The organism is Paenibacillus sp. CAA11 (genome assembly GCF_003060825.1).
Classification (GTDB): Bacteria; Bacillota; Bacilli; order Paenibacillales; family Paenibacillaceae; genus Fontibacillus.
Map to the genome: position 1 here is coordinate 1,905,515 of NZ_CP028922.1, position 57,671 is coordinate 1,963,185.

Here is a 57,671-nt window from a genome sequence, read left to right on the forward strand (position 1 = left end):
TTCAGGATAACGGCTATACTCTGGAAGAAATGAAGATGGTTCGGGAGACAAAGAAAATTTTCGGCGACGAATCCGTTGAGGTAACGGCAACATGTGTCCGCATCCCTGTGGTGTATGGTCATTCCGAGTCTGTATATGTAGAACTGAAGAACGACTATGAGCTGGACGAGGTTAGAAAACTGCTGTCCGAAGCTCCTGGAATCGTTGTTGTGGATGATCCGACCACCCAATCCTATCCGCTTGCAACAGAAGCGGCAGGGAAGAACGAGGTGTTTGTAGGCCGAATTCGCCGCGATTTGACGAATAGCAAAGGCTTGAATCTGTGGATTGTTTCAGACAACCTGCTCAAGGGTGCTGCCTGGAATGCCGTGCAGATTGCAGAGACTTTTGTCTCCCAAGCATAAATATAAAAAGGTTTGAATAAGGATCGGCCGAGCAATCGGCCGTCTTTTCTTGCACTTTACATTGGAGGTTTGTTCCATGCGCATAATGGTGCAAAAGTTCGGGGGTACATCGATGGCTACTTCCGAAGCAAGAGAACAAGTAATTGGCCATATTCAAAGAGAACTGGAGCGGGGATATCGCCTAGTGGTTGTAGTATCGGCGATGGGTCGCAAGGGAGATCCTTACGCAACAGACACACTCCTGGACCTTATAGAGAAGAATGGGAATGCTCTACCTACAAGGGAAAGAGATCTCCTGATGTGCTGCGGCGAGATTATCTCGGCAACGACATTATGCAGTCTTCTGGAAGCAAGGTCGATTACAGCAAGCGTACTTACGGGAGCACAGGCTGGTTTTAAGACAGATGACACATACGGAAATGCGCGTATTCTGGATGTTGTACCAAGCCGAATTCTGGACGATCTGGAGCACAAAGATGTTGTGATCGTGACGGGGTTTCAAGGACAAAGTGCGAGTGGCGAGTTTACAACCCTTGGCCGCGGCGGCAGTGACACATCGGCAACAGCCCTGGGTGCGGCTCTTCATGCTGAGATGGTCGATATCTATACCGATGTGAATGGTATTTTAACGGCAGATCCTAGGATTGTACAGGATGCCAAACCGCTCGCGTATGTCAGCTATACTGAAATATGCAATATGGCTCACCAAGGCGCCAAGGTTATTCATCCTAGAGCGGTCGAAATTGCGATGCAGGCCGGAGTTCCGATTAGGGTCAGATCTACCTTTAGCGACAGTGAAGGAACGCTTGTAGCGAACCCAGAGGGCTTCAAGGATGTTCAGACAGGGATGATTGATCGTCTTGTAACAGGCATTGCTTATGTCGGTAATGTGACTCAAATTACGGTCGAATCGGATGAGCGAAGACATCATTTACAGCTGCAGGTATTCAAGACCATGGCAGAGCATGGGATCAGTGTCGATTTTATTAATGTAACCCCAAGCGGTGTTGTATATACCGTCTTTGATGATCAAGCAGAGCGGGCTGCGGCTGAGCTGGAGAAGCTAGGATTATTGCCTAAGATGTTGAAGGGCTGTGCCAAGGTATCCGTCATTGGCGGCGGTATTAATGGGGTTCCCGGCATTATGGCTAAGATTGTAGAGGCCTTGACCGAGCATGATATTCAAATATTGCAGTCGGCAGACTCCAATACGACGATCTGGGTTCTGGTAAATAAAGAGGATATGGTACCGGCATTGCGGGCACTTCATACTAAATTTGAACTGCACATGTAGAGTGCGTGAATAAACAAGCAGGAGGGGTACAGGTGGATTTCGGAAGATTAATTACAGCGATGGTTACACCATTTGACGACAATGGGAACATTGATTGGGATCAAACAGCCAAGCTTGTGGACTATTTGATTGAGGAGCAGAAGGCCGACACCCTGGTTGTATGCGGTACGACAGGCGAGTCACCGACGCTTACGGAGGAAGAGAAGCTCCACATGCTTGATTTTGCAGTGAAGCATGCGGCTGGCCGTTGCAAAATTATCGCCGGTACTGGCAGCAACAGCACCGCTCATTCTATTCATTTAACCCGTGAGGCAGAGAAGCTTGGGGTTGATGGAGCATTGCTCGTTGTACCTTATTACAACAAGCCGAATCAAGAGGGCTTATACCGTCATTTTGAAGCGATTGCCAAGTCAACATCCCTGCCAATCATGCTGTATAACATTCCAAGCCGGGCGGTTATCAATATGACGGCCGAGACTACGCTGCGCTTGGCAGAACTGCGTAATGTAGTGGCCGTGAAGGAATGCGCGTCGATTGAACAGGTGGCTACGATTGCTGCTATGGCACCGTCACATTTCAAAGTGTATTCCGGTGATGATTCAGCAGCGCTTCCAGCATTGTCTGTAGGTGCATATGGTATTGTCAGCGTAGCAAGTCACATTCGCGGGCCTCAAATGCAGGAGATGATTGGTGCATATGTGAACGGGGAGATTCAGACAGCTGCCAAGCTTCACCAAGAGCTGCTGCCTATCTTCAAAGGCCTGTTTGCTTGTCCGCATCCGGTGCCTAATCCAGTGGCTATAAAGGTGGCTCTGAACGAGCTAGGCATCCGGGTTGGTTCTGTTCGCCTTCCTCTTGTGCAAGCGACAGAGGAAGAGGCGGCTTTTGTCAGAGAGCTGCTTCACTAATCACTAATATAATCAATGATTTGCATTTACAGGATAACCTGCTAAAAACCGATACTCCCTCAGGGAGCATCGGTTTTTTCCTTTTGTGAGAAGGTATATATAAAAATACGGCTTAGTTCCTGACTTGTATTTTGGCAATTTAATCATGTATAATGGGTTCAAGTGACTGGGTGCGGTATATATTTGAATATTTATATAAGAACAAACTTCCAACGGAAAGTTCTTCAACGCAGGTGGCCGCGAGCAGCGGAAGTTTATTCTTGCGACGACAGAGTCTTTTTATGAGAAGTAGGCTCTTCTTATATCGAAACAACAATATGACGTCCAAACTTATAGGAGGGTTAGATTCACTTGTCCAAAAAAAATAATACTGATAAATTAACGATCTTCGCGCTGGGCGGTGTGGCAGAAATCGGTAAGAACATGTACGTTGTCCAATACGGGAATGATATCGTTGTCATTGATGCCGGGCTTAAGTTCCCAGAAGAGGACATGCTTGGAATTGATATTGTCATTCCTGATATTACTTACTTGACGGAGAATCGTGATAAGGTAAGAGGAATTGTGCTAACACATGGTCACGAAGATCACATCGGTGGTCTGCCTTATGTGCTTAGAAACTTGAATGTGCCTGTTTATGGCACCAAGCTTACACTGGGCCTAGTAGAGAACAAACTGAAGGAAGCGAACCTGCTGGGAGAGACCAAACGAATTCTGATTAACGCTGATTCGGAGATTCAGCTGGGCGGCTCGCTCAAAGCAACTTTCTTCAAGACAAACCATAGTATTCCGGATTCTGTTGGTGTATGCATCGAAACTCCGGAAGGCAATGTAGTGCATACCGGTGACTTTAAGTTTGACCATACACCTGTCAATGGTCAATTTGCGGATTTACAGCGGATGGCTGAAATTGGCAGCAAGGGAGTACTTGCCCTGCTGTCAGACAGTACAAATGCTGAGAAACCAGGATTTACTCCTTCTGAGAAGAATGTCGGCCTTGTTCTTGACGACATTTTCCGCAAGGCACAACAGCGGGTAGTGGTTGCAACCTTCGCTTCAAACGTTCACCGTGTACAGCAGGTTATTGATGCTGCCTATAATACGAACCGTAAAGTAACCATTATTGGAAGAAGTATGGTGAATGTAGTAAGCATCGCTTCCGAACTTGGTTATTTGAATGTACCTGACGGCATTCTGATCGAGCCGGAAGAAGTAAACAAGATGGCAGCGGATCGGGTTGTCATCTTATGTACAGGCTCCCAGGGCGAACCGATGTCCGCACTTACGCGGATGGCCCGTTCTACTCACCGCAAGGTGGATATTTTGCCAGGCGATACGGTTATCATTGCAGCTACTCCTGTTCCAGGAAATGAAAAATATGTGGGACGAACTATCGACGAATTATTCCGTTTGGGGGCAGAAGTTATCTATAGCGGCTCCAATTCGGGAGTGCACGTATCTGGACACGGTAGCCAGGAAGAGCTTAAGCTTATGCTGAATCTGATGCGTCCGAAGTTCTTCATCCCGATTCACGGGGAATACCGCATGCTTCGCAGACATGCACTGCTAGGGGAAGCAGTAGGAATTCAATCCGAGGATATCTTCCTCATTGATATCGGTGATACCATCGAGATTCAAAATGGCGTGGCCCGTAAAGCCGGTAAAGTGCCTGCGGGTAACGTTCTGATTGATGGTCTTGGCGTGGGTGATGTCGGCAATATCGTGCTTCGTGACCGCAAGCTGCTGTCGCAGGACGGTATCCTGGTAGTCGTAGTTACCTTGAGCAAGCAGGATGGCAAAATTGTCTCCGGTCCGGATATTATCTCGAGAGGATTTGTCTATGTGCGTGAGTCCGAAGGTCTTTTGGATGAGGCCAACCGGATCGTATCCAGCACACTGGAGAAGCTGATGAGTGAGAAGGTTAACGAGTGGGCTTCCTTAAAGACTAATGTCAAAGAAGCGCTGGGACGTTTCCTTTATGAGCAAACCCGCCGCAGACCGATGATTTTGCCAATTATTATGGAAGTTTAATCTAGGGTATAACACTTTAACGGATTAGGCACACAGTCGCCTCTTCTCTGACAGAACATTGGACGGTTCTGATGGAGAAGAGGCTTTATGTATTTGGGGGTCTTTTTGTTCTGAGCTGGTTTTGTATAGAGCGGGGAAGATGTTCGGCATACTAATGTCAGTTACGTAATCTTTAGCTGCCTGACAGCGAAAGCGAAAGGAAGAGATGGATGAGTGAACAGCCGCAAAAACAGTCTCCGGATACGGAAACGGTTCCTCCCCAAGTAAGCGCACCTGTAGAACAAAAGCCGCCGGTTGCAGAGTATATTCAACAATTTGGCCAAACAGCCGTTCCACCAGCCGAAACGTCCAATATATTTTGTCTAACTATAATCGGTCAGATTGAGGGGCATCTTGTGCTGCCTCCCCAAAATAAGACAACCAAATACGAGCACCTCATTCCTCAGCTTGTAGCTGCAGAGCAGAGTGCTAAAATTGAGGGAATTCTCATTATGCTAAATACCGTAGGCGGGGATGTGGAGGCAGGACTTGCGATTGCTGAGATGATTGCCTCATTGTCTAAGCCCACCGTAACGGTGGTTATTGGGGGCGGACACAGCATTGGAGTGCCTATTGCGGTATCGTCGGACTATTCTTTCATAGCTGAAAGTGCAACGATGACGATTCACCCGATTCGGATGACTGGCCTTGTGATCGGAGTACCGCAGACTTTTGAATATATAGAGAAAATGCAGGAAAGGGTTGTTCGTTTTGTAACCGCCCATTCTCGCATTAGCGAAGAGCTGTTCAAGGACTTGATGTTCAAGACCGGGGAGTTGAATCGAGACATTGGAACAGCTGTAGGGGGGATAGATGCAGTAAAATATGGCTTAATCGACGGTATAGGCGGAATCGGAGAGGCGATGGTTAAGCTGAATCAACTGGTTGAAGCAAAACGCCAGGCGCCTGCAGGGGGGCTGACACAATGACGGTTTATACCATCATTCCCGAGGAGATGCTTTGGGAGGGCCATGAGGAGCAAGAGGTTTATACAGAAATGGAGGTCAATGGAGTTCTGCTTCAAGTGCGTATTGAGCCGGATCGTAGAGCTACCATTGTAAGGCTATTAAGATGCAGTCTGGACGATTATTTGAATCCTGCTTATGCTCCGGGTTCGGAAGTTATTTTTGCCCCAGCACTAAGAGCAAGAAGCTAAATCTGCATAGGTAAAATGGATGTTGGCTCCCAGGTGATTATGCTATAATAGTCATCTGGGGGTGTTCCGATTGGCCGGCAAAAAGCGAAAGAAAAAACGCGCCACATTAGCTGGTGCATTGAAATATGAAATATACGGGATCATCCTAATTACACTCTCGATTATTGCCCTGTCGGGGGAAGCTGCGGTTGGAAGATCGTTATCCAAGATGGCTGCACTGCTATTGGGCAAATTCTACTTTGTCATTCCATTAGTAGGTATATACATAGGTCTATATGTCATGATTAAGCGAAAATGGCCTAACGGCTGGAATCAGCGGCTAAGCGGCACTTTGTTATTGGTGCTTACCTTGGCTTTGAACAGCACCATCTCTGCAATGGGGCAGAAGCTGTTGCCGCTGGTGGGCCTTACACCGGGGCACATTTTCACCCAGGTTAGGCTGGATTTGCAGCATGCGCTCAGTGCGCCGGATTACGGCGGGGCAGTAGCGATCTTTAATCTGGATATTAGCGGGGGCTATGTGGGGGCTGCCGAATTTGCCCTACTCAGCATGCTCTTCGGACTTGCAGGAAGCAAGTTAATTATGATCGTCATGTATGCTGTCAGCTTCATGCTGATTACGAGCCTCTCATTTGTGGACCTGGCGCAAATGGCCCGCAGTGGGATTGGCAACCTTGCCAAGCTTGCTGGGAAAAAGATGAGAATGATGAAGCCGGTTCCTGTCTCCTCAAAGGCCTCAAAGGCCTCAAAGGCCTCAAAGGCCAAGCCTGTTATTCGAGAGCCTGAGTATGTGGATGATGATGATGAGGACTACGAGGAAGAAGTGGCTCAACATCAGAAGGCAAAGGCTAAGCCAGCTTTCTTCCAGCTGCTTGGATTAAAGGACCGTCATAGGGATGTATCTGATGATGAAGCTCATGAGCGGTATCAAGAGGACAGCATCTCCGAGAATGAACAGGCCAGAGTGATCAATTGGAATGACGTCAGTTATGACCACGAGAATCACGAGGATGCCGAACCAATCATGAAGCCGGGGAGGGAGGATTCCGGTCTCATTATTCGGGACTTCTTCGATCATATCCAGAATGAGGACCGTTCTCTGGATGACGATAAGGAAGCTTGGCCGGAGGAGGAGCATCTGGCAGATGCTGCGGATGATGTGCATAGGCTGGAGGATTCAGAGCTATCCCCAGCGCCCCCAGACTCTTATGATCCAGCAGTAGAAGGAGCGCAGGTGGCGGAGCCGGGGGAGCCTCCTCCGCAGCCAGCTGTATCTGAGGGAGAACAGCCTCCAGTTCCTCCGAAGCCCGCTCCAAAGCCGTATAAATTGCCGCCATTTAGGCTTCTGTCGAAGCCAACCAATGGAGGCAAAGCCGGGGATCAGGCGGATTACATGAGCACTGCCCGCAAGCTGGAGGCTACGCTCGAAAGCTTTGGGGTAAGGGCGCGTGTGCTTGAGGTTGTTCGGGGTCCGGCAGTAACCCGGTACGAGATTCAGCCGGATATTGGAGTGAAAGTCAGCCGTATTGTTAATTTGACAGATGATATTGCGCTAGCCTTGGCCGCAAAGGATATTCGAATGGAAGCTCCAATCCCGGGAAAATCGGCAATTGGAATTGAGGTTCCTAATAATGAAGTGTCCGTAGTTACGATGAGAGAGGTTATGGAGACACCAACTTTTCAGGAAGCCGAAGCTAAACTTACGATTGCTTTTGGACGGGATATTTCAGGTCAGACGATTGTGGGTAACTTGGCTAAGATGCCCCATTTGCTTGTTGCAGGAGCTACAGGCTCAGGGAAGTCGGTATGCATTAACGGGATTATTACCAGTATTCTATATAAGGCCAAGCCGGACGAAGTGAAATTTATGATGGTGGATCCTAAGATGGTCGAGCTCAATGTATATAATGGCATCCCTCATTTGCTCGCTCCCGTAGTCACCGATCCGAAGAGAGCTTCGCTCGCACTCAAGAAGATCGTGGTTGAGATGGAGAAACGCTATGAGCTGTTCTCCAAGTCAGGTACGCGGAATGTAGAAGGCTATAATAATCTGATGAAGGACAACCCATCCGCCATTTTGCCTTATATTGTTGTTATTGTGGATGAGCTTGCCGATCTGATGATGGTCGCCGCCGGGGATGTAGAGGATGCGATAGCCCGGCTGGCCCAAATGGCCCGTGCTGCAGGTATCCATCTCATTATTGCAACACAGCGCCCATCTGTAGATGTTATCACCGGCGTGATCAAGGCTAATATTCCATCCCGGATTGCCTTTGGCGTATCTTCACAGGTCGATTCACGAACGATCCTCGATATGGCAGGAGCCGAGAAGCTGCTTGGCCGGGGGGATATGCTCTTTATGCCCATGGGGGCTTCCAAGCCAGTCCGTGTGCAAGGTGCTTTCATGAGCGATCAGGAAGTGGAGAATATTGTGAATTTTGTCCGCGATCAGGGACAAGCTGAATACGATGAAAGTCTGGTGCCTGAAGTGGATGAGACGATCCAGGAGCCGGAAGAACAATTGGACGAGCTGTACGATCAAGCAGTTCAAATAGTTGTGGAGGCCAAACAGGCGTCGGTATCACTTCTTCAGCGCAGAATGAGAGTAGGCTATACGCGCGCCGCAAGGCTGATTGATTCTATGGAAGCCAGAGGCGTTGTCGGTCCGTATGAAGGAAGCAAACCGCGAGAGGTGCTCATTTCGGTGGAACAGTACCGTCAGAGTAAGATTAGCTCATAGCAAACCTAATCCATAGCTTTTTGGCCCTGCCGGGTTTCCGGTAGGGCCTTTTTTGGCTGTGACCGGCGGTTCAGCGGAGCTGCAGGAAGAGTCATGCATAGGAAGCGGCATCGCATGTCATACTAAAGTTACCCACCCTTGGTTAAACCCACAAGAGAAAGGTAGAGCTAAACATATGAAAAACCTAAAGTTCTGGTTAATCACTGGTTTATCGCTGCTTCTGATTTTTACGGCTGTGAGCGTATATCAAATCCAGAAGGCACCGGTAGCCCGTAAGATGCCCGTTCAGGAGAAAGCTGAGCCTGTCTTCAGCAATCAAGTTCTCCAAACCGGCGCATTCGGTCAAGATGTGTATGAGCTTCAGGGTCGTTTGGAGTTTTTAGGGTTTTATCATGGAAAGCAGGACAGTCACTTTGGTACGTCCACGCGGACAGCTGTAATGGAGTTCCAGAAAGCATTTGGGATGAAGGCGGATGGAGTTGCGGGTGGACAAACTAAGCTTAAGCTTTACAATGCAACTAAGCATTGGCGCCCTAAAGCATCCTCTTATAATCCGAATCCTGACGCCAACGCGGGAGCCGCAGCTTCGGAGGGGAATGCCGCACAGTCTGCGACTGAGAAGAATTCTGGAGGAGGCAAAGATGCCTCCATGGCGTCTGCCAATTCGCTTGGACTCACTGAGAATGATCTGAAAATCATGGCCAATGCCGTGAACGGTGAGGCTCGCGGGGAGCCGTTTGAGGGACAGGTGGCTGTTGCAGCTGTTATCCTCAACCGGGTGAAATCCCCGAGTTTCCCCAATACGGTGTCTGGAGTAATCTTTCAGCCAGGAGCGTTCACCGCAGTTGCTGATGGCCAGATCTGGCTAGAGCCGAATGAGTCATCCAAGAAGGCGGTTAGACAAGCATTAAGCGGATGGGATCCAACTGACGGCTGTATTTACTATTTCAATCCGGAAACGGCCACTTCGAAGTGGATTTGGTCTCGTCCTCAAGTGAAAACCATCGGTGCGCATATCTTTTGTATGTAAAAAATATAGCTTGACAAGAAGCAACCAACCGCACTTAAGTCTGGTTGCTTCTTTCCTTTGGGTTGGTATAGAATGGAACTACATTTTACAAAAAACGAAGTTACAGTCTCTAAGTAAAGGGGTTATGACCTTTGAATACGCCTAAGTTCGAACGGGGACAAGTGAAGCATATCCGCATTCATGTGTTGCCAACAAAACGCTTTAAAACCTTCGCTGTTTCATTATATGCAGGGATTCCACTGCAAGAAGACACGGTAACTCCTACTGCCCTGACTCCATTTGTCCTAAGACGCGGTACATCCTCCTATCCGGAGACGACTCAGTTCAGGGAGCAGTTGGAGCTTCTTTACGGTGCAGGCTTTGGATTTGATGTGTACAAACGCGGAAATTACCAGATTGTTCAGCTGCGGATGGATACGATCAATGATTCCTTTGTCAATACAAATGAATCTTTGCTTGACCGTACTCTCGCCTTTATGGGAGAGGTTGTCACAAGTCCGGTAACCGAACACAGTAGCTTTAGAACAGCTTATGTATCGGCAGAGAAGGAGACCATTCGCAAGAAGCTCGAATCAATCATTAATGATAAAATTCGTTATGCGGCAGAACGCTGCATTGAAGAAATGTTCGAGGGCGATGCTTACAGGCTGCATCCGTTGGGACGCCGGGAAGATCTGGAACAGATTTCTCCTGGGAATCTCTATGCTTCATATCAGAAATGGCTGCAGGAAGCCAGCCTTGACTTATATGTTGTCGGGGATACTACACTAGATGAAGTAACCAAGCTGGTTGAACGAAGCTTCGATGTAAATCGTGATCAAGCAGTTGATTACAAAACGTTATCTTTTGACTATACACCGCGCGAGGTGAAAACAGTTATTGAGCGTCTGGATGTGAATCAAGGAAAGCTCAATATGGGGCTTCGCACGCCTATTTCATACGGTGATGACCGATATGCCGCAGCACTGATGTATAGCGGAATCCTAGGAAGCTACCCACATTCCAAGCTGTTTGTTAATGTTAGAGAGAAAGAAAGTTTAGCTTATTACGCTGCGTCTCGTTATGACGGGCATAAAGGACTGGCCACGATTCAATCCGGTATTGAGATTGAGAATTATGAGAAGGCGCTGAATATCATCAAAGAACAGTTGGCCAGTCTGCGGGAAGGCTCCATCAGTGACCTGGAGATGTCCCAAACGAAGGCGATGATCCGCAACCAGTTGCGTGAAATGCAGGATTCTGCTTTTGAAATGATTGCCTATGATTTCAATCGTGTAATTTCCGGCAAGGAGCGCACGGCTGAAGAACTGCTTGCTCAGGTAGAGCAGGTTACGAAGCAGGATATCGTGGCGGCATCCGAAACTTTCCACTTAGATACGATTTATTTCTTGACAGGACAGAAGGAGGGATGACCGTTGGATAACATCATATATGACCGGCTGCAAGAGACAATTTATCATGAGACTATGGATAACGGGCTCGAAGTTTATGTGCTTCCGAAGCCTGGTTTTTCCAAGACTTATGCTACATTTTCCACGAAGTATGGCTCAGTCGATAATCACTTTCAGGTGGAAGGCCAGAAGGAGACTCAGGTTCCAGACGGGATCGCTCACTTTTTGGAGCATAAGATGTTTGAAGAGCCTGAAGGTGATATCTTTGCAACTTTTGCTTCAAACGGTGCTTCTGCCAATGCGTTCACAAGCTTTGATCAGACCGTGTACCTCTTCTCGGCAACTGACCACATTCATGAGAATTTGGAGACTCTGATTAACTTTGTGCAGCATCCGTACTTTACAGACCAAAATGTAGACAAGGAAAAAGGAATTATCGGCCAAGAGATTCAAATGTACCAGGATAACCCGGATTGGCGTGTGTACTTTGGCTTAATCGAGGCAATGTACAAAACCCATCCTGTGCATATTGATATCGCTGGGACGGTAGAATCCATTGGAACCATCACCAAAGAAACGTTGTATACCTGCTACCACACTTTCTATCATCCAAGCAATATGATCCTGTTTGTAGTTGGCGGGGTAAATCCGCAGGAAGTGATGGATTTGGTCCGTGCGAACCAGGCTGCCAAAGATTACAAACCGCAGGGGCAAATCCAACGCATATTTGAAGAGGAACCTGCTGAGGTTGCGGAAGCTAAGCGAACTGTGGAGTTGCCGGTATCGCTGCCTAAATGCCTGTTTGGCTTCAAGGAGACTCGTCTGGGTTTAAGAGGCGAGGAACTGCTGCGCCATGATCTGACAAGTAAGCTGATGCTTGATCTGCTCTTTGGCTCAAGCACCCCACTGTATCAGAAGCTGTACGACGCTGATCTGATCTCCGACAGCTTCGGCCATGAGTTTAGCAGTGATCCTGCTTATGCCTTCTCTGCGATAGGCGGAGACACTAGGGATCCTGAGCTTCTGCTATCCACCGTTAAGGAAGAGGTAAGCAAGCTGGTGGAGACTGGCTTTAAGGCGGATGATTTCGAACGCGCGCGGAAGAAGAAAATTGGCGGGTATTTGCGCATGCTGAACTCACCTGAGAATATCGCCCATGAATTCACACGCTATCGCTTCCGCGGTGGGGATCTGTTCGAGGTGCTTCCTGTTTATGAATCCATTACACTTGATGAAGTGAACGCCAGACTGCGTGAACATATTAATTGGCAGCAATTGTCGATTTCGCTTGTGGTGAGCCCAAAATGAATTTGGTTGCCGGGGGAGATAAGAAATTCGGGGAAATGACTGTATTAGTTACGGGGGCCAGCCGGGGCATTGGAGCCAAGATTGCAGAACGCTTTGCTTCGGTTGGAATGAACGTGGTCATTCATTACGGGAGATCCCATGAAGCGGCTAATGAGGTAGCCCGGAGATGCATGGAGCAGGGGGCCAAGGTGTATACAGTTTCAGCTGATATTCGCAGCAGAGAAGAAATTGAACGAATGCACCAGAAGCTGGAGGACCACGGCCTCTATCCGGACATTCTGGTGAACAATGCAGGAATCGCCAGGTATGGACTGCTCTCCGATGTTAGCGAAGCGGAGTGGGATGAGGTCATGGATGTTAATTTGAAGGGCCTGTTCCTTTGTACGCAAGTCTTTATGCCTTATATGATCAGCCAGAAGTTTGGTCGGATCATCAATGTGTCGTCCGTATGGGGAATCTCAGGAGCTTCTTGTGAGGTGGTTTACTCTGCTGCCAAGGGAGGCGTTAATGCGTTCTCTAAAGCGCTGGCTAAGGAACTTGCTCCTTCAGGCGTAACGGTTAATGCGGTAGCGCCTGGCGCAGTGATGACCGATATGATGAAAGACTTTGAAGCCGAGGAGCTAAGGCAACTGGAGGAGGAGATTCCGGCCGGAAGGCTCGCCGATCCTGATGAAATTGCTTCGCTGGTTTACTTTTTGGCGCTTCCGGAATCCAGCTATATCACTGGGCAGATTATAAGTCCTAACGGAGGCTGGATCACATAAGCTGTTAAATACTGCAGTGATTAGAGGGAGTTTTTTCAAGTGACTGGCTCTGTATAAAAATGTCCCGTAAAACACATATTACGACTGTTGATTTTAAATCTGCGCCAAACGAAGGAGGATTTATCATGTCAACAGTAATCAGCAGTTTTGACTCGTGGAAGAAGTTTCTAGGGGAGCGAGTAAAGCATGCCGAGAATGCGGGGATGAGCGAGGAGTCCATTGCGAACCTTGCTTATGAAATCGGTGGATTTCTTGACCAGAAGGTTGACCCTCAGAACGCATCGAACCGTACACTCAAAGAAATTTGGGATGTAGGGAACGAAGAGGAACGCAAAACCATTGCCCGCTTGATGGTTAAGCTGGCGAAGAAACACGCTTAAGGAATTCTGTTGTCTCATTTGTTCAATTTCAACTCTTTTGTTATGATGAAAAGCTCCCTTTTTTGGGGGCTTTTCAACCATATATGACCAGAACATGTCTTCCGCTTGCCTTTCATTTTTATTTTATATATCATTAAACACGATTGTACTTTTTTGTATAGATTTCTGAATATTTTTGGAGAGTATAATCGATTTAGAGAGGAAGTACGAAATTTCTGTCGAAACATGGAGTGAAATAACAAAATGGGTGTGGAGAAAGAGTTGAAACAATGGTACCTGGAGTACACAATACATAAGAATCGACCGGGATTGCTCGGGGACATTGCCTCCATGCTCGGCATGCTGGAAGTCAACATTCTTACTATCAATGGTGTAGAGGGTAAGACCCGCGGAATGCTGCTGGAGACGGACGATGACCGAAAAATCGAGCTGCTGGGCGAGATGCTCGGCAAGGTGGACAATATTACGGTGAGTGCCTTGCGTAACCCTAGGCTTGTTGACAGGCTAGCGGTAAGGCATGGACGGTATATTGACCGAGATTCCGACGATTTGAAGACGTTTAGGTTCACAAGAGACGAACTTGGATTACTGGTAGATTTTTTGGGTGAAATATTTAAGAGGGATGGGCATCAGGTCATTGGGCTTCGCGGTATGCCGCGTGTCGGTAAGACGGAGTCGATTATTGCCGGCAGTGTGTGTGCCATGAAGAGATGGACTTTTGTCTCCTCAACGCTACTTCGGCAGACGGTTCGAAGCCAGCTCTCAGAGGATGAGGGGAACCCTAATAATGTGTTTATCATTGATGGTATTGTCAGCACATTGCGATCCAATGAAAAGCATCATCTGCTGCTTCAGTCCATTATGAGCATGCCTTCTACAAAGGTGATTGAACACCCGGATGTGTTCATGCAGGAGTCCGAGTATGGCTATAACGATTTTGACATAATTATAGAATTACGAAACAATCCGGACGAGGAAATCGTTTATGATACGTTCGTAACTATTTATAATGATGATCTATAAATTTTACAGACTATATAAACAGGGGGTGATGGTATGTCGGATCTAGGCCAGCAATTAAAAGAAGCGCGTATGTCGCGTGGACTATCGCTGGATGATGTACAAGAGATGACAAAAATTCGCAAAAGATATTTGGAGGCCATCGAGGCAGGTGATTATAAGGTTCTGCCGGGAAGCTTTTATGTTCGAGCCTTTATCAAGACCTACGCAGAAGCAGTGGGAGTAAATCCTGACGATCTGCTGACAGAGCATCAACAGGATGTTCCTGTGCCTGAGGCTGAGCCAACAATGGAGCCGGTTCTGCAGCGGACGAGAACGAAGACCTCATCTGTGGATCGTAATGCCAAATGGCTCTCCACCACGTTAATGTGGTCTTTTGCTGTTATTATCGTGGTTGTTATATATCTTGTTGTGGTTTACAGCAACAAGGGTGACGAGAAGCAGGCGGTTGATCAGACTCCTGTGACCAATAAGCAAGACCAGGGCACTTCGACTGCACCATCTGGGGATGCGAAGGACAAAGCGGACACAGATAGCAAGAGCAATACACAGGATCCAGCAGGTGGTGGATCGACCGGTACAGACACTGCACCAGGTACTGAGCAAGGAGATGCTGCGAATCAGCAAGGTACGACTCCTCCGCAGGAGGGAACAGGGCAAGGTACAAATGATAATACACAGACTCCTGTAACCGAAGGTGTTACTGTAAGTGAGAATGGAAGAAAAGGCAGCGCGGCTCTCTTTAATGTTCAAAGCCCTAATTCCGCACCCGTTAAGGTAGTCATTACAGCTTCTGGTGCCAGCTGGGTTGAGGTGCGCCGCGGCGATAAAAGCGGTGAGAAGCTCTACTATCAAAACACTAAAGATGGCGAAGTCCTCAGTTATGATTTGGACAGTCAAGGACTATATATTAAGTCCGGCGCATCCTCGCGGACAGTTATTACTGTAGGCGGTCAAGTCGTGGATGACGGAAGAAATACCTCCAAGATCCAGCTTGAACTGACGGCTCCGAACGGAAGCCCGGATAATTCTGCTGGCAACGGCGGAGCAGAAGGAGATAGCGGAGATGGCACGACCTCCAGCAATGAAGGGAATGGAGAATAAGCCTGACTAATCATGGAAAGAATATGAGTGCTTTCACTTATGCACCCTATTCTTGAAATGAAAAGTGAGGTGTACACCATGACCGTAAGCTGGATTGTCACCGGATTAGGAGTTGTTGTATCTCTTCTCGGATATTACTTGACTCCAAATGCTTGGGGTTACGGTATATTGGGATTTGGACTCGCGCATATCGTATTAGGCATTCTGGATATGTTCAGACAGCCGGAACGCGAGCAATCCCGGTAATGTGTTGAACAGACGGGCGCTCACCGATCAGAGTAGATCGGGGCAGCGCCTGTTTTGTTAGGCAAAGAGCATCTAAATTAGACTTCATATTGCATTTTTCATATAATGTAAAAATAGTTTAGATCTGCAGGAAAGGTAAGTGATGGTATGAGTTCAGAAAATTCATTCGATATTGTGTCAAAGGTCGATATGCAGGAACTGACCAATGCTATTCATCAGACAGAGCGCGAAATTGAGAACCGATTTGATTTCAAAGGAAGCAAAAGCAGCTTAAGTCTAGAAAAGGATGTGCTGGTTGTTGCTTCTGATGATGAATACAAGCTTGGAGCTGTCATTGATATCCTCCAGTCTAAGATGATCAAACGAGGCCTTCCAATCAAAAATTTAGACTATGGCAAGGTTGAGCCGGCAGCGCTCGGGACAGTTAGACAACGCATTACCCTGAAGCAAGGAATTGATCAGGAGAACGCCAAGAAGATCAATGTACTAATTCGTGACTCCAAATTGAAAGTAAAGAGTCAAATCCAAGGTGATCAAATTCGGGTTAGTGGAAAAAGCCGTGATGATTTGCAGGCAGTCATCGCATTACTACGCAAATCGGATATCCCGCTAGACCTCCAGTTTACGAATCTGAAATAAAGCTTTATTGAAGGCCTTTCTTCCGTTTTTTCCTTCACGGAAGGCAGGCCTTTCGGCGTTTTGACACTATATTTTTCGTATATTATACTTGTATGGATTGGTTTTGGATTAGACGGCTTAAATAAGTATGGGGGACTTCTGTATGAGAGAATTAGAACAAGCTTCAGCTTCGGTTTCTAAACGCTATTGTGATTTATCCGTAAGTAATCACTTCCTGTCAGGGGAGGCTTTACAGTGAATTTGCCTAACCGTATTACATTAACCCGCATTTTTATGATTCCTGTTATGCTAGTATTTTTGCTGATCGATTGGGAATGGCCTTATTCCATTGAGTGGGGTTCTTATTCGCTGCCGATTAATCAACTGATTGCCGCATTATTATTTATTCTGGCTGCCAGTACTGATGGAATTGATGGTTACTTGGCAAGAAAAAACAATATGGTGACAAACCTGGGCAAGCTTCTTGATCCTTTAGCGGATAAGCTGCTGGTTTCAGCCGTGCTGATTTCCTTGGTAGCCTTGGGCAAATGTGATGCTTGGATTGCGGTGGTTATTATAAGCCGCGAATTTGCAGTAACCGGCCTTCGTGAGGTCGCCTTGCTTGAAGGTTCTGTGATAGCGGCAAGCAAATGGGGGAAGGCGAAGACGATTACACAGATTGTTGCTATTACTGTGATCCTGCTTAACAACTTCCCGTTCGAATGGCTATCTATCCCATTTGATGAAATTGCAATGTGGCTAGCCGCACTGATCACTATTTATTCTGGGATTGATTATTTTGTGAAGAATAAGAAGATCCTCTCCATCACCAAAGCATAGAGGTCCCTATAGTTCAACAGTCATCTTTGAGGAGGAGAAGTAGATATGAAGGCTGAAATTATCGCAGTAGGCACTGAATTATTGCTCGGTCAAATCATGAACAGCAACGCGCAGTTTTTATCTCAGGAACTTGCCGCGCTGGGGATTGATGTATACTTCCAAACTGTTGTTGGAGATAACATGCAGCGGTTGAAGCAGGCCATTCATACAGCAGAAGATAGAGCGGATCTGATCATCTTCACAGGAGGACTTGGTCCCACACAGGATGATCTGACTAAGGATGCGCTGGCTGAAGTGCTGGATCGTTCCCTACATATTGACCGGATGGCCATGGATCATGTGGAGAGATTTTTCAAAGAACGTTCCCGGCCGATGACGGAGAACAATCGTAAGCAGGCACTCTCCATTGACGGTGCAACACCGCTCCCTAATGAGACGGGCTTAGCTATTGGAAATGCTATTTCACAAGGTGGTAAGCACTATGTGGTACTGCCCGGCCCGCCGAGTGAAATGAAGCCGATGTTCTTTTCTCAAGCCAAGCCGTGGATTATGCAGCAGGTATTGACCGGAGAGATGCCTATATACTCTAAAATGCTCAAATTTGCCGGAATAGGTGAGTCTGCTCTGGAGACCGAGCTAATGGATCTAATTGAAGGTCAAAACGATCCCACGATTGCCCCATATGCTAAGGAGGGGGAGGTCACGATCCGGCTCTCCACGAAGGCGGCTTCGGAGCTGGAGGCTATGAAGAAGCTTGAATCGGTGGAGAATCAAATTAAGGATCGCCTTCCGAATCATATGTATGCGTCCGAAGATCAGCCTATTGAGAAAGTGCTCATCGATATGATGACAGAGCAGGGACTGACGATGGGAGCGGCCGAGAGCTGTACGGGAGGCCTGCTGATGCAGGGAATTACATCAATCCCTGGCAGCGCCTCTGTATTCAAAGGGGGAATCGTATGCTACTCCAATGAAATGAAGGAGAAGCTGCTGAATGTTCCCCACGATATGCTTGAAGGAGAGAACGCTCCTGGTGCTGTAAGTGCAGAGACGGCTCGAGTGCTCGCAGAGCAGGTGCGAATGATCACCGATGCTGATTATGGCCTCTCCATCACAGGTGTGGCAGGACCAGGGTATTCTGAGCGGAAGCCGGTCGGCCTTGTGTATCTCGGCCTGTCCGAGCGCGGCGGAGAGACTGTAACCTATGAGCTAAACTTGAAGGGGAACCGTCAAACGATCCGCAAGCGTTCGGCTAATACGATTCTTTACTACCTTTGGTTGAAATTGAAGGCCCGCGGTGGTGAACGGAAAGAGAATCATGAGCAGTAAACTTTGCTCTATTCTATTTTATGAAGTATAATTATAGGAACGGAAGAACCGTAGCCTGTTTTGCTGGCTGCGGTTCTTTTTGCACCTTTAATTGGAAATTCCACTTTGGAAGGAGGGCTTGTCTCAACAAAAAAAAAACGAATGTATGTTCGAAAAAATGCTTGGCAAACGCTCTAAAACGAGGTACAATTATATATGTAAGAACATCACTGTATTTATTATTTATAAGGATGTGAGCTGATTGTCAGATCGTCGTGCTGCGCTGGAAATGGCGCTTCGTCAAATAGAAAAGCAATTCGGTAAGGGTTCCATTATGAAGCTTGGGGAATCCACTCATATGCAAGTAGAAATTGTGCCTAGCGGATCGTTGGCTTTGGATATTGCTTTAGGAACCGGCGGACTCCCGCGCGGTCGTATTATTGAAGTGTATGGACCGGAATCCTCAGGTAAGACAACAGTTGCATTGCATGCCATTGCTGAAGTTCAGAAGGTTGGCGGACAAGCTGCATTTATTGATGCAGAGCATGCGCTTGACCCTTCTTATGCGAATAAACTTGGTGTTAATATAGATGAACTTTTGCTCTCTCAGCCAGATACAGGGGAACAAGCTTTAGAAATTGCTGAAGCGCTTGTGCGCAGTGGCGCGGTGGATATTATTGTTATCGACTCTGTAGCAGCTCTCGTTCCTAAAGCTGAAATTGAGGGTGAGATGGGCGATTCCCATGTGGGCCTTCAAGCAAGATTGATGTCCCAAGCGCTTCGTAAGCTGTCCGGGGCCATCAGTAAATCTAAGACGATAGCGATCTTCATTAACCAGCTTCGTGAGAAGGTTGGCGTTATGTTCGGAAATCCGGAAACAACACCGGGCGGACGGGCTCTGAAGTTCTATTCCACGGTTCGTCTTGATGTCCGTCGTATTGAGACGATCAAGATGGGAAATGACATGGTTGGTAACCGTACCAGAATCAAGGTTGTTAAGAACAAGGTTGCACCTCCATTCAAACAAGCAGAGATTGATATTATGTATGGTGAGGGCATTTCCAAAGAAGGAAGCATCATCGATATTGGCGTCGAGCATGATATCGTGGATAAGAGTGGTGCCTGGTATTCTTATGCGGGTGAACGGTTGGGTCAGGGCCGTGAGAATGCGAAGCAATTCCTTAAAGAGCATCCGGAAGTGTCAGATGCTATTGAGCAGAAGATCCGCGAAGCAAGCAATTTGACTACCGTTGTTCCTGCGGCTAGTGCCGAGGAATCCGAGGCGGAGAAGTTGGAAGAGCAAGCGCTTTTTGAAGCCGAATAAGGATAAGATGGAAGAGTGCTCTGAAGGTTTAGAGGGCACTCTTTATTTTTTATTTGAAGGGAATGAAGATCCGTGGAGAGTGCTGACCGGCGGAGAGCAATAGGGAGCCCTTACCCCAGCCTTCCTGGCGACCCGGAACAGCTGGTAGAGGATGTATCTGTTGAAATTGAAGACCAAGGAGGGTTGGACGCCTTCCCCGAAGATGAGGCCTTGCCAATAACAGGTGTTGAACGCCTCAAGGGACGTGACAAATACCGGTATCGGATACGATTTGGCACTCATGATATAGATGTGCATGAAGATGTGATGATTAAATTCAGAATGATTAAGGGAGCTGTATTTACTAAGCAAGAGCTGGAAGAGATCGTCCTAGCAGATGAGAAGCAGCAGGCTTATGCTGCAGCGCTTAATTATCTGAGCCGAAAGCCGCGCACCCAGCATGAAGTCACCATGCGCTTAAATGAAAAAGGGTGGGAAGAAGGTCCTGTGGCTGAGGTTATACACCGCCTGGAGCGTGAAGGACTGCTAAATGATGCGCTATACGCAAGAGAATGGGCAGAACAGCGTGTTCGAAGCCGGGGCAAGGGTAAGATGTGGGTCCGTCAGGAACTGCGCCAGAAGGGCGTATCTAAGCCGCTGATTGAAGAAGCCCTAGGAGAAGTAGCTGAGGAAGAAGAGTACCAGAGTGCTCTGGCGCTTGCGGGTAAGCGCTGGGACAAAGGCTCGGGAGAGATCGTGGACCGGAAGCGGAAGATTGCTGCATTTCTTATGCGCCGGGGTTTCTCTGGCTCTATAGCATCTCGGGTTGTCCGTCAGCTAGCAGATCAGAACTATAAGGCAGATGATGAAGTGGATTGGATGTGCTAAACGCTCTTAAGCCTTAGGAAGCGGGTGTCATCGCTTGACAATTTCTTTACAGGAATAATAAAATGAAACATGAATCTAACAAAAGATAGTTGTCTATTTTTCCTTCCAAAAAATGCGACTTCTATACAAGATTCCTTTCGTCTCATCTTATTCGGCCGGTTCTTAAAGCCGTAAGGGGTGGCGACGACCGCGCATGAATCAGCATGTGCTACTGAATCGGCATGAATATCGATTCTTTGTATGATGATTAATGTGAAAGTAAGTTTGAAAAACTGCACACGTCCCAAGGGAATGCCTTGGAGGAAACAACGAGGAGGTGAACAGATATGCCTGTTTGGCTCATTATTTTTCTCGTTGCCGCCGTGTCATTATTCTTTGGGTTCGGGATCGGATATTTTATCCGCAAATCTCTTGCAGAAGCTAAAATTTCCAGTGCAGAACATGCGGCCTCTCAAATTATGGAGAACGCCAAGAAAGAAGCTGAAGCACTGAAGAAAGAAACGGTTCTGGAAGCTAAGGATGAGATCCACAGACTTCGGGCCGAAGCTGATAAAGACATTCGTGAACGTCGGAATGAAATACAACGGCAAGAAAGACGATTGTTGCAAAAGGAAGAGTCGCTGGATAAAAAATTGGAATCGCTGGAACGCAAAGAAGAACAAGTGGCTGGCAAAGAGAAGCGTATTGAAGAAACCCAGCAGCAAATCGATCTTATTTACAAGAATCAAGTCACCGAGCTCGAGCGAATCTCCAATCTTACTATGGAAGATGCAAGAAGCATTATTTTGAATAATGTGGAGCAAGAGGTTCGCCATGAAACGGCACAGATGATTAAAGATATCGAACAGCAAGCTAAAGAGGAAGCGGATAAGAAATCCCGTGAAATCATTACGCTGGCGATTCAACGCTGTGCAGCCGATCATGTCGCTGAGACAACAGTATCGGTTGTGACTCTGCCTAATGAGGAAATGAAAGGCCGGATCATCGGACGTGAAGGACGGAATATCCGGGCGCTTGAGACGCTTACCGGTATCGATCTTATTATCGATGATACGCCGGAGGCCGTTATTTTGTCAGGCTTCGATCCGATCCGCCGGGAGATTGCCCGCACTGCGCTTGAGAAGCTTGTGGCCGATGGCCGGATTCACCCAGCCCGCATTGAGGAAATGGTGGAGAAATCCCGCCGTGAGGTTGACGAGCGTATTCGTGAATACGGTGAACAAGCTACATTTGAAGTGGGCGTACATGCGCTCCATCCAGATCTAATCAAGATTTTAGGTCGTCTGAAGTTCCGGACAAGCTACGGACAGAATGTGCTTAAGCATTCCATGGAAGTTGCCTATTTGGCTGGTTTGATGGCTGGAGAGCTGGGCGAAGATGTTGTTCTTGCGAGAAGAGCCGGACTGCTTCATGATATCGGTAAAGCGCTGGATCATGATGTGGAAGGATCTCACGTTGAAATCGGCGTGGAGCTGGCAAAGAAATACAAAGAGCATCCAGTGGTTATCAACAGCATTGCCTCTCACCATGGCGATGTAGAAGCTACTTCTGTCATCGCTATGCTAGTAGGTGCAGCTGACGCTTTGTCGGCAGCAAGACCTGGAGCACGCCGTGAAACGCTGGAAACTTATATTCGCCGTCTTGAGAAGCTGGAGGAGATCTCTGAATCCTTCGAGGGTGTAGAGAAATCCTATGCTATACAAGCGGGCCGCGAAGTTCGCGTTATGGTACAGCCTGAGAAGATTGATGATGCGGAAAGCTTCCGCTTGGCACGTGATATTACGAAGATGATTGAAAGTGAACTGGATTACCCAGGACACATCAAGGTTACCGTAATTCGTGAGACAAGAGCGGTTGAATACGCAAAGTAGAGGATATGCTGATAAGGCGGCCCCGGAAGGGGCCGCTTTTGTCATTAACCGTCATGCTCTCATAGAATGAAGGGAATATAGGCATGAACGGATGAGAGATAGGGAGGACATACCGTGAAAGTCTTGTTTATTGGAGATATAGTTGGGAATACAGGGCGTAAAGCGCTGAAACAGACGCTGCCTCATTTAAAATCCAAATACAGCCCGGATATCATTATTGCTAACGGAGAGAACGCCGCAGCCGGGCGGGGGATCACTGCAAGCATCGCGAAAGATTTTTTTGAGTGGGGCATTCATGGGATTACTATGGGTAACCATACTTGGGATAATAAAGAGATTTTTGAATTCATTGATGATGAGCCTCGCATGGTTAGGCCCGCTAATTACCCGCCAGGCACACCAGGACAAGGATACACGGTGATCAAAGCCGGAGGGAAGGAGCTGGCCATCGTCAATTTGATGGGGCGAACCTTCTTGCCGCCGCTGGATTGCCCGTTCCGGGCTGCAGATCAGATTGTGGACAGCCTGCGCAAAAAGCACAAGCATATCCTGGTAGATTTTCATGCAGAAGCAACATCAGAGAAAATTGCAATGGGTTGGCACTTGGATGGCCGCGCCTCTATGGTCGTCGGGACCCATACCCATGTTCAGAGTAATGATGACATTATACTCCCAGAAGGAACAGCTTACTTGACCGATGTAGGCATGGTTGGCTCCAGAGAAGGGATTCTGGGTATGGAACGGGAAGCTGTGCTGCGCAAATTCAAAACCCAGCTGCCTGTGCGCTTCCAGGTTTGTGAAGGAAAATGGCATTTTCATGCGGTTCTGGTGCAATTGGATCCAGCTACTGGCATGGCCAAGAAGATTCAGAAGATCAGGCTGCTCGAAGACGAATGGATCATGGATTAAGGCTATTTTTGCTAGAAACAGGACTATTGTAAGTATCTCGTTCAAAAGAAGGAATTTTTTATCTTTACCCGAATATGGTTTATATAGAACAGACTTAAGATAACGCACGCACAGCGGTTAGCCGATCGTAAGGCCGCCAGCCTACAGCCCGTAAGCTGCGAGATTGGTTGTTCTGTCCAGGTAGTGGAATCAAACCATTATTCCCAGGGAGGTACTTACCATGGAAGTATTAAAAGTTTCAGCAAAATCCAATCCGAACTCCGTTGCCGGTGCGCTTGCAGGAGTGTTAAGAGAACGAGGCGCTGCTGAACTTCAGGCCATCGGGGCAGGTGCGCTTAATCAAGCCATCAAAGCGGTTGCCATTGCCCGGGGATTTGTGGCTCCAAGCGGAGTCGATTTGATTTGTGTTCCAGCTTTTACGGATATCGTTATTGATGGAGAAGACCGAACTGCAATCAAGCTCATCGTCGAACCAAGATAGATACAATAAAGGGTGCTTGTCGCCTGTTTACCTCGGTAAGCAGGCTTTTTTGCATTTTACTTTAAGATTGGAGAGGTGCAAGGAAGATGGCCAAGTATAGGGTTGTGGATTTTCATTGTGATGCACTGAGCAAGCTTCAAATGAATAGCTGCATTGATTTCGAACAGGACCCCAGGCTCGATGTGAATGCTGCCAGGTTGAGGGAAGGCGGTATAAAGCTGCAGTGCTTTGCCATCTATTTATCTGAGAAGCTTGGCCAGCCCGGAATTGGCCATATTTTGGACCAGATTGACTTATTTCAGGAAAAGGTTAGGTCGGCTGGGCTGATCAGTGTTCGCAGTTCAGAAGAACTCGAGGCGCTGCTTCAAAGTTCAAACCTGGGAGGATTCCTTTCGATAGAAGGAGCGGATGGACTGGAGGGGAAACTCAGTTATCTGCGATGCTGTTATGAGCTGGGCGTCCGGTTTCTGGGCTTGACCTGGAACCATGCAAATTGGGCCGCAGATGGAGTGATGGAGCCGAGAAATGGAGGCCTTACTCAGAAGGGTAGGCAGCTGGTTGAAGCATGTCACAGTCTAGGGATAACCCTCGATGTGTCTCATTTATCACCAGCAGCCTTCTGGGAACTTATTGAGCTCTCAGCTGCAGTACAGCGTCCGTTCATAGCCTCGCATTCTAATGCATACCGTATATGCCCACATCCCCGCAATTTGCAGGATGAACAAATTCGGGCGATCGTATCAATCGATGGAATGATCGGTCTCACGTTTGTTCCTCAGTTTGTCAAACAAAAGGGCAAGGTTACCGCGGAGGATCTATTTCCGCATATTGAGCATTTGTGCCTCCTTGGGGCAGAGAACCATCTTATGTTTGGTTCTGATTTTGATGGCATTGATCAGCACATCGAAGGACTGGAGCACGCGGGGTGTTATGAGCAGTGGGCAGAGAAACTGCTGAGAAGGTACCCTGAGGATCTAGTAAACAGGTGGTTGTCCGGCAATGCGCTCCGTTTTTTGCGAAGTCATCTGCCTAGCGGTAAGAAAGCGCTTTAATTCATCTGTTATCGAGATCGTTTTAATCGAAAACTACTATATGAAAAGACCGCGAAAACGCTTGCTTTTTAATTGGTATCGACATAAAATTGACATGATTATGAAACAGAATTTTCAGAAATTATACTTGAACTCTTCTAATGCGATACGATTAAAGGGGTGGGCGGTCTTGATTAGTCAATTGTCTTGGAAAATCGGCGGACAGCAAGGTGAAGGAGTAGAGAGTACAGATCGTATTTTCTCTACGGCATTGAACCGGCTTGGATATTATCTTTATGGTTACCGGCATTTTTCATCCCGTATCAAAGGTGGACATACAAACAACAAAATCAGAATCAGTACCAAACCGATTCGTGCGATTTCCGACGATTTGGATATTTTAGTCGCTTTTGACCAAGAAAGTATCGATCTAAATGCGCATGAACTTGTATCCGACGGAGTCATTGTTGCCGACGCAAAATTCAATCCAACCGTACCGGATGGATCGACTGCGACTTTGTTTGCGGTACCGATCACGGCTTTGGCCGAGGAGCTCGGCACGTCGCTTATGAAGAACATGGTGGCTTCGGGAGCGTCCTGGGCGCTGCTTGGGCTGCCGCTTGAAGTATTTAATCAAGCAGTGGAAGAAGAATTCGGCCGCAAAGGGGCGGCTGTTGTAGAGAAGAACATTGAGGCGGTCCGCCGCGGAGCCGAGTATGTGCTGGAGCTGGCAGGAGGTCCTTTGGAAAGGTTCCAGCTGGAGCCGGCAGACGGCAAGCAGAAGCTATTTATGATCGGAAATGATGCGATCGGTCTAGGAGCCGTTGCAGCCGGCTGCCGAATCATGAGTGCCTATCCGATTACGCCAGCTTCCGAAATTATGGAATATTTGATCAAGAAGCTTCCTAAATTTGGGGGAACAGTCATTCAAACAGAAGATGAGATTGCAGCTGTGACGATGGCTATCGGGGCCAACTATGCTGGTGTGAGAACAATGACTGCTTCGGCAGGTCCTGGGCTGTCCCTCATGATGGAGGCGATCGGACTGGCAGGAATGACCGAAACTCCGGTCGTTATAGTTGATACGCAGCGCGGCGGTCCGAGTACCGGCCTTCCGACGAAACAGGAGCAAAGTGATATCAATGCCCTGATCTACGGAACCCATGGCGAGATTCCTAAGATTGTTCTCTCTCCAAGCTCTATTGAGGAATGCTTCTATGACACAATTCAGGCTTTTAATTTGGCGGAGCAGTACCAAGTTCCAGTCATTTTAGCAACAGATCTTCAGCTTTCCCTGGGGAAACAATCCTGCGAATTGCTTGACTATAACAAAATCAAGATTAAGCGCGGCCGCTTGGTGGATGAGGTGCCGGACCGTGAGGATGGCTCCCTCTTCAAGCGGTATGAGCTCACCGAGGATGGGGTATCCCCAAGAGTGCTTCCCGGAGCTAAGAACGGAATTCACCATGTTACCGGAGTGGAGCACGATGAAACAGGACGCCCTTCGGAAAGCCCGGTCAACCGGAAGAACATGATGGATAAGCGGCTGCGCAAACTGAGCCGTCTTGCGTTCGAGAATCCGGTTCATATTCAGGCGCCTCATGCGGAGCCAGATGTACTATTTATCGGTATGGGGTCCACAGGAGGTACAATTGACCAGGCACGGGTCAGACTCGAAGCGGACGGAGTTCGGACGAATCATCTCACTGTAAGATTGCTTCACCCCTTCCCAGTCGAGGAGATAGAGCCCTATCTTCGCAAGGCTAAGCATGTGATTGTCATTGAGAATAACGCTACTGGTCAGCTGGCCGATCTAATCAAGCTGAATGTAGGCTACCGTGATAAAATTGCCAGTATGCTGAAATATGACGGCAATCCGTTCCTGCCTTCGGAGGTATACAGCAGAAGCCAGCAAGCGCTGAATGAAGCTTCGTCATCCCAGAAATCGAACGAGGAGTTGGTGAGAAATGGCAACCTTTAAGGAATTCCGCAACAATGTGAAGCCTAACTGGTGCCCGGGGTGCGGAGACTTCTCCGTTCAGGCGGCGATTCAGAGGGCGGCTGCAAATGTGGGCTTGGAGCCTGAGCAGCTCGCTGTAATTTCTGGGATCGGCTGTTCGGGCCGTATCTCCGGCTACATTAATGCCTATGGACTCCACGGCATTCATGGCCGTGCCCTCCCGATAGCCCAGGGTGTAAAGCTGGCCAACCGGGAGCTTACCGTCATCGCTTCAGGCGGTGACGGAGATGGATTTGCTATCGGCATGGGGCATACCATTCATGCCATTCGCCGCAACATAAATTTGACGTATATTGTGATGGATAACCAAATTTATGGGTTGACGAAGGGTCAGACGTCCCCGCGGAGCGCTGAGGGTTTTAAGACGAAGAGCACGCCTGAGGGCTCTATTGAATCAACCTTATCGCCGCTGGAGCTTGCTCTATCGGCGGGAGCTACTTTTGTAGCCCAGTCCTTCTCCAGTGATCTGAAGCAATTGACTTCACTGATTGAGCAGGGGATTCAGCATAAAGGTTTTTCCCTGATTAACGTCTTCAGTCCATGTGTCACTTTCAACAAGGTGAACACCTACGACTGGTTCAAAGAGAATATCACCAATCTTGACACCGTAGAAGGCTATGATTCGACAAATCGAATTGCAGCGATGACGAAGCTGATGGAGACAGGCGGTATGATTACTGGACTTATCTACCGGGATGAGACGAGAAAAAGCTACGAAGACCTGGTTCCAGGCTTCAAAGCAGAGCCGCTGGCGCAGCAGGATCTTGAGCTCTCACAGCGTGATTTCGAATCTCTGGTAGCTGAGTTCAGATAACAATAGGTGATCGTAGAAGACACCCCTTGGTGGGTGTCTTTGCCTTTTAGTGCGAAAGTTGTATAATGGGTACCGATGGTTTTTTAAGAGAAAAGATGAGGAGTGACTTCAACCATGAGTAAAATCGTACCTGTAGGTGTATCTGGACGTCATATTCACTTGACGCAAGAACATATTGAGGCCTTGTTCGGTGAAGGATATCAATTGACAGAATTCAAACCTCTGTCCCAGCCAGGCCAATTTGCTTCCAACGAGCAGGTTGCTGTAATCGGACCTAAAGGCCAATTTGACAAGGTTCGGATTCTGGGCCCGGCACGCCCTGCATCCCAGCTTGAAATTTCCCGTACCGATTCCTTTGCGATTGGTATTAAAGCGCCTGTTCGCGAGTCCGGCGACATTCAAGGAACTCCTGGCGTTACGATCAAAGGACCAAAAGGTGAAGTTGAGCTAGAGCAAGGCGTCATCGTAGCTGCTCGTCATATTCATTTTCACACTTCGGATGCTGAGAAATGGGGCATCAAGGACAAGCAATTGCTGAAGGTTCGTCTCAGCGGTGAGCGCGGACTTGTATTGGAAAATGTCATTGCACGTGTTTCCGATTCTTTTGCTTTGGACATGCATATTGATACGGATGAAGCGAACGCAGCAGGTGCTAAGACTGGCGATACTGCTGAAATTATCGACTAAGCTCTTGTTGATTATGAACTAAGAAGCGGTCATTAGAACGGCAGCCCAAGTCTCCTTGGAGCTGCCGTTTCTTTTATCCCTGAGGGTCAGTTCTTAACAACGAGATCATTTATATCAATATAAAGCTCACCGTCAGCGTTAATTTGAGCGAGAAACACTTCATTTGGAGTGATTTCACGCTTTTTTAATTGTTCAGCCAGCCAGCGATGATTTTTCCCCGAAGAGACAAGCTGCTTCTCTAAAATATGTCCGTCAAGAATGACGGTTTTGGGCTCTGGTTGATCCGAAAAGTGAAGTCCAAGATCGTAGGGGGTCAGCGGTCGATAATTGGGTTTGGGCAGCACGTTTACTTTACCGCTTGGCTCCATGATAGCAAATTCCACCTGGCCTACATCAAAAACCCCTTTATTGCGCAACTGCTCCAGCAGCTCTTCATTGGTCATTTTCTCTTTCTTCAGGTGTCCTTCAATAATATTCCCATCCTGAATCAATACGGTGGATTTCCCCTCCAGCCATTTTCGGGATCTTTTGCTCTTGAGTTGAAGCGCATCAATGCCTAAGGAGACAAGTACCCATACAGCTAACGATATAATTCCGATATACCAGTTGCTCTCTAGGTCTAGTGATACTGTAGCGGCCAAGTCCCCGATCGATATTCCTGTTATATATTCGAAGAAGGAAAGCTGAGAGATCTGTCTCTTTCCGAGCAGTCGGGTCATAACGAACAACACCATGATCGCGACTAATGTTCTGATAATAACCTCCAGCCATTCTGGCAAAGGAATCCCTCCTCTATGGTTATTCAATAACGCGCTGGAAATTATGCTATTAACATTATTGGATAACAACAGTGAAAATACTCGGGTAATTAGTGGCATTATCAGGATGCGTATCCGGTTAGTTTTTATAGCGGTCCTCCTAAATCAATGGAAGTCCGGCGGATATGTATGTTATAATTTCATATTGAGACCATTTAAAATGATTGCTTTTATGCAGCTTGTACAGTTAGCAAAGGGAAGTGAAATCATGCCTAACGATAAGGGCAAGTCCAAGGATTATTCGCAATACTTTGATTTCTCCGGCGCCAAGGTGATTCGCGAGGAGGAAGGCAAAGTAACATACAGAATCAAGGGAAGGGATGTCACCATTAATGCGGCTCCCTCCCATAAAGAAGAGAAGCGAAGAGGCAAGGAAGAAGTTCAAGTCCTTTCCTTCGAGAATGGTTTAACTGCAGAACTCATGGAGTCGTTCCGGGAAATGAACCGTCAGAAGCAGCACTATTACTCTATCACAACTTATGGCTGCCAAATGAATGAGCACGACACGGAAACGATGAAGGGGCTGCTGGAGCAAATGGGCTATCAGTCCACGGACGACCGGAAGGATGCAGATATTATTCTGCTAAATACCTGTGCTATTCGTGAGAATGCGGAGGATAAAGTGTTCGGCGAGCTGGGCCATTTGAAAGGCCTAAAGACCGAGAAACCAGGCCTGTTGCTCGGTGTCTGCGGATGTATGTCCCAGGAAGAAGGCGTCGTAAACCGAATTTTGCAAAAACATGGTTTTGTAGATATGATCTTTGGAACGCATAATATCCATCGTCTTCCTCACTTGATTCAGGATGCTCTCTTTAGTAAGGAAATGGTGGTTGAAGTATGGTCCAAAGAGGGCGATATTATTGAGAACCTTCCTAAGAAAAGGGAAGGAATGCGCGCCTGGGTTAACATTATGTATGGATGCGACAAATTCTGCACCTACTGCATCGTACCGTTCACCCGTGGTAAAGAGCGCAGCCGCAGACCGGAAGATGTTATTGCAGAGGTGCGTGAGCTTGCTCGTCAAGGTTTTAAAGAGATTACGCTGCTCGGCCAGAACGTCAATGCCTACGGGAAGGACTTCACCGATCAGAATTACTCCTTCGCTAACCTGATGGATGATTTGCGTAAGGTGGATATTCCTCGTATTCGCTTTACCACATCCCATCCGAGAGATTTTGACGATGAACTGATTGAAGTTCTCGCTAAAGGCGGCAATTTGGTGGAGCATATTCATCTGCCGGTGCAGTCGGGAAGCAGTGAGATTTTGAAGAAGATGAGCCGGAAATATTCGCGTGAACATTACTTGGAGCTTGTGCGTAAGATCAAGACGGCGATTCCGAACGTTGTTCTGACCACCGATATCATCGTCGGTTTTCCTGGTGAGACTGACGAGCAGTTTGAAGATACGCTATCCCTCGTTCGGGAAGTCGGCTTTGATGCAGCTTATACCTTTATTTATTCTCCAAGGGAAGGAACTCCTGCCGCAGTGATGGAGGATAATGTCCCTATGGAAGTTAAGCGGGAGCGGTTATACCGTTTAAATGACACGATCGAAGAGTTCAGCCGAATCAGTAACGAGGAGCTGAAAGGGAGCGTTGTTGAGGTGCTGGTTGAGGGTCAAAGTAAGAATAATGACCGCATGCTTTCAGGCCGAACACGCAGCAACAAGCTTGTTCACTTTGAAGGGCCGGATGATCTGGTCGGAGGCTTTGTTGATGTGGAAATCACGGATTCAAAAACCTGGTACATCAAAGGGAACATCGTTTCCGCCCCAGCTGTGATCAGCTAAGCAAACTACAATGGTATGAAGGAGGAATAAACCATGGCAGAGAAGCAGAATATGAATCAACAAGCATACGGTAATCCCCCCTTCCAGACCCAAGGTTTATTTTTAAAGGAAGATATATTAGCTAAGGCTGAAGAGCTCGCTGAGCTGATTGGAACTAGTGAGGAGGTCCAGATCTTCAAGAAAGCGGAGGCAAAGGTCAACAATCACGAGCGGATTCAATCTATGATTCAGCAAATGAAGAAGAAGCAGAAGGAAATTGTTGCTTTTGAAAGCTTGAAAAATGCTAAAATGGTGGCTCAAATCGAAGGGGAAATTGATGAGCTGCAAAGTGAAATTGATGCCATTCCGCTGGTGACTGAATATCAGCAAAGTCAAAGTGACATCAATTATATGCTTCAGCTCGTGATGTCCGCCATTTATGATACCGTCTCGACGAAGATTAATGTAGAATCGGGAAGTGAAGCCCCTCCAAGCCGGTGCGATTAGGATTACACAATGTGTGCGGAAGCTATTCTTCCGCACTTTTTGCTGTATGAGAGAAGCAATCAGGTATAATATCTTGTATAAATAAAGAGACCAAGGAGGAGCTATACGTGGAGTGGACAGAAATTTTGGAGAACAACGAGCGTTCCTTTTGGGGGCTGCTCGGCATGAAGCTGCTAAGGGCAGACAAAGACCGGGTTGATATTGGGATTACTGCAGAGGATAAGCATCTGAATTCAATGGGAATTGTTCACGGAGGCGTACTCTCTTCTCTTATGGATCAGGCCATGGGGATCCTGGTCACGGCAGCTAAAGGCGGGCTGCAAGGAGTGACGACTCACTTGAATGTTAATTTTCTCGCAGCCATGGGGAAAGGTGAGCTCATCGCGTCAGCATTCCCGATTCAGGAAACATTTCGTTCCATGACGATGCGGGCAGAAATCCGCAACGGGGAAGGGACACTTGGCTGCATAGCCAACGCTACGTTTAGATTGCCTAAAGTGAAATCATAATGAATGATGTTATTCTCGGTAATCAACAAATAAATAATGTGGTGATCGAATGAGCAATGAAGTGGAGCAAGATCAAGACAGACCGGCATATGATGCCAAGAAATACCGCACACCTGACGGTATACCGGCAGATATTGTAATGTTCACTTTGACCAAACAGGAACGGCGCTCTACAACGAAGTCGCTGCCTAGATTTGATCTTAGAGTCATGCTGATTCGCCGCCGGAGCTGGCCGTTCGCTGGAGCTTGGGCGCTGCCGGGCGGATTCTCCCAAGAGAATGAATCCCTATATGAGACTGCTGGCAGGGAGCTTAAGGAAGAGACCGGCGTCGATGGCGGGCACCTCGAATACCTAGGAGTATATAGCGCTCCTGGACGAGATCCTCGGGGCTGGATCATCTCCCACGCCTTTTTTGCCCTAGTAGAGGAGAAGGTGCTTGAGAAGAGACAGGCAGATGATGATGCCCAAGAGGTGGGTCTATTTACTATGAAGGAGGCTCTGGAGGAATTGGAGCTGGCCTTCGACCATCGTGAAATTCTACAGGATGCGTACAAGAGAATTCAGCAGCAAATGCTGCAGACTACGATTGCCAAGCAGTTTCTCCCACCGGAATTTACACTGGGCGAGCTGTATCAGGTGATTAAGACCGTGGTGCCAGACTTCGCCGAATTGAATTTTATCCGGAAAGTCACTTCGACTAGGAGCAGGCAGGGAATCCTTGAGGAAGCTCGGGACGAGAACGGGAAGCCGCTGCTGTCCAACCAGTATTCACAGCGTCCTGCCCAGCTGTACCGATTCACGGACTTTACACCACAGTTCTCTATATATACTTAATTAACCTTGCCGGAAGAACGCTTGGAGCAGTGGTTTTTAGGGCATGATGAAGCTGGTATATTAGGCCATAGGAGATGAGTATATGAAAGCACTTATAGTGATTGACTTCACAAATGATTTTGTGGATGGAAGCCTTCCGGTGGGAGAGCCGGCTATAGGCATTGAACCCATCATTTCCAGGTTAACAGAGCAATATGCGGAGCGCGGTGATTATGTAGTAATGGCTGTAGATTTGCATGAGCGAGGAGACCGCCATCACCCCGAGACGAAGCTGTTTCCACCCCATAACCTCAGGGGTACTTCTGGCAGAGAGTTATATGGTCGGCTTCAGGAAGTGTACCAAAAACATCAAGATCGAATTTACTGGATGGATAAGACAAGGTACAGTGCCTTCTGTGGGACGGATCTTGAACTCAAGCTTAGGGAGCGCGGGATTACAGAGGTTCATTTGGTCGGGGTTTGTACGGATATTTGTGTATTACATACAGCGGTGGATGCCTATAACAAGGGGTTTGCCATAACCGTATATGAAGATGCGGTGGCGAGCTTCAATCCTGAAGGCCATGCCTGGGCGCTGGGGCATTTCCGTTCCAGCCTGGGGGCCGAGGTAAAAACAAGCCGCCCATAAACGTATAACGGATTCGCGGACAATAGCGGATGGAGAGAGGATGAGAACCATGCAAACAGCAAGCCTGGCGCTGCATACGGATAAATATCAGATCAACATGATTTACGCCCATTGGATCAATGGGAGTCATCAGCGAAGAGCGGTGTTTGAGGCTTATTTCCGCAAGCTTCCCTTCGGGAACGGCTACGCCGTCTTTGCGGGACTGGAACGCATAGTGAATTACATTAAGAACTTACGTTTTACAGAAGAAGATATCGCGTTTCTTGCGAAGCAGGAGGAGAATTATAAGCCGGAGTTTCTGGAAATGCTGCGCGGTTTCCGGTTCCAAGGAGATTTGTACTCCATGAAGGAAGGTGCACTGGTCTTCCCTAACGAGCCGCTAGTCCGCGTAGAGGGAACCATCATGGAAGCCCAGCTTATCGAGACCGCGCTGCTGAATTTTATGAACTTCCAGACGCTGATCGCAACGAAGGCTTCCCGAATTAAGCGGGTTGCTGAAGGAGATACCCTGCTTGAGTTCGGTACACGTCGTGCACAAGAGGCGGATGCTGCGATTTGGGGGGCAAGAGCGGCTTATATTGCCGGATTTGATGCCACTTCAAATATGCTGGCAGGAGAATATTTCGGTATCCCGACTAAGGGGACGCATGCACACTCCTGGGTGCAAAGCTTTGACTCGGAGCAGGAGGCCTTTGAGCTGTATGCCAAGGCGCTGCCGGATCAAGTGACGCTGCTCGTGGATACTTTCGATACTTTGAAAAGCGGTGTGCCGCATGCGATCAAGACAGCTAAGCTGCTTGAAGCTCAAGGCAAGCGAATGAGCGGCATACGGCTGGACAGTGGGGACCTTGCCTACCTATCGATTCAGGCAAGAAAGATGCTGGATGATGCTGGCCTGTCTTATGTTAAGATTGTTGCTTCCAATGATTTGGATGAGAATACAATCTTTAACCTAAAGGCTCAGGGCGCTAAAATTGATATTTGGGGTGTAGGCACTCAGCTGATCACCGCTGCAGATCAACCGGCTTTGGGCGGAGTTTACAAGTTGGTGGAACGGGAACGCGAGGGCAAGATGGAGCCAACCATCAAGATCTCCGGCAATCCTGAGAAGGTGAGCACGCCTGGCAAAAAGGATGTCTTTCGGATTATTGCCGCCAGCAGCGGAAAGGCTATTGCCGATTATGTGTGCTTCCCGAACGAGGAGCAGCCGCGTAAGGGAGGCAGTCTGAGGTTGTTTAACCCGCTTCATCCATACCTGCAGAAGTCTGTTAAGCACTATAACGCCATTAACATGCTTGAGCCTGTATTTGTTGGTGGGGAGCTGGTTTACGAGCTGCCTCAACTAGAAGAGATACGTGCTTATCATGAAAGGCAGATCCATATGTTCTGGCCGGAATACTTGCGGAAACTGAATCCAGAGGTATACCGTGTGAATCTGAGCCAGGAAGTTTGGGAACTTAAGCAAAAAATGATCGAGGCCTATATGTCGGAAGATTCAGCAGAGGAAGAAACAACTGAAGAATAGAATAAACTGATTCCAAAAAACCGCGAGGAGCCAAGCTTCCCGCGGTTTTTTGGGGTGTAATTAGAAGACTCCCATCCGACACAAAACATCAAATTATCCCTGAATTCGTCAGGATTGTCTGTGACTAATCTCATGTGTATTATGATAAATCTCACATCCTTAACCGAGATTATTGTGTTAAATTGAGTCATTAATCAAAGTACCATGGTTTGTCATGGCTGTAGAACCGATTCAATCGAAGAAGGGAGTAATGTTTCCTTGATACAACTACCTCAAGTCAACAAGCTTGGCTTTTTTGAAATCAGACTGGAATCCATAGGGGGCCTAGGGGCAAATCTCGCAGGGAAGATGCTTGCGGAAGCAGGCGTAACAGGTGCCGGACTGGGCGGTGTCAGCTTCTCCTCATACGGATCTGAGAAGAAGGGATCTCCAGTAAAGGCGCACATCCGGTTCTGTGATCCATCAACGCCGATCCGGGATACCTCGCCGGTAGAGCGGCCGCATCTTGTAGGAGTGTTCCAGGAAGCGCTTGCAAAGACAGTGGACGTTTTAAGTGGCGTTTCTGGAACCGGTATAGTGTTGGTTAATTCACATCGGACTCCTGAAGAGGTGAGAAGCCGGCTTGGACTTGCCGGAGGCAACATAGCCGTTATTGATGCGACCGGAATAGCGCTTGAGGAGAAGAATCGCGTGAATATGGCGATGCTTGGCGGGCTGTTTAAGCTGTGCTCTTTCCTTGACCCGGCTATTATGCAGGATATTATTCGCAAATCACTTGAGAAGAAGTACCCGCAGATGGTAGAACCGGCGCTGGCAACATTTAATCGGGGATATGAAGAAGTGCGCAGCCACACTGCAGTACTTGCAGAGGAGGGCCAAGAACCGAAGTCTACAAGAGCAGATGAAGCTGTGCTTGGATATAACACTCAGCCGATCGGTGGGCTCATTGTCAATCCGGGTAACAGCATTCTCAAAGATTTAAGCATCTCGCGCTCCGGCATGCTGCCTCATCTGAACCTTGATTCCTGCATTCATTGTGCCCAGTGTGATAATGTCTGTCCGGATATGTGCTTTGTATGGGATGAGCAACCCGATAAGAAGGGCCGCCCGCAAATGTTCTTGCAGGGCATCGACTATCAGTATTGTAAAGGCTGCCTGAAGTGTGTTCATGCTTGTCCAACAGATGCGCTGTCGAGTCAAAGGGAAGAAGATGGCTACGCTGAAGAGCATCGGACTGCACATCAGTTTGAAAGAGTGACTTTGTAAATTTTGGGGGAAAGGTGGATAAAGTGATGGCGATTGACATGGAAAAAGAACGCGGAACGGCTCAAATTGAGCAGCGCACGGTGTATGAGTCCGGCAATGAAATGGCTGCTTATGCAGCTTCACAAATTAACTATCATATCATGGGGTATTTTCCTATTTCGCCTTCGACAGAAGTGGCTCAGTTCCTTGACCTTATGAAGGCTAATGGACAGCATGATATTAAGCTGATTCCATCGGATGGTGAGCACAGCTCTGCCGGGATATGCTACGGGGCGTCTACAGCAGGGGGGAGAGTGTTCAACGCAACCAGTGCCAACGGGTATCTGTATATGTTGGAACAAATGCCTGTACAATCAGGTACCCGTTTTCCTATGGTAATGAATCTGGTTTGCCGCTCCGTATCGGGCCCGCTGGATATTCATGGGGATCATTCTGACTTGTATTTTGCACTTAATACAGGCTGGCCGATCCTGATGTGCCGGGACCCTCAATCGGTTTATGATATGAATCTAATGGCTATTAAGCTTGCAGAGGATCCTGAGGTTCGCTTGCCAGTGCTTGTGGCCTCTGACGGCTATTTCACCTCGCACCAAAAGCGTAATGTTAGTACCTTCGCGAATACGGAAGATGTCCAGAAGTTTGTGGGCAAGCGTCCGCCGGCAGGCTTCGCACATACGCTGGACCGCAACAACCCGATCACAGTAGGACCTTATATGAATGAGCCAGATTACATCAATAACCGCTATCAGCAATCGGAAGCGATGTACAATGCCGGACGTGTGTTCCAGCGTATTGCAGGTGAGTACAAGCAGCTGACCGGACGCGAGTATAAGATGCTTGACCTATACCGGATGGAGGATGCTGAGGTAGCCGTATTCCTAATGAATTCGGCTTCAGAGATCATCAAGGATGTAGTGGATGAGCTGCGTCAGCAGGGAGTTAAGGCGGGCGCCATTGCGCCTAACATGATCCGGCCGTTTCCTCAGGCAGAGATTGCAGAGGCCCTGAAGGGAGTCAAAGCGATTACGGTAGGCGATCGTGCGGATTCCTATGGCGCTCATGGCGGCAATATGGTTAATGAAATTAAGGCGGCATTGTTTACTTATGGGAATACGACCACGAAGGTGATTAGCCGGATCTATGGGCTAGGCGGTAAGGAATTTTACGCGGAGGATGGACATCATTTGTTCTCCCTTGCGATTGAGGCGGCAGCCAAGAACCATGTGGACGTTCCGTTTGATTATTATGGGCATTCGGTGGGCAAGCCGGACCAAGCTCCTAAGCGGGTACTGAAGCCGCTGAAGTTCGAGGACCTGAAGACAGGCCTGATTACGGTAAAACAAGATGAAGCAACGGGTAAGCTAAGCGTGCGTATTCCGCCGCTGCGTGCCTTAACCAAGAAGCCGAAGCGTATTGCTCCGGGCCACGGGGCTTGTCCGGGCTGCGGTATTTTCTCGGGACTAGAGCTGTTCTTTAAAGGGATTGAAGGGGATATTGTAGCTTTGTTCCATACCGGCTGTGCCATGGTCGTAACAACGGGCTATCCTTACTCGGCGCATAAAGCAACATATATTCATAACTTGTTCCAAAATGGAGCCGCTACGTTGTCAGGTGTCGTTGAGATGTTCTGGGAACGCAAGCGCAGAGGCGAGTTTGATGAGCTGGGATTGTCAGACGACTTTACTTTTGTTATGGTAACCGGTGATGGAGGAATGGATATTGGTATGGGGCCGGCCATTGGTGCTGCGCTGCGCAACCATAAGATGATTATTATCGAGTATGATAATGAGGGGTACATGAATACAGGCGCTCAGCTATCTTACTCAACGCCGATAGGCCATCGTACTTCAACTTCCAATATTGGCTCCGAGCAGAAAGGAAAGGCGTTCCATCATAAGGATACCGCTCAAATTATGGCGGCTACCAATATTCCTTATGTCTTTACAGGCAGTGAGGCATATCCTCAGGATCTGGTTAAGAAGGCTGCTAAGGCTCAGTGGTATGCACAGAATGAGGGACTCGTATACGGTAAAATACTGATCGCCTGCCCGCTGAATTGGATCGCTCCGGATGATCAAGGAACGAATATTGTTGACGCTGCCGTGAATTCCTGTTTCTTCCCGCTATACGAAGTAGAGCATGGACAAACAACGCTTACCTATAATCCGGAAGAGAAGGGCAAGCGTGTACCTCTCTCGGACTGGCTGCGTACCATGGGCAAGACAAGACATCTGCTCAAGCCCGAGAATGAAGCGCGGCTTCATGACTTTGAACAAGAGGTTGAGCGCCGCTGGAGCATTTTGAAGATTAAGCATGAGCATCCGGAACTCTAGAAGTTCCAATAGGATTCCTTATTTGCGGCCACTCATGGAGAGTGAGGCAATAGGGAGGATACGGAGGTAATTAGGACATGACAGAAGTATTTCGTGCGTTTCGAGTTCATCATGATGAGCAGGGCTTTCGGACAGAAATCGATCAGCTGACACCGGCGGATTTGCCGCAGGGAGACGTTAAAATTCGCGTGCATTATTCGGGCGTGAATTATAAAGACGGTCTGGCCAGCATTCCTGAGGGGAAAATCGTAAAATCTTACCCGTTTACACCTGGCATTGATCTCGCTGGAGAGGTGGTCACTTCTAAAGACCCACGTTACCAGGCTGGCGATAAAGTCATTTGTACGGGCTTCGAGCTTGGGGTAAGCCATCCGGGAGGATATGCAGAGTATGCAAGCGTGCCGGGGGATTGGCTCGTCAAGCTGCCGGAGGGACTTGATTTGCGGGAAGCGATGGCGATCGGAACGGCAGGGTTTACTGCTGCATTGTCCATCGACAGGCTGCTGCTTACAGGGCTAAACCCGCAGGCTGGACCTGTGCTGGTGGGAGGAGCGACTGGAGGGGTAGGCAGCGTCGCCGTGTCCATACTGTCAAGACTAGGCTATGAAGTTACGGCGGTTACTGGCAAGTCAGAGCAGACCGCCTGGCTGCAAGAGCTGGGAGCCGCCCGGGTCGTATCCAGGGATGAGGCCGTTCAAAATACCAAGGGAGCTCTCGGAAGCCAGCAATGGGCCGCCGTCGTAGATCCGGTTGGCGGAATCTTTACGGCTGCTTTGCTCAAAACCATCCGTTACGGTGGCAGTATTGCGCTCTCCGGCATGGTTGGCGGAGGAAAGCTGGAGACAAGTGTCTATCCATTTATATTGCGTGGAGTTCATCTTCTGGGTATTGATAGCGTCTATTGCGAAATGGAGCTAAGGGAACGATTATGGACACTGCTTGCCGGGGACTGGAAGCCGCTGAGTCTATTGAAGAAGGGGATCACCACCTTCACGATGGATGAGCTACCGGAAGCCTTAATGGGAATTCTGGGAGGTCATTCAATCGGGCGACAGGTTATTAAGCTGATGTAGCAGGTAAATACAAAGCCGGATGGTTCATAGGTTATGGACCGTCCGGCTTTTTCTAGTAGCTAGTCTCAGGACGAGGGCTGGCAAGCCCTGACGTTAGCCAAGGGCAGGACCCTTTTGTGTCAACACAAAGTGTATGTCAGGTAGAAAATCCATTGTTAAGGCTGACTTTCGATTCGGGAGTCGGCTTTTTTATTTGTCTACATTTTTAGCCTGTGATGCAATAATGAGCCTCTGTTCTCAGAATAGTGGTATTTCTTGACCATTGATTTTAAAAATTGAAGTGGTCACAATATAACTATTGCTATAAATGACGAAATTGTCACTATTGAATGGGATTTTTATCCTAGCAGGGGGGCCATTCATGCAGCAGGATGAGCAGAGCGCAGCTGTAACTCAGGTTCGGAGTGCAGCGAAGCATTTGGCCACTCGCTTAATTAGACTGTCGGGCGGCATTGAAAATATAATCGATTGTACCCACTGTACGACACGACTCCGCCTCAGGCTGAATCATATTGATCTTGTAAATGAGGAAAGTCTGAAAGAAATGAAGGAGGTTCAAGGCATACTTGTAATTGCCGGGCAGCTGCAAATTATTCTTGGACCGGCAGTCGTCTCCAAAGTTACTCGTCAAGTCAACAGAATGCTTCAGGAGGAAGCTTCACAAACGGATCGACACTCAGAAGAACTGTATGTAGTCAGGTCACCCAAGGACAAGAAAAATGGACCGTTAACACAGCTGCTGGGCGCTGTTCAATTCTTCTCCGATATTGTCATTCCGATTATTCCGCTGTTTGTCGGAGCCGGATTGCTGCTTGGTCTATTAGGATTTATGGGGTCCTTCGGCTTAAATAATCCGGATAATATCTGGTTTCGGATGTTGTCTCTCTTCGCAGGTTCAGCCTTTCAGCTTATGGCGGTGCTGTTCGGATATCATACAGCAAAGAGGTTTGGAGGCACTCCATGGCTTGGCGCAGCCATGGGGATCATGATGACACATCCAAGTCTTATGACTATGCAGGAGAAAGGCGCGATCCTGCAAAGTGCCCAGGCTTTGATATCAACTCCTCAATTGGGGTATCAGGGGGCCGTTGTTCCCACAATTCTTTCAGCGCTATTGTTGACTTTTATTGAGAGAAAGCTACGTCGTTTTCTTCCATCATTCGGTTCGGCTTTGATTGTTCCATTGATGAGTGTTGCTATGGCAGGCAGCCTTGCCGTGCTAATCATTGAACCGACGGTCTTTAGGCTAGGTGGGGTTCTGGGAAGGATTCTGGAAGAAATGTTCGCCACTGGCGGCTTGTGGTTTGGTCTGCTTCTTGGCGGCATTTATAGCTCGATTGTCATCACCGGACTCCATCACGGTATCCAGGCCGTGGAAGCTGGACTCATCACCAACCCGGAGATCGGGGTTAACTTCCTGCTTCCTATCTGGTCTATGGCAAATCTTGCTCAAGCAGGAGCTGGACTAGCCGTATATGTCAGAACCCAAGATAAGGCATTTAAGAAGATTGCGTTGAACGCATCCATCACCGCTCTTTTCGGCATTACCGAACCGGTTACGTATGGCGTCAACTTGAAGCTTGGGCGCCCCTTTGTGGGTGCAGCGTTGGGTGGTGCTGTAGGAGGAGCTTATGTCGCTTTCCATAAGGTCGTCTCCAATTCGCTTGGATTAACTGGAATTCCGATGACTGTTTTTGTTATACAGCCAGGGCTAATGAACTTCATTCATTATATAGTTGGCTCTCTACTCGCCATGGCAACGGCTTTTATTACAACGGGTCTGTTTCTTGGTGCCAAGCGAACTTACAGCCCAAAAGGTTTGACTAAACAACTTAGAATACGTTCAGGCACAGGAGAAAAACATGATGAAGATTAAGAAAATACTTAATAATAACGCAGCTGTAGTCAACGATCAAGGGGAAGAAAAGATCATTCTGGGTTCCGGGATTGTATTCCAAAAGGGAAAGAATGATATTGTTGACCCCGGCCTTATTGAGAAGGTATTCGTAATGAGTGATCCTGGGCAATACAATCACCTTGAAGAGATGCTGGGGACACTGCCTGAAGAGGAGATTGCAGTGTCACAGAAAATTATTGCTACTGCTGAGCAGGAACTTTCCGTCACGTTCAATGAGCATATTCACATCGCTTTGACCGACCATCTCTCGTTCGCGTTAGAACGCATCCGCAAGGGAATCGCCATCCAGAATACACTTCTTGAGGAGATCCGTATCCTGTATCCAAGAGAATTCCAGATTGGTCTTCATGCGAAGACGATGATTTTCGAGAAATTGCAGGTGGTTATCCCCGAAGATGAGGTGGGTTATATTGCGATGCACATTCATACCGCATGGAAGAACGCAGGTACTCGTGAGAAGACGACAGAGAAAACAGCTATGATCAGGGATATCGCAGAAGGTGTAATAGAGGCATCAAGGACGGGATTGGATCGCCGATCTACGAACTACGAGCGGCTTTTGACTCAGCTTGAGAACATGCTGCAGACGGATGAAACGGGTAGCCTTCGAAATGAACTGAATCCAGAGCTTGTGTTGATGGCCAGAAAGAACTTCCCTGAGTCGTACTCACAGGCCTGCGAGATTAGTGACTGGATCGAGGAGGATTATGGGTATGTCTTCACAGAGAGCCAGCGAATTGTAGTTGCTATGGAAATTAACCGGATAGGAACCAGGCTTAATGAACTATCGAAATGATACTTTATTCTAAACATTTCCAGATAATAAGCCGGTGGTCCTAAAATAACAATCGGGAGCTCTGGGCTATAGCCAGCGCGCGCTCAGTCAGGATAGAATAACGTTGACATTCGAATTGAATATGTCGGGATTGTTACTGGAAAGCAGGCAAGACCTAAAAATCCACTTGGGATCGGTGTGTCCACATTGATCTAAGGGTTTTTAGGTCTTTTTTCTGTTATCCAAAAACTTACATCTTAGAAAAGGAGAGAAATTATGAATCTCAAAAACATCGTAAGAAGAGCAACGACGGTAACTTTGGCAACAGCCCTATTGGCAGGTGGAGGAGCTTCAGCCTTTGCGGATAAAGGATCCGACTACAAAGAAGATTACGGCTTCTCCCATATTACACGTACAGACGCTTTAAAAATTGCTGCACAGCAAACTAGTGAACAATTCAAAGTTCCGCAGTTTGACGCTTCAACCATTCAGAATCTACCCTCTGCCAAAGGTTTTGATGAGAATGGAAACTCAATTGATCTGGATGTATGGGACACTTGGCCACTGCAAAATGCGGATGGAACGGTAGCCAACTATCACGGCTATCAAATCGTGTTCGGTCTGGCTGGTGATCCGAAACGGGGCTGGGACACATTCATCTATATGTTCTATAAGAAAACAGGAGATAACTCCATCAATGCTTGGAAAAATGCGGGCAGAGTATTCAAAGACACGGATAAAAACGTGCCGAATGACACGATACTGAACAAACAGGCTGAAGAATGGTCCGGTTCTGCAACGCTGACCAACGATGGTCATATTCGTCTGTTCTATACGAACCGTCAAGGCTGGGATCCAGCGAACGGATTCTATGGCAAGCAAACTTTGACAACTGCTCAAGTTAATACATCTGAGTCTCAGTCTAATGTGCTCAAGGTGGATGGTGTGGAAGACTTTAAGTCAATCTTTGATGGCGACGGAAAAATGTATCAAACGGTCGACCAAGCGTTCAGTGATGGAGACTTCTCAGATAACCACACTTTGAGAGATCCACACTATGTAGAAGATAACGGTCATAAGTACCTTGTCTTTGAGGCGAATACCGGAACAGAAACGGGTTATCAAGGAGAAGACTCCTTTAATAACCGCGCCTTTTATGATGGAAGCACGAAATTCTTCAGAGACGAGAAAGAGAAATTGCTTCAAAGTTCAAGCAAAAAATCCATTTCATTGGCAAATGGTGCGTTAGGGATCATTGAGCTGAATGACGATTACACGCTGAAAAATGTCATGAAGCCGCTGATTGCATCCAATACTGTAACCGATGAAATTGAGCGTGCAAACGTCTTTAAGCTGAACGGAAAATGGTATCTGTTCACAGATACAAGAGGAGCCAAAATGTTTGTAGATGGTATTGGTGCCAAAGATATCTACATGCTTGGCTATGTGTCCAACTCTTTGACAGGACCTTACAAGCCGCTGAACGGCACTGGACTTGTACTGCATCAAGATTTGGATCCTAAGGATATTACGTGGACATATGCTCATTATGCTATTCCACAGGTTCAAGGGAATAACGTCGTTATTACGAGCTATATGACGAACAGAGGATTGTTCAGCGACCACCATTCCACCTTTGCGCCAAGCTTCCTGGTCAACATCAAGGGCTCCAAAACCTCTGTGGTGAAAGATAGCATTCTGGAGCAAGGACAAGTCACGGTAGAATAACCTAATACCCGATCTCATATATTGTTAAAGAAAAGAAAATGTCATGAACGTGGCATTTTCTTTTCTTTTTAGGTGTGCGCCCGGCATGGGCGATAACTCGGCGGTGAAAGTCCGCTACAGGCTTGGCAGTAGGAACTGTTAGCTGAAGGCAAGGGTGTCCGCCGCGAGGCGGAATCTGAAGGAAGCCGGAGGCAAACCCTCGGTCTGACGAACAGAAATCACATAGAAGGCATCATGGGACGGACGAGCTTGCACTACAAAGCAAAGTCCAATACTGCCCGAATCCCATGGTGTAAATGTGGCAGATAGATGAGGGGAAGGTTATCGCTCTTACCCGGGGAGGTCTCACAGACGACAAGTAGGAAAAAAAACCGAAAGACGGAGTAAAGCTTGCTGTGAGAAGTCAGCAGAGGCCATAGTACCCGGAAGGTTTTTTTTTTCGGGGAAGGGCCGAACAATCGTAAGTCTCGAGTACATACCGAAAGGAGAGCTGACGCGATGAAAGCAGAATACCGAAAGGGCTACCTGCAAAGGGATAGCGTGGAACGCGAAGAGCATGCGGGAGTGCGGAGCGCCGGCACTCGGGAACGTAAAGAAAGAGGCGGTGCAACAGACCTGCTGGAGCAGATTCTGGACAGAGACAATCTGAACAGAGCCTACAAACAGGTCAAACGCAACCATGGAGCGCCAGGAATCGACGGAATGACCGTAGAAGACGCGCTACCCTGGCTGCAGGAACATAGAGACGAGCTGTTGCAAAAGATCCGGGAAGGCAGATACAAGCCCAGCCCAGTACGGCGCAAGGAAATTCCCAAAGCAGATGGAAGCGGAGTACGGAAGCTTGGCATACCCACGGTCGTAGACCGAGTGATTCAGCAGGCAGTCGCCCAGCAGCTCCAGCCCCTGTTCGAGCCGCTCTTCTCGGAGGGAAGCTATGGCTACCGCCCCGGTCGGAGCGCACAACAGGCCATTCGCAAGGTGAAAGACTATGCAGAACAGGGATACGGCTACGCAGTAGAAATCGACCTCTCCAAATACTTCGACACGCTGAATCATGAGCTGCTTATGCATCTTTTGAGCAAACAAATTCAGGACAGACGCGTAACCGAACTGATTAAGAGATACCTGAAAAGTGGGGTTATGGAGAACGGGGTGCACTGCAAAACAGAAGAAGGCTCCCCTCAGGGAGGCCCCCTGTCGCCGCTTCTGGCGAACATCTACCTGAACGAATTTGACCAAGAGATGAAAGGCCGCGGAGTGAACGTCATCCGCTATGCGGACGATATTGTGGTGCTTGCCAAAAGTAAACGGGCAGCGGTGCGGCTACTGGAATCCTGCGGAAAGTACCTGGAGACCAAACTGAGACTCCAGATCAATACGCAGAAAAGTAAGGTCGGTAGCGTAGTGGCTCGAAAGCACTTCAAATTTCTCGGCTTTGCCCTGGGAAAGAACAAGAACGGCATGTATATCCGTGCCCATGGACAATCCCTCGCAAAAGCGAAGAAGAAGTTGAAAGAACTCACAAGTCGCAGCCAGGGCAGAAATGTTCGCCAAGTCATGGAAAAGGTAAAAGTCTACATTCGGGGATGGATTGGTTACTACTATGTGGCCGACATGAAACGGATCCTGCAAAGCTGGAGCGAATGGTTGCGAAGACGACTGCGGATGTACATCTGGAAACAGTGGAAAAAGCCGCGAACAAAAGTACAAAACCTGCGGAAGCTGGGGATACCGGAATGGCAGGCTTACCAGTGGGGCAATTCCCGTCTCGGGTACTGGCGCATCGCCGGAAGTCCAGTGTTGTCTCGTTCCATAACAAACAAAAAGCTCGTACAGGCAGGATATTATGACTTTCCTGCGCAATACGAGCGTTTACGTAAATTGCACTTATGCGGTTGAACCGCCGTATACCGAACGGTACGTACGGTGGTGTGAGAGGTCGGCTACTCATCTAATGAATAGCCTCCTACTCGATTAAGAATTAATAAGTTCTATTAGTGAGGTGCATGCCTTATGAACAATAATCGAAAAAAAAGAATAACCAAGCAGTCTATTACCTCCGTTGCGTGCTTCGGTTGTGTGGCGGTTTTAGGCTTAGCCTTGCAGTTTCCTCAGATGACAAGTGTGGGAAAGAGTGAGCAGACAAATGCCAAGAAAACAGAGATGTTGACAGCTGGATCAGAACACAGCCTGCGGCCGGTGTATCATTTTACAACGCCCGATAAATGGAAAAACGATCCTCAGCGACCTATCTATCTGGATGGGAAATATCATTATTATTATTTATACAATCGGGATTACCCTAAGGGAAACGGTACCGAATGGCGGCACGCAACTTCCCTCGACCTGGTTCACTGGAAGGATGAAGGGGTGGCTATACCCAAGTATACGACTAAAAACGGTGACCCTTGGTCAGGCTCGGTTGTCTTAGATGAATCGGGTTCAGCAGGCTTTGGCAAGGGGGCGCTGGTTGCTGTTGTAACGCAGCCGTCTGCAAACGGGAAACAGGAGCAATATTTGTGGTACAGCACAGACCGTGGGAGAACTTTTAAAATATATGGTGACAGACCGGTATTAGCGAATCCAGGAACTAAAGATTTTAGGGATCCCAAGGTGATATGGGATGCTCGCTCGCAAAAATGGGTGATGGCTTTGGCTGAAGGGACTAAGATCGGTTTCTATGAGTCTGCCAATTTGAAAAAATGGAGTTATACTGGGAGTTTCCAGACCCATCATATTGGGCTGGTAGAATGTCCTGATCTTTATAGGATGAGAGCGGACGACGGAACCGATAAATGGGTGCTGGGAGTTAGCGCTAATGGCCTTTCATCGGGGAAACCCAATACTTACGCTTACTGGACAGGAGACTTTAATAGCCAAGAATTTATTCCGGATCAGCGTGAGCCTGAGTGGCTGGATTATGGATTTGACTGGTATGCCGCAGTTTCGTTTGAAGATGGTACAAGCGGTGATAAGCTCGATCACCGTTATGCGTTAGCCTGGATGAATAATTGGAATTATGCGCACAGTACGCCCACACTAAAGGAAGGCTTTAACGGTATGGACTCGATTGTACGCGAGATCAAGCTTAGGCGATCGGCGGCAGGCAGCTATTCACTGGTATCTAGCCCCATAGATGCCTTAAAGGAGTCCGTAGTCTCGGAAAACACCTTCGAACCGATTCATGTTAACGGTTCTTATCCTCTTCAAACTTCAGGCTTCTCTTATCAGCTGGATGCCGATATTTCCTGGACACAGCTCAAAAATGTAGGACTCAGGGTCCGAGAATCGACAGACGGGAGTCGTCATGCCGATGTCGGAGTTTTTACGGCAGGCGGATATGCATACGTTAACAGGACCTTTACTGGGCATCCAGACAAGGACAGACGCTATGTAGAGAGCCAAGCTCCATTTCGCCCCGAAGCGAATAAGGTGCATCTAAAAGTTTTAGTGGATAAGACAAGTATAGAGGTTTTTGTCGATGATGGTTACGTAGTATTGTCCAATGTCATCTATCCCGAATGGAACGACCTGGGTATAACCCTATATACTGAAGGAGGATCAGCGACATTTAGTAACCTCGTAATAAAGCATTTTGCAAAACCATGACCTACAGTGCCTACCTTATTGAATGAATAGTTGTTTGCATCTTGGATCAAAGGTATAAGCCAATTCATAGAGAGGTAACCTGTTATTAAATATATGGAGGCGATCCTTCAAGAAAAGACAGGTGAGAGAATGAGCCGCAAATATTTGATAACTATAGGGATAACCCTTCTCATGGCTTTAGGATTCAGCGGATGTCATGCAGTAACGATGCAAGGGGACAAACAACAGGATGTGCTAAAAGATGGCGCTCTCCGGGCCGGTTTTTCGCTTCCGGAAAGTACAGCAGGTCAGGGTGGCTCACTCCGTGGGGATATGGAGATAAGCACGCCGATGCTGCAGTCGCTTTGGAATGCCTGTGCGAAGCAGAAGCTTAAGCTGACAAATGAAATGATCGCCCAAGACTTAGACGGCAACTTAAGCGTGCGCTATTATATCGCGGGCGATCCGAATCACTACATTATTCTCTATGAATATCAAACAGCCCAGGAGCGAAAGGAGCAGCTCCGCAAAGCTTATTCGGCCAAGGCAGCTTTAATTTCCGACCAGACCATTACCCGGTTGGAACGTGGCAATTCGGCCATCGTGTATGTAAGCTCAGGCAGCAAGCGGGATAAGTATACAGGCCAAATATCAGCTGTGTTTGCCCAGATTTCCAAAGAGCCGGCTCTTTAAATTAGATTCCTATAGAGATTAAGGCGCTGACGAAAGAGGTTTAACCCTATTTCGTCAGCGCCTTTTTTAAAATTTCAGCGTGCTGCTTGTTTATTTGTATATTTCACGCATCACATGACGCAGCTCAGGAAGAATGATCCGCTCCATTGCGAGCTTGACCGCGCCCTTAGAACCAGGCATCGAGAAGACGGCTGTTGAACTGATGGTTCCGGCAATAGCCCGGCTTAAGATCGCTGCTGAACCGATATCTTCAGTAAAGCTGAGGTAGCGGAAGATTTCCCCGAAGCCTGGAAGCTCTTTGCCAAGAAGGCTGCGAACCGCTTCGAAGGTAGTATCTCTGGGAGCGATACCAGTTCCTCCGGTAAGCAGAACTGCTTCGATATTAGGGTTGATTGAGGATTGATGAAGGAGCTGGCGAATGTCCTCGTATTCGTCTTTGACTATGCGATAATCGGCGACATGATAACCATGGGCTTCAAGCAGTGCCTTCATCAGGGCGCCGCTGGTATCTGTCTCTATGGTTCGCGTATCAGATACCGTAATAATCTGACATGAGACGGTGCTTGGTGCTTTACTTCGGTGTTCTTGAACGGAGTTCATGGGAAGAACCTCACTTTCAATTTTATGGCTTGTCCGAAGCTATATTTTATCATATTCACTTGCTCAGCCGCACTTCATTTGCAACAGGACTCGAATTTATAGTACACTCGCTTTCGTGAAAGGTTAACCTAGAAGAGGGGAAGAAGGAGTCATGATTGGTGCAGGTGACCGGATTACTCCGGTATATATATTGTCAGGCTTTTTAGGGAGCGGCAAAACTACGCTGCTTCAGCGTCTGCTGGATTATTGGAAGGGCCATGGGCTTCGGCCGGCCGTTATCATGAATGAAATCGGTGAAGTCAATCTGGATGGTTTACTAGTACGAGAGGAAGTGCCGATGGCTGAACTCCTGAATGGATGCATCTGCTGTTCGATTCGGGAGGATCTGGGTGTAGAAATGGCGGAGCTCATTCAGGCGGAAGCGCCGGATCTGATCATTATTGAAGCAACAGGGGCGGCTAACCCGCTGGAGATTCTGGATAGTGTTACAGAGACGGCACTTTATTTAAGGCTGGATGTCAAGCCGCTCATCACTGTGGTTGATTCAGCACAGCTGCTGGAGCTGCACCGCTCCCAGCAAGGCAGCACCTTCCGCTTGATGCAGGAGCAAATCCGGGCGGCGTCAATTCTGATTCAGAACAAGCGGGATCTGATCTCAGAAGACGATGTGCTTGAATTAGACAGCTTGCTTCAGCGCTGGAATCCTTTTGCAGTGCAGCTACCTGCGATCAGATGCCAGATTGATCCGGCAGAACTGCTGGACCTTGCTGCAGGGACTGACAGCACTACATCTATCGGTTATTATGGGCATTCGCATGGGCCGGATTGCGGCTGTAACAGTCAAGGCTTGGGTAAGGACGGTGATCAACCGCATCATGCCCATAGCCATAACCATGGCGTTCATGCCTCACATGAGCATGTTATGGTGTATACCCATTATTTTCAAAAGGCTATAAACAGCGAACGATTCGAACAGCTTATTCGGGAATTGCCGAGGGAAATATACCGTGGTAAGGGCGTGCTGCAATTTTCCGATACAGCCAGCCGCTACCTGTTCCAATATGCATATCGTGAAACAGACTTTCTTAAGATAACGCCCCAGGGAGAGGTTCAGGATGTGGTCGTATTTATCGGCGAGCATTTTGATAAAGGGCTGCTTGCAGCACAATTGCAGGCGATTGAAGATGCTTCCTAAGAAGTTAACAATGTTTGTCAATCCAAAGGCAGGGGATTCAATCCAAAGGCTGAAGGTTATTACATAAAGGACGGGTTGAGAGCTCATATATTCCAAGAAGTGGAGGAGATATAACATGCAAAACGAACAATTCCGAAAATGTATCGAGGCTTGTCTTGAATGTATGAATGCATGCAACTATTGTTATGTATCCAGCCTGAAGGAATATGAACTTGCGATGCTGAGAGAATGCATTAAGCTGGATCGTGAATGTGCGGATATCTGTGTCTTTACGGCAGATGCATTATCTCGTAATACCCCTTTTGCCAAAGAAATCTGTGAGCTCTGTGCCAAAGCATGTGAAGCCTGTGCGGAAGAATGCGGCAAACATGAGCATGACCACTGCAAGCAGTGTGCTGAGGCTTGCCGCCGGTGTGCGGAAGCCTGCCGAGCTATGCTGTCTGCTGCTTAAGCACCAAAGCCTCAAGTTTAGCCAATGCATCAAGAGGCCTGCCCTCTCCCTCCAGAGAGAAGCAGGCCTCTATTTTGTCAGAAGTTTAATCATAACAAGGCAGCAGTCCGAGGAGAAGACTTCGGGCTGCTGCCTTAATTTATGCGTATCTTTACCATTTCCCGGGGAAGCGCAGTATTCGGCAAGATTTACTGTATTCCGGTTTCTTTTTCTAATTTTCGGGCACTATACAGATGTATTTCATGCAAATTTTGGCCCAGGAGGATTACATGATGGATCAGAAAGGAAAAGGTAGTACCTCTTCGTTTGTTCCTTACATACCGGCTTCACGGACATTGCCAGAGCTCACCGCTGTTGCAGTTGTGCTTGGCATCATCCTGGCCGTGGTGTTTGCCGCTGCGAATGCCTATTTAGGACTCAAAATTGGGCTAACGGTCAGCGCCTCCATTCCGGCTGCCGTGATCTCGCTGGCTGTGCTTCGAGGACTCTTCCGGCGCAAGTCGATCCTGGAGAATAATATTGTTCAGACGATGACAACGGCTGGGGAGGCTGTTGCAGCAGGGGCGATATTCACGCTTCCCGCCCTGTATATGTGGAATCTCAATCCTAGCCAGAAGATGATCAGCTTTATCGTTCTTATTGGTGGATTTCTAGGGGTTGCTATGATGGTGCCGCTTCGGCGCCTGCTGATTGTTGGTGAGCATCACACGCTGCCTTATCCAGAGGGGACGGCCTGCGCCGAAGTGCTAATGTCCGGCGAAGCTGGAGGACGAAGTGCAGGCATGGTAGTCTATGGATTTATTGTGGGCGGAATTGTGAAGGGTTTAGGCGACGGGTTTAAGCTGTTTAAGACGGAGATTGAGGGCGCGGTCTTCCGGTTTAAGAATGCCGTCATTGGCATGGATGTATTTCCTGCGCTCCTAGGCGTCGGCTATATCATCGGGCCGCGGATTGCGGGGCAAATGCTGGCCGGAGGTGTGCTGGCCTGGCTTGTGCTGATTCCGGCCATTAGCTTCTTCGGCAGTGGAAATGCCGGCGTGCTTGCTCCTTCACAGACCTCGATCGCTCAGCTGGATGCGATGGGGATCTGGGCCGATTATATCCGCTATATCGGGGCGGGCGCGGTCGCAGTGGGCGGTCTGATCACGATGCTCAAGACCTTGCCGATGCTGGTCAGATCACTGACGGCAACGCTGTCAGGGCTCAGGGGAGAACAAGCTGGCAAAAAAACGCTGGAGCGAACGGACAAGGATATGCCGGGTATCTGGGTGCTAGGCATCATCGCAGTTATTATTATTGTGTTAGCCTTTGATCCGTTGACCGATGTAGGCTTAATAGGTGCAGTTGCTATTGCGGTGTTCGGCTTTCTATTCGTTATGGTAGCCTCTAGAATTGTAGGCCTTGTAGGAAGTTCTTCGTCGCCAGTTTCCGGGATGACCATTGCTACCCTGCTGATCGTGACGTTTATTTATAAGCTGGCAGGGCTTAGCGGCACCTCGGGAATGGTCATTTCTCTGACCGTTGGAGCTGTTGTCTGCGTTGCGTTGGCCGTTGCCGGTGATATTTCACAGGATCTCAAAACAGGTTATCTTGTTGGAGGTACACCTTGGAAGCAGCAGGTAGCCATGCTCATTGGGGTATTAGTCTCCGGACTCGTTATCGGGTTCATCCTTAATGTGCTTAATGATACTTATGTGCTGGGTTCCGAGCAGCTATCCGCGCCAAAAGCCGCACTAATGCGCTTAATCGTTGAAGGCATTATGGCCGAGAATCTACCTTGGGACCTGATCTTTATCGGAGCCTTCTCATCCATCGTATTTGAGCTGTTAGGGCTTAATTCCTTAACTGTGGCTGTTGGTTTATACCTCCCTATCCATGTAAGCACGCCTATTATGGTCGGCGGTATTGTCCGTTACTTGGTGGAGTTCTTCTCTAAGGGGAGTGAAGCGCTGCGCAAACGTCGAATCGAGACCGGCACTTTGCTGGCTTCAGGACTCATTGCCGGGGAGTCGTTAATCGGAGTGATCATCGCGATTCTGATCTGGGTGAATGTTCCGATTCCAGAGCAGTTTGCCTCGAATAGCAATGTGCTGCCGCTGATTATTTTCCTAGTGGTTACCCTGCTGCTCGCATTTACCTCTTTCATTAGTAAAGACAAGGAAGCTGCCTAATGGTCCAGGGAGGAAATGTCCATGAGAAGAAAAAGTCCCGCATCTAATCTGATGGAGATGTATCCGATTCTTAAGGAGAAATATCAGCTTGAGTATGCAGGGGATCAGCCCGTGTGGTTCCTGCTGCTTCCGCGTACAAGCTGGATTGAACGGCAATCCGTCAGGTTTCTGAAGCAGCCCCGTGTAATTCGTATCGAGCTTGACGAACTGGGCGGTACCGTGCTTTCTATGTGCAATGGGGATCATACGGTTCAGGCGATCGCGGAGAGATTAGCGCTTCTTTTCGGAGCCAAAGCAGAGCCCTTGCTTCCAAGATTGGTGAAGTTTATTGAGATTTTGGAGGCTAACGGCTGGGTCTATCTCCAAGATCGGCCGCTGCTTGTTCGGTCAATCTAAAGTTGTATTTGCCCTGTTCTGGACATATGCGATACGATAATTGGAGGTGGGGATGAACGAACAGGAGTTGTAGCCATGGAACGAGCAAGCACGGAATTAAGGACGGATCGTAATCACGCTAAGGAGCTGTTCTCATACTTTGGCCTGGCCGTATATTATTCGCAAGCTTTGGAGCAGCAGCTAGCCAATTTGATCATGCTGATGAAGCTGGCGGAAGGGAAGGTTCCTTCTGAGGAGGATTTTGAAGAGCTTTACCAGCGCAAACTGAGCAGCTCATTAGGACAGCTTGTACAGGAGATCAGGCATTATTTTTCCTTTTCTTCTGAAGAGACTGAAGAGCTGATGCATCTCTGGAAGCAGAGAAATTACATTGTCCACGACTACTTCAAGGAGCGCATCCACGAAACCTTTACAGAGGACGGGCGTACCGCCATGATTGAGGAGTTCATTGATTTCAAGGAGCGCGCACAGCACTTTGAAGCTAAGCTTCAGACTTATTCCCGAGAACTATACGAACAGCTGGGATTGTCAAATAAATGAAACATTTTTTCTTCGGCTTCCGTCAGGGAGGGTGGAGGTGTTATGAAGATGATGAGCAAAGGAAAATGGGCAGCAGGGATTGTACTGGTTTGCTCTGTCTTGGGTGCTACGACGGCAGGAGCCTTTTCTGATCTTCAAGGAGAAGATGCCAAGACGGTTGAAGCCTTGCAGCAAAGAGGTGTAGTACAAGGGGTTACCCAGGATAAATTCGTCCCTCAAGGGAAGCTATCGGGTGCACAGGCCTTGCAGATGATCGCCAAGGCTATGCGTTTTGAGGCCGCGCAGCCTGCGGGTTCAGCGTGGTATTCCGGAGCGGTACAAGCTGCTAAAGCGCAAGGGGTAGTGCTTCCTGAAGACGTGAAGCTGACAGATAATTTGACCCGGGAGCAATTTGCCTTTCTTTTGGACAAAGCGATCTCTGCCACCGGAAATTACCCTATGATCAAAATTTATATCAATGTAGCTGATGAAAATGATATAACCCCAGGCTATCAAGGTGCGGTACAGCGAATGCTTGTGCTGAAGATGACCTCTCTTCATGAGTCAGGAAAATTTTATCCGAAGCAGGCCATGACTCGGATGGAGGCGGCTCGGATGGTGCTTAACGCTTCTGAATTCGTAGAGAAGCACAAGGCAACGAAGCCAAATGAAGATTCAATCACTTACAAGGCGGAGAAGCTGGCGGATCAGAAGCAAAAAGTTGTTCTTACCCGCAGCCAGCAGCCGAATCCCGGTTACGGGATCGAAGTCGCCAAGGTGGAGTATAAGGCAGACACAGCCATTGTCTATTACAAGCTGCTGTCACCTAAGCCGGGGCAGATGTATCCGCAAGTGATTACGGATACCCATGCAGAGGTGACCATTCCCGCACAATACAAAATTGAAATTGCTCCGCTAGAATAATCTCTAAGACATGAAGAAGCCGCTCTTTACCCGAGCGGCTTCTTTTGCATATTTGAAATTAGGAAGGATTCAGTACCGTGGCCGGAGGCAGGGAAGCTGAAGGTTCGGACGAACCGCTCTGCAAGCGGTACATCTGGTAGTAGCGTCCGCCAAGTGCAAGGAGCTCATCATGAGTGCCCTGCTCAACAATTTCGCCCCGATGCAGAACGAGAATCTGATCAGCGCTGCGGATGGTGGACAGCCGGTGAGCGATGATAAAGGTGGTTCTCCCCTTCTTCAACACCTCAAGGGCTGCCTGGATCAGGGCCTCTGTCTCGGTATCGATATTTGCTGTTGCTTCATCGAGAATCAGGATCGCCGGGTCAAAGGCAAGTGCCCGAGCGAAGGAGATCAGCTGCCGTTCTCCTGCGGAAAGGGTGCTTCCTTTCTCGACGACAGTAGCGTCGAGCCCGCCTGGAAGGTGTGCCAGAAGGCGATCGGCACCCACATCGCGCAGCGCTTTCTCCACGGTCTCTCTAGAGATACGTTCATCACTCAAGCTAACATTGCTGGCGATCGTACCTGTGAACAGATACGGATCTTGCAGAACGATGCCCATATGCTGGCGAATCCACTGCTTCGGCAGCTTGGTGACTTCCTGACCGTCAATGGTTATGGTTCCCTTCTGCGGATCATAGAACCGGAACAACAGGTTGATAATTGAGCTTTTTCCCGAACCTGTATGGCCTACAAGGGCTACAGTCTCACCTTGCTTGGCTTTGAAGTTTATTTTCTTCAGCACATAGTCACGCTTATAGGCAAAAGAGACATCCTTGAATTCAACATCCCCTTTGTAGCGGGGCATGGAACCATCAGTTACCGGCTCCCCCTGTTCATCCATCAGCTCGAACACTCGGCCAGCAGATACCATGGATGAATCCAAGGCTGCCAGCTGGTTCACCATACCGGTGATCGGCTGGAACAAGCGTCCCAGGATATCTACGAACGCATACAGTACACCTAGCGAAATGGCGCTGGAACCGCTCAGTGCACCAGAGCCGAAGTACCACAGCACAACAGCAAAAGCCAAGTTGCGGAGCACATTAACCAGGTTGTGGGAGGTAAAGGCATTCAGATTCAGCATCTTGTTCTGATGCTTCATATAATCATCATTAAGCTCTTCAAATTCTGCGGTTGTCTGCTTCTGCCGGCGGAAGATCCGAATGATTGACATTCCCTGAATGGACTCATTGATAATGGCATTGATCTCGCTAAGCCGGGATCGAATAATCGTGTTATATTTGGTTGCAAATTTACGATAAAGCACCACCCACAAATAGATGGCAGGAACAATAAACAAGCAGATCAAGCCAAGTCTAACGTCCAGAAGGAATAGAGCTACGTATACTCCCAGCATATTAATTATGCCGGAGAAGAAGTTGGATAGTACGGCAATGAACAAATCCTTTACGGCTTCCGTATCGTTGGTGACTCTGGAGACCACTTTTCCTGCCGGAAGATTGTCGAAGAAATACACAGGCAGTCGCTGAATATGCGCGTACACGTCGATCCGCAGCTTGCGAATGACCTTGTTGGCCGAAGATTGCAGCCAATAAGTCTTGCCGAATTCCATCACAATGGCGATGACTAAGAAGACGAAGTACCAGATAACCAGCTTGATAATGCCGGGCAGTTCAGGCTTGTAAAAAGCGAACAGATTCGCGGCCGAGAGCTTCTCGGCAGGGTAGGACTCAGAACGGCCTCCTGATGTAATCTTGAGGAACCCATTCTCAAAAGAACGTTCGCCGCCCGTATGGGTTACGGCAGCATCTACAAAGTAGAATGAGCGCCCGGCTTGAAGGATTCGGACCTCACGGCCTTTGGCTTCATTCTCAGCAAAACGGTCGGCTCGCTTATAATAGTTGCCTTCATAGCTGACGGCAGACTTGCCGCTTTCCTTGGTCTCATAGAAGGGCTTCTCAATAGCCAGCATATGATCATCGATCATGCTTCTGGCCAGGAAAGGACCTGCCAAATCTGCAGCTACGCCAATAGCTAGCATGACCAGCGCGAGAATAAAAGTCTTTTTAGCCGTTAAAGCATATTGAAACAGGGCTTTCCCTGTACGGGTTTTCATGATTAGGACACCTCTCCGTCCGTTAGGTTGGATTCCACCTGCTGTCGTTCATACTGTTCACGGTACCAGCCGCCTTGAGTCAGCAGGCTTTGATGCGTACCCTGCTCGATGATTCTGCCTTTCTCGAGCACAATAATATGGTCGGCATGCTCAACGGCAGATAGGCGATGGGTCGAGATCAGGGTCGTCTTTCCAGAACGTTTGCTGCGGATGTTCTCGATAATTTTGGCCTCGGTTCGCGCGTCGACAGCGGACAGGGCATCGTCAAGAATCAGAATGTCGGGATCCGCAATGAAGGCGCGGGCTAAGGAGACGCGCTGCTTCTGACCGCCGGATAGGGCGACGCCTTTCTCGCCGACCAGTGTATCCAGACCATCGGACAGGGTCTGCAGATCGTTCTCGAAGGCGGCGGTGCGGATTGCTTCAAGAATGACCGAATCATCGGCATTCTCAAGCCCGAATTGAATGTTCTGTCTTACGGTTTTGGAGAACAGAATTTGTTCCTGCGGCACATAACCGATCCAGGAGTGCAGCTTCTCCAAGGCGATGTTCTCCAGTGGAATATCCGAGATGGTGATCGAGCCGGTCCCAAGCGGGTATTCATGCAGCAGCTGCTTCAGCAGCGTTGACTTCCCGGCACCCGTCCGGCCAACGATGCCGAGGGTTTCTCCCGGCGCCAGCCTCAGATTGATATGCTCCAGATTATTAATGGTGGAGGTAGGATAGCGGAATGTGACATCCTGGAACTGG

52 protein-coding genes (2 of these 52 running past the window's edge) are annotated in these 57,671 nt (G+C 48.3%); 48 read left to right on the forward strand and 4 right to left on the reverse strand.

From position 1 onward, the window contains the following. The 27 genes from DCC85_RS09030 to pduL all read left to right on the forward strand — a co-directional run. A protein-coding gene (locus DCC85_RS09030) for an aspartate-semialdehyde dehydrogenase (RefSeq protein ID WP_108465289.1) crosses the window boundary here: on the forward strand, positions 1-404 show its end. It extends 631 nt beyond the left edge of the window; 404 of the gene's 1,035 nt are visible here — the last part of the coding sequence; its start codon lies beyond the left edge, outside the window; its stop codon occupies positions 402-404. A 76-nt stretch (positions 405-480) separates the two neighbouring features. Continuing rightward, positions 481-1,698: an aspartate kinase gene (gene dapG, locus DCC85_RS09035; RefSeq protein ID WP_108465290.1), complete on the forward strand. Its 1,218-nt coding sequence runs from the start codon at positions 481-483 to the stop codon at positions 1,696-1,698. A 32-nt stretch (positions 1,699-1,730) separates the two neighbouring features. Next, positions 1,731-2,606, forward strand: a complete 876-nt coding sequence (gene dapA, locus DCC85_RS09040) for a 4-hydroxy-tetrahydrodipicolinate synthase (RefSeq protein WP_108465291.1) — start codon at positions 1,731-1,733, stop codon at positions 2,604-2,606. 351 nt (positions 2,607-2,957) lie between these two features. Continuing rightward, positions 2,958-4,637: a ribonuclease J gene (locus tag DCC85_RS09045; RefSeq protein WP_108465292.1), complete on the forward strand. Its 1,680-nt coding sequence runs from the start codon at positions 2,958-2,960 to the stop codon at positions 4,635-4,637. Positions 4,638-4,846: 209 nt separating this feature from the next. Then, positions 4,847-5,605: a ClpP family protease gene (locus DCC85_RS09050; protein WP_108465293.1), complete on the forward strand. Its 759-nt coding sequence runs from the start codon at positions 4,847-4,849 to the stop codon at positions 5,603-5,605. Then, the gene (locus tag DCC85_RS09055; protein ID WP_108465294.1) at positions 5,602-5,832 is read left to right on the forward strand and encodes a YlzJ-like family protein; all 231 of its coding nucleotides are present in this window, start codon (positions 5,602-5,604) and stop codon (positions 5,830-5,832) included. Before DCC85_RS09050 ends, DCC85_RS09055 begins: the two co-directional genes overlap by 4 nt. Positions 5,833-5,902: 70 nt before the next feature. Then, entirely contained in the window at positions 5,903-8,572 is a 2,670-nt protein-coding gene (locus DCC85_RS09060) for an FtsK/SpoIIIE family DNA translocase (RefSeq protein WP_108465295.1), read from the forward strand. 175 nt (positions 8,573-8,747) lie between these two features. Continuing rightward, positions 8,748-9,602 (forward strand): spore cortex-lytic enzyme, encoded by an 855-nt coding sequence (sleB, locus tag DCC85_RS09065; protein WP_108465296.1) that lies wholly within the window; start codon positions 8,748-8,750, stop codon positions 9,600-9,602. Between the two features lie 131 nt (positions 9,603-9,733). After that, positions 9,734-11,014 (forward strand): EF-P 5-aminopentanol modification-associated protein YfmF, encoded by a 1,281-nt coding sequence (gene yfmF / locus DCC85_RS09070; protein ID WP_108465297.1) that lies wholly within the window; start codon positions 9,734-9,736, stop codon positions 11,012-11,014. A 3-nt stretch (positions 11,015-11,017) separates the two neighbouring features. Beyond that, on the forward strand, positions 11,018-12,301 hold the full coding sequence (yfmH, locus tag DCC85_RS09075) for an EF-P 5-aminopentanol modification-associated protein YfmH (protein WP_108465298.1): 1,284 nt from the start codon (positions 11,018-11,020) through the stop codon (positions 12,299-12,301). After that, positions 12,298-13,065 carry an elongation factor P 5-aminopentanone reductase gene (gene ymfI / locus DCC85_RS09080; RefSeq protein WP_108465299.1) on the forward strand — a complete coding sequence of 256 codons (768 nt, stop codon included), beginning with the start codon at positions 12,298-12,300 and terminating at the stop codon, positions 13,063-13,065. The genes yfmH and ymfI overlap by 4 nt, the downstream gene beginning before the upstream one ends. 125 nt (positions 13,066-13,190) lie before the next feature. Further along, complete coding sequence (locus tag DCC85_RS09085) at positions 13,191-13,445, forward strand: DUF3243 domain-containing protein (protein WP_108465300.1); 255 nt, start codon at positions 13,191-13,193, stop codon at positions 13,443-13,445. 243 nt (positions 13,446-13,688) lie between these two features. Beyond that, the gene (locus tag DCC85_RS09090) at positions 13,689-14,468 is read left to right on the forward strand and encodes a DUF3388 domain-containing protein (RefSeq protein WP_108465301.1); all 780 of its coding nucleotides are present in this window, start codon (positions 13,689-13,691) and stop codon (positions 14,466-14,468) included. A gap of 33 nt (positions 14,469-14,501) precedes the next feature. Continuing rightward, on the forward strand, positions 14,502-15,569 hold the full coding sequence (locus tag DCC85_RS09095) for a RodZ domain-containing protein (protein WP_108465302.1): 1,068 nt from the start codon (positions 14,502-14,504) through the stop codon (positions 15,567-15,569). Between the two features lie 57 nt (positions 15,570-15,626). Continuing rightward, a complete protein-coding gene (locus tag DCC85_RS09100; protein WP_234414498.1) occupies positions 15,627-15,815 on the forward strand; it encodes a hypothetical protein in 189 nt (62 codons plus the stop codon). 147 nt (positions 15,816-15,962) lie between these two features. Beyond that, positions 15,963-16,454 (forward strand): YajQ family cyclic di-GMP-binding protein, encoded by a 492-nt coding sequence (locus DCC85_RS09105; protein WP_108465304.1) that lies wholly within the window; start codon positions 15,963-15,965, stop codon positions 16,452-16,454. Positions 16,455-16,688: 234 nt separating this feature from the next. After that, positions 16,689-17,273 carry a CDP-diacylglycerol--glycerol-3-phosphate 3-phosphatidyltransferase gene (pgsA, locus tag DCC85_RS09110; RefSeq protein WP_108465305.1) on the forward strand — a complete coding sequence of 195 codons (585 nt, stop codon included), beginning with the start codon at positions 16,689-16,691 and terminating at the stop codon, positions 17,271-17,273. Between the two features lie 45 nt (positions 17,274-17,318). Next, entirely contained in the window at positions 17,319-18,602 is a 1,284-nt protein-coding gene (locus tag DCC85_RS09115) for a competence/damage-inducible protein A (RefSeq protein WP_108465306.1), read from the forward strand. A 241-nt stretch (positions 18,603-18,843) separates the two neighbouring features. Further along, the gene (gene recA / locus DCC85_RS09120) at positions 18,844-19,905 is read left to right on the forward strand and encodes a recombinase RecA (protein WP_108465307.1); all 1,062 of its coding nucleotides are present in this window, start codon (positions 18,844-18,846) and stop codon (positions 19,903-19,905) included. A 72-nt stretch (positions 19,906-19,977) separates the two neighbouring features. After that, the gene (locus DCC85_RS09125) at positions 19,978-20,772 is read left to right on the forward strand and encodes a regulatory protein RecX (protein WP_108465308.1); all 795 of its coding nucleotides are present in this window, start codon (positions 19,978-19,980) and stop codon (positions 20,770-20,772) included. 326 nt (positions 20,773-21,098) lie between these two features. Further along, positions 21,099-22,643 carry a ribonuclease Y gene (gene rny, locus DCC85_RS09130; protein WP_108465309.1) on the forward strand — a complete coding sequence of 515 codons (1,545 nt, stop codon included), beginning with the start codon at positions 21,099-21,101 and terminating at the stop codon, positions 22,641-22,643. A 114-nt stretch (positions 22,644-22,757) separates the two neighbouring features. Next, a complete protein-coding gene (locus tag DCC85_RS09135; protein ID WP_108465310.1) occupies positions 22,758-23,552 on the forward strand; it encodes a TIGR00282 family metallophosphoesterase in 795 nt (264 codons plus the stop codon). 220 nt (positions 23,553-23,772) lie between these two features. Next, on the forward strand, positions 23,773-24,033 hold the full coding sequence (locus tag DCC85_RS09140; protein WP_005550495.1) for a stage V sporulation protein S: 261 nt from the start codon (positions 23,773-23,775) through the stop codon (positions 24,031-24,033). Between the two features lie 86 nt (positions 24,034-24,119). Beyond that, on the forward strand, positions 24,120-25,085 hold the full coding sequence (locus DCC85_RS09145; protein ID WP_108465311.1) for a dipeptidase: 966 nt from the start codon (positions 24,120-24,122) through the stop codon (positions 25,083-25,085). Between the two features lie 169 nt (positions 25,086-25,254). Then, positions 25,255-27,045, forward strand: coding sequence for a 2-oxoacid:acceptor oxidoreductase subunit alpha (locus DCC85_RS09150; RefSeq protein WP_108465312.1), 1,791 nt, complete (start codon positions 25,255-25,257; stop codon positions 27,043-27,045). Further along, positions 27,032-27,898: a 2-oxoacid:ferredoxin oxidoreductase subunit beta gene (locus DCC85_RS09155; protein WP_108465313.1), complete on the forward strand. Its 867-nt coding sequence runs from the start codon at positions 27,032-27,034 to the stop codon at positions 27,896-27,898. The genes DCC85_RS09150 and DCC85_RS09155 overlap by 14 nt, the downstream gene beginning before the upstream one ends. Positions 27,899-28,012: 114 nt before the next feature. Further along, positions 28,013-28,585: a phosphate propanoyltransferase gene (gene pduL, locus DCC85_RS09160; protein WP_108465314.1), complete on the forward strand. Its 573-nt coding sequence runs from the start codon at positions 28,013-28,015 to the stop codon at positions 28,583-28,585. An 86-nt stretch (positions 28,586-28,671) separates the two neighbouring features. Here pduL and DCC85_RS09165 read toward each other — a convergent pair whose 3' ends face one another. After that, on the reverse strand, positions 28,672-29,364 hold the full coding sequence (locus DCC85_RS09165) for a DUF421 domain-containing protein (RefSeq protein ID WP_159081825.1): 693 nt from the start codon (positions 29,362-29,364) through the stop codon (positions 28,672-28,674). Positions 29,365-29,611: 247 nt separating this feature from the next. On the opposite strand from DCC85_RS09165, the gene miaB reads away from it, so the two are divergent. From miaB to DCC85_RS09240, 15 genes are all read left to right on the forward strand, one after another. Continuing rightward, entirely contained in the window at positions 29,612-31,192 is a 1,581-nt protein-coding gene (gene miaB, locus DCC85_RS09170) for a tRNA (N6-isopentenyl adenosine(37)-C2)-methylthiotransferase MiaB (protein WP_108467783.1), read from the forward strand. 51 nt (positions 31,193-31,243) lie between these two features. Continuing rightward, a complete protein-coding gene (locus DCC85_RS09175) occupies positions 31,244-31,678 on the forward strand; it encodes a YlbF/YmcA family competence regulator (protein WP_442789540.1) in 435 nt (144 codons plus the stop codon). Between the two features lie 107 nt (positions 31,679-31,785). Continuing rightward, positions 31,786-32,187 carry a PaaI family thioesterase gene (locus DCC85_RS09180; RefSeq protein ID WP_108465317.1) on the forward strand — a complete coding sequence of 134 codons (402 nt, stop codon included), beginning with the start codon at positions 31,786-31,788 and terminating at the stop codon, positions 32,185-32,187. 49 nt (positions 32,188-32,236) lie between these two features. Further along, positions 32,237-33,022 carry an NUDIX domain-containing protein gene (locus tag DCC85_RS09185; RefSeq protein WP_108465318.1) on the forward strand — a complete coding sequence of 262 codons (786 nt, stop codon included), beginning with the start codon at positions 32,237-32,239 and terminating at the stop codon, positions 33,020-33,022. Positions 33,023-33,104: 82 nt separating this feature from the next. Beyond that, positions 33,105-33,650, forward strand: coding sequence for a cysteine hydrolase family protein (locus DCC85_RS09190; RefSeq protein WP_108465319.1), 546 nt, complete (start codon positions 33,105-33,107; stop codon positions 33,648-33,650). A 49-nt stretch (positions 33,651-33,699) separates the two neighbouring features. Continuing rightward, a complete protein-coding gene (locus DCC85_RS09195; protein ID WP_108465320.1) occupies positions 33,700-35,175 on the forward strand; it encodes a nicotinate phosphoribosyltransferase in 1,476 nt (491 codons plus the stop codon). Between the two features lie 258 nt (positions 35,176-35,433). Further along, entirely contained in the window at positions 35,434-36,441 is a 1,008-nt protein-coding gene (locus tag DCC85_RS09200; protein ID WP_108465321.1) for a 2-oxoacid:acceptor oxidoreductase family protein, read from the forward strand. A gap of 26 nt (positions 36,442-36,467) precedes the next feature. Then, a complete protein-coding gene (locus DCC85_RS09205; RefSeq protein ID WP_108465322.1) occupies positions 36,468-38,774 on the forward strand; it encodes a thiamine pyrophosphate-dependent enzyme in 2,307 nt (768 codons plus the stop codon). Positions 38,775-38,851: 77 nt separating this feature from the next. Continuing rightward, positions 38,852-39,847, forward strand: coding sequence for an acrylyl-CoA reductase family protein (locus tag DCC85_RS09210; protein ID WP_108465323.1), 996 nt, complete (start codon positions 38,852-38,854; stop codon positions 39,845-39,847). A 361-nt stretch (positions 39,848-40,208) separates the two neighbouring features. Further along, positions 40,209-41,723, forward strand: coding sequence for a PTS transporter subunit EIIC (locus DCC85_RS09215; protein ID WP_159081826.1), 1,515 nt, complete (start codon positions 40,209-40,211; stop codon positions 41,721-41,723). After that, positions 41,710-42,561: a PRD domain-containing protein gene (locus tag DCC85_RS09220; RefSeq protein WP_234414394.1), complete on the forward strand. Its 852-nt coding sequence runs from the start codon at positions 41,710-41,712 to the stop codon at positions 42,559-42,561. The genes DCC85_RS09215 and DCC85_RS09220 overlap by 14 nt, the downstream gene beginning before the upstream one ends. Before the next feature lie 255 nt (positions 42,562-42,816). Further along, positions 42,817-44,268 (forward strand): glycoside hydrolase family 68 protein, encoded by a 1,452-nt coding sequence (locus DCC85_RS09225; RefSeq protein WP_108465326.1) that lies wholly within the window; start codon positions 42,817-42,819, stop codon positions 44,266-44,268. 498 nt (positions 44,269-44,766) lie between these two features. Then, positions 44,767-46,167: a group II intron reverse transcriptase/maturase gene (gene ltrA, locus DCC85_RS09230; protein WP_108465045.1), complete on the forward strand. Its 1,401-nt coding sequence runs from the start codon at positions 44,767-44,769 to the stop codon at positions 46,165-46,167. A 264-nt stretch (positions 46,168-46,431) separates the two neighbouring features. Beyond that, positions 46,432-47,877: a glycoside hydrolase family 32 protein gene (locus DCC85_RS09235; RefSeq protein ID WP_234414459.1), complete on the forward strand. Its 1,446-nt coding sequence runs from the start codon at positions 46,432-46,434 to the stop codon at positions 47,875-47,877. Positions 47,878-48,048: 171 nt separating this feature from the next. Further along, complete coding sequence (locus DCC85_RS09240) at positions 48,049-48,549, forward strand: hypothetical protein (RefSeq protein WP_159081827.1); 501 nt, start codon at positions 48,049-48,051, stop codon at positions 48,547-48,549. Between the two features lie 90 nt (positions 48,550-48,639). Here DCC85_RS09240 and DCC85_RS09245 read toward each other — a convergent pair whose 3' ends face one another. After that, positions 48,640-49,149 (reverse strand): MogA/MoaB family molybdenum cofactor biosynthesis protein, encoded by a 510-nt coding sequence (locus DCC85_RS09245; RefSeq protein ID WP_108465328.1) that lies wholly within the window; start codon positions 49,147-49,149, stop codon positions 48,640-48,642. Between the two features lie 151 nt (positions 49,150-49,300). Between DCC85_RS09245 and DCC85_RS09250 the strand changes: the two genes are divergently transcribed. The 6 genes from DCC85_RS09250 to DCC85_RS09275 all read left to right on the forward strand — a co-directional run bounded on the left by DCC85_RS09250 (position 49,301) and on the right by DCC85_RS09275 (position 54,805). After that, positions 49,301-50,344: a CobW family GTP-binding protein gene (locus DCC85_RS09250; RefSeq protein WP_108465329.1), complete on the forward strand. Its 1,044-nt coding sequence runs from the start codon at positions 49,301-49,303 to the stop codon at positions 50,342-50,344. Between the two features lie 115 nt (positions 50,345-50,459). Then, on the forward strand, positions 50,460-50,795 hold the full coding sequence (locus DCC85_RS09255) for a four-helix bundle copper-binding protein (protein WP_108465330.1): 336 nt from the start codon (positions 50,460-50,462) through the stop codon (positions 50,793-50,795). A 269-nt stretch (positions 50,796-51,064) separates the two neighbouring features. After that, positions 51,065-52,966, forward strand: coding sequence for an OPT family oligopeptide transporter (locus DCC85_RS09260; RefSeq protein WP_234414395.1), 1,902 nt, complete (start codon positions 51,065-51,067; stop codon positions 52,964-52,966). 21 nt (positions 52,967-52,987) lie between these two features. Further along, positions 52,988-53,362 carry a PqqD family protein gene (locus DCC85_RS09265; RefSeq protein WP_234414396.1) on the forward strand — a complete coding sequence of 125 codons (375 nt, stop codon included), beginning with the start codon at positions 52,988-52,990 and terminating at the stop codon, positions 53,360-53,362. A 75-nt stretch (positions 53,363-53,437) separates the two neighbouring features. Further along, positions 53,438-53,902 (forward strand): hypothetical protein, encoded by a 465-nt coding sequence (locus DCC85_RS09270; RefSeq protein ID WP_108465333.1) that lies wholly within the window; start codon positions 53,438-53,440, stop codon positions 53,900-53,902. 42 nt (positions 53,903-53,944) lie between these two features. Further along, positions 53,945-54,805 (forward strand): S-layer homology domain-containing protein, encoded by an 861-nt coding sequence (locus tag DCC85_RS09275; RefSeq protein ID WP_108465334.1) that lies wholly within the window; start codon positions 53,945-53,947, stop codon positions 54,803-54,805. A gap of 58 nt (positions 54,806-54,863) precedes the next feature. Here DCC85_RS09275 and DCC85_RS09280 read toward each other — a convergent pair whose 3' ends face one another. After that, the gene (locus tag DCC85_RS09280) at positions 54,864-56,921 is read right to left on the reverse strand and encodes an ABC transporter ATP-binding protein (RefSeq protein WP_108465335.1); all 2,058 of its coding nucleotides are present in this window, start codon (positions 56,919-56,921) and stop codon (positions 54,864-54,866) included. 2 nt (positions 56,922-56,923) lie between these two features. After that, positions 56,924-57,671 carry the end of an ABC transporter ATP-binding protein gene (locus DCC85_RS09285; RefSeq protein ID WP_108465336.1) on the reverse strand. Its footprint extends 1,010 nt past the window's final position, so 748 of the gene's 1,758 nt are visible here — the last part of the coding sequence; its start codon lies beyond the right edge, outside the window; its stop codon occupies positions 56,924-56,926.

Bases quoted from the DNA above. Each gene is read 5' to 3' on its own strand.
- dapG (WP_108465290.1), top strand. From the start codon at position 481: ATGCGCATAATGGTGCAAAAGTTCGGGGGTACATCGATGGCTACTTCC.
- DCC85_RS09050 (WP_108465293.1), top strand. From the start codon at position 4,847: ATGAGTGAACAGCCGCAAAAACAGTCTCCGGATACGGAAACGGTTCCT.
- DCC85_RS09055 (WP_108465294.1), top strand. From the start codon at position 5,602: ATGACGGTTTATACCATCATTCCCGAGGAGATGCTTTGGGAGGGCCAT.
- sleB (WP_108465296.1), top strand. From the start codon at position 8,748: ATGAAAAACCTAAAGTTCTGGTTAATCACTGGTTTATCGCTGCTTCTG.
- ymfI (WP_108465299.1), top strand. From the start codon at position 12,298: ATGAATTTGGTTGCCGGGGGAGATAAGAAATTCGGGGAAATGACTGTA.
- DCC85_RS09085 (WP_108465300.1), top strand. From the start codon at position 13,191: ATGTCAACAGTAATCAGCAGTTTTGACTCGTGGAAGAAGTTTCTAGGG.
- DCC85_RS09090 (WP_108465301.1), top strand. From the start codon at position 13,689: ATGGGTGTGGAGAAAGAGTTGAAACAATGGTACCTGGAGTACACAATA.
- DCC85_RS09095 (WP_108465302.1), top strand. From the start codon at position 14,502: ATGTCGGATCTAGGCCAGCAATTAAAAGAAGCGCGTATGTCGCGTGGA.
- DCC85_RS09100 (WP_234414498.1), top strand. From the start codon at position 15,627: ATGAAAAGTGAGGTGTACACCATGACCGTAAGCTGGATTGTCACCGGA.
- DCC85_RS09105 (WP_108465304.1), top strand. From the start codon at position 15,963: ATGAGTTCAGAAAATTCATTCGATATTGTGTCAAAGGTCGATATGCAG.
- DCC85_RS09115 (WP_108465306.1), top strand. From the start codon at position 17,319: ATGAAGGCTGAAATTATCGCAGTAGGCACTGAATTATTGCTCGGTCAA.
- rny (WP_108465309.1), top strand. From the start codon at position 21,099: ATGCCTGTTTGGCTCATTATTTTTCTCGTTGCCGCCGTGTCATTATTC.
- DCC85_RS09140 (WP_005550495.1), top strand. From the start codon at position 23,773: ATGGAAGTATTAAAAGTTTCAGCAAAATCCAATCCGAACTCCGTTGCC.
- DCC85_RS09145 (WP_108465311.1), top strand. From the start codon at position 24,120: ATGGCCAAGTATAGGGTTGTGGATTTTCATTGTGATGCACTGAGCAAG.
- DCC85_RS09155 (WP_108465313.1), top strand. From the start codon at position 27,032: ATGGCAACCTTTAAGGAATTCCGCAACAATGTGAAGCCTAACTGGTGC.
- pduL (WP_108465314.1), top strand. From the start codon at position 28,013: ATGAGTAAAATCGTACCTGTAGGTGTATCTGGACGTCATATTCACTTG.
- miaB (WP_108467783.1), top strand. From the start codon at position 29,612: ATGCCTAACGATAAGGGCAAGTCCAAGGATTATTCGCAATACTTTGAT.
- DCC85_RS09175 (WP_442789540.1), top strand. From the start codon at position 31,244: ATGAATCAACAAGCATACGGTAATCCCCCCTTCCAGACCCAAGGTTTA.
- DCC85_RS09185 (WP_108465318.1), top strand. From the start codon at position 32,237: ATGAGCAATGAAGTGGAGCAAGATCAAGACAGACCGGCATATGATGCC.
- DCC85_RS09190 (WP_108465319.1), top strand. From the start codon at position 33,105: ATGAAAGCACTTATAGTGATTGACTTCACAAATGATTTTGTGGATGGA.
- DCC85_RS09195 (WP_108465320.1), top strand. From the start codon at position 33,700: ATGCAAACAGCAAGCCTGGCGCTGCATACGGATAAATATCAGATCAAC.
- DCC85_RS09205 (WP_108465322.1), top strand. From the start codon at position 36,468: ATGGCGATTGACATGGAAAAAGAACGCGGAACGGCTCAAATTGAGCAG.
- DCC85_RS09210 (WP_108465323.1), top strand. From the start codon at position 38,852: ATGACAGAAGTATTTCGTGCGTTTCGAGTTCATCATGATGAGCAGGGC.
- DCC85_RS09215 (WP_159081826.1), top strand. From the start codon at position 40,209: ATGCAGCAGGATGAGCAGAGCGCAGCTGTAACTCAGGTTCGGAGTGCA.
- DCC85_RS09220 (WP_234414394.1), top strand. From the start codon at position 41,710: ATGATGAAGATTAAGAAAATACTTAATAATAACGCAGCTGTAGTCAAC.
- DCC85_RS09225 (WP_108465326.1), top strand. From the start codon at position 42,817: ATGAATCTCAAAAACATCGTAAGAAGAGCAACGACGGTAACTTTGGCA.
- ltrA (WP_108465045.1), top strand. From the start codon at position 44,767: ATGAAAGCAGAATACCGAAAGGGCTACCTGCAAAGGGATAGCGTGGAA.
- DCC85_RS09235 (WP_234414459.1), top strand. From the start codon at position 46,432: ATGTTGACAGCTGGATCAGAACACAGCCTGCGGCCGGTGTATCATTTT.
- DCC85_RS09240 (WP_159081827.1), top strand. From the start codon at position 48,049: ATGGCTTTAGGATTCAGCGGATGTCATGCAGTAACGATGCAAGGGGAC.
- DCC85_RS09245 (WP_108465328.1), bottom strand. From the start codon at position 49,149: ATGAACTCCGTTCAAGAACACCGAAGTAAAGCACCAAGCACCGTCTCA.
- DCC85_RS09250 (WP_108465329.1), top strand. From the start codon at position 49,301: ATGATTGGTGCAGGTGACCGGATTACTCCGGTATATATATTGTCAGGC.
- DCC85_RS09255 (WP_108465330.1), top strand. From the start codon at position 50,460: ATGCAAAACGAACAATTCCGAAAATGTATCGAGGCTTGTCTTGAATGT.
- DCC85_RS09260 (WP_234414395.1), top strand. From the start codon at position 51,065: ATGATGGATCAGAAAGGAAAAGGTAGTACCTCTTCGTTTGTTCCTTAC.
- DCC85_RS09265 (WP_234414396.1), top strand. From the start codon at position 52,988: ATGAGAAGAAAAAGTCCCGCATCTAATCTGATGGAGATGTATCCGATT.
- DCC85_RS09270 (WP_108465333.1), top strand. From the start codon at position 53,438: ATGGAACGAGCAAGCACGGAATTAAGGACGGATCGTAATCACGCTAAG.
- DCC85_RS09275 (WP_108465334.1), top strand. From the start codon at position 53,945: ATGAAGATGATGAGCAAAGGAAAATGGGCAGCAGGGATTGTACTGGTT.
- DCC85_RS09280 (WP_108465335.1), bottom strand. From the start codon at position 56,921: ATGAAAACCCGTACAGGGAAAGCCCTGTTTCAATATGCTTTAACGGCT.